At 46.1% G+C, this 57,671-nt stretch carries 48 protein-coding genes (1 of these 48 running past the window's edge); 23 read left to right on the forward strand and 25 right to left on the reverse strand.

Annotated elements, in window-relative coordinates; translation table 11 throughout:
• Positions 1-673 precede the first annotated feature (673 nt).
• From BEL04_RS18375 to BEL04_RS18415, 9 genes are all read left to right on the forward strand, one after another.
• A complete protein-coding gene (locus BEL04_RS18375; protein ID WP_066006271.1) occupies positions 674-1,603 on the forward strand; it encodes an outer membrane protein assembly factor BamD in 930 nt (309 codons plus the stop codon).
• 1 nt (position 1,604) lies between these two features.
• A complete protein-coding gene (locus BEL04_RS18380) occupies positions 1,605-1,928 on the forward strand; it encodes a DNA-directed RNA polymerase subunit omega (protein WP_066006272.1) in 324 nt (107 codons plus the stop codon).
• Positions 1,929-2,061: 133 nt separating this feature from the next.
• Positions 2,062-3,264, forward strand: a complete 1,203-nt coding sequence (gene coaBC / locus BEL04_RS18385) for a bifunctional phosphopantothenoylcysteine decarboxylase/phosphopantothenate--cysteine ligase CoaBC (protein ID WP_066006273.1) — start codon at positions 2,062-2,064, stop codon at positions 3,262-3,264.
• On the forward strand, positions 3,261-4,160 hold the full coding sequence (locus tag BEL04_RS18390; RefSeq protein ID WP_066006274.1) for a DUF4835 family protein: 900 nt from the start codon (positions 3,261-3,263) through the stop codon (positions 4,158-4,160). The genes coaBC and BEL04_RS18390 overlap by 4 nt, the downstream gene beginning before the upstream one ends.
• Positions 4,161-4,689: 529 nt before the next feature.
• Positions 4,690-5,067, forward strand: coding sequence for a BlaI/MecI/CopY family transcriptional regulator (locus BEL04_RS18395; RefSeq protein ID WP_066006275.1), 378 nt, complete (start codon positions 4,690-4,692; stop codon positions 5,065-5,067).
• A 6-nt stretch (positions 5,068-5,073) separates the two neighbouring features.
• Entirely contained in the window at positions 5,074-7,065 is a 1,992-nt protein-coding gene (locus BEL04_RS18400; protein WP_066006276.1) for a M56 family metallopeptidase, read from the forward strand.
• 61 nt (positions 7,066-7,126) lie between these two features.
• Positions 7,127-8,788, forward strand: a complete 1,662-nt coding sequence (recN, locus tag BEL04_RS18405; protein ID WP_066006277.1) for a DNA repair protein RecN — start codon at positions 7,127-7,129, stop codon at positions 8,786-8,788.
• A gap of 378 nt (positions 8,789-9,166) precedes the next feature.
• Positions 9,167-9,979: an enoyl-ACP reductase gene (locus tag BEL04_RS18410; RefSeq protein WP_066006278.1), complete on the forward strand. Its 813-nt coding sequence runs from the start codon at positions 9,167-9,169 to the stop codon at positions 9,977-9,979.
• Between the two features lie 209 nt (positions 9,980-10,188).
• Positions 10,189-13,215: a DUF2723 domain-containing protein gene (locus tag BEL04_RS18415; RefSeq protein ID WP_066006279.1), complete on the forward strand. Its 3,027-nt coding sequence runs from the start codon at positions 10,189-10,191 to the stop codon at positions 13,213-13,215.
• A gap of 65 nt (positions 13,216-13,280) precedes the next feature.
• Here BEL04_RS18415 and BEL04_RS18420 read toward each other — a convergent pair whose 3' ends face one another.
• Entirely contained in the window at positions 13,281-13,643 is a 363-nt protein-coding gene (locus BEL04_RS18420) for a DUF3592 domain-containing protein (protein WP_066006280.1), read from the reverse strand.
• A gap of 89 nt (positions 13,644-13,732) precedes the next feature.
• Between BEL04_RS18420 and BEL04_RS18425 the strand changes: the two genes are divergently transcribed.
• Positions 13,733-14,785: a proline iminopeptidase-family hydrolase gene (locus BEL04_RS18425; RefSeq protein WP_066006281.1), complete on the forward strand. Its 1,053-nt coding sequence runs from the start codon at positions 13,733-13,735 to the stop codon at positions 14,783-14,785.
• 159 nt (positions 14,786-14,944) lie between these two features.
• Here the strand turns inward: BEL04_RS18425 and BEL04_RS18430 are convergent, their stop codons facing one another.
• The 3 genes from BEL04_RS18430 to eno form a co-directional block, all read right to left on the reverse strand.
• Positions 14,945-15,334, reverse strand: coding sequence for a hypothetical protein (locus BEL04_RS18430; RefSeq protein ID WP_175404112.1), 390 nt, complete (start codon positions 15,332-15,334; stop codon positions 14,945-14,947).
• Between the two features lie 5 nt (positions 15,335-15,339).
• On the reverse strand, positions 15,340-15,876 hold the full coding sequence (locus BEL04_RS18435) for a hypothetical protein (protein ID WP_066006283.1): 537 nt from the start codon (positions 15,874-15,876) through the stop codon (positions 15,340-15,342).
• A 105-nt stretch (positions 15,877-15,981) separates the two neighbouring features.
• Entirely contained in the window at positions 15,982-17,277 is a 1,296-nt protein-coding gene (gene eno / locus BEL04_RS18440; protein ID WP_066006284.1) for a phosphopyruvate hydratase, read from the reverse strand.
• Positions 17,278-17,509: 232 nt separating this feature from the next.
• Here eno and BEL04_RS18445 point away from each other — a divergent pair, with 232 nt between their 5' ends.
• Positions 17,510-18,058, forward strand: coding sequence for a 2OG-Fe(II) oxygenase (locus BEL04_RS18445; protein ID WP_066006285.1), 549 nt, complete (start codon positions 17,510-17,512; stop codon positions 18,056-18,058).
• A gap of 178 nt (positions 18,059-18,236) precedes the next feature.
• On the opposite strand, the gene BEL04_RS18450 is transcribed toward BEL04_RS18445, so the two are convergent.
• The 3 genes from BEL04_RS18450 to BEL04_RS18460 form a co-directional block, all read right to left on the reverse strand.
• Positions 18,237-19,094 carry a hypothetical protein gene (locus BEL04_RS18450; RefSeq protein WP_066006286.1) on the reverse strand — a complete coding sequence of 286 codons (858 nt, stop codon included), beginning with the start codon at positions 19,092-19,094 and terminating at the stop codon, positions 18,237-18,239.
• Positions 19,095-19,097: 3 nt separating this feature from the next.
• Entirely contained in the window at positions 19,098-20,234 is a 1,137-nt protein-coding gene (locus tag BEL04_RS18455) for an ABC transporter permease (RefSeq protein ID WP_066006287.1), read from the reverse strand.
• Positions 20,235-20,307: 73 nt separating this feature from the next.
• Positions 20,308-21,075 carry an ABC transporter ATP-binding protein gene (locus BEL04_RS18460; RefSeq protein WP_066007259.1) on the reverse strand — a complete coding sequence of 256 codons (768 nt, stop codon included), beginning with the start codon at positions 21,073-21,075 and terminating at the stop codon, positions 20,308-20,310.
• 160 nt (positions 21,076-21,235) lie between these two features.
• Here BEL04_RS18460 and BEL04_RS18465 point away from each other — a divergent pair, with 160 nt between their 5' ends.
• Positions 21,236-21,454: a hypothetical protein gene (locus BEL04_RS18465; protein WP_066006288.1), complete on the forward strand. Its 219-nt coding sequence runs from the start codon at positions 21,236-21,238 to the stop codon at positions 21,452-21,454.
• 149 nt (positions 21,455-21,603) lie between these two features.
• Positions 21,604-21,828, forward strand: coding sequence for a hypothetical protein (locus BEL04_RS18470; protein ID WP_066006289.1), 225 nt, complete (start codon positions 21,604-21,606; stop codon positions 21,826-21,828).
• A gap of 17 nt (positions 21,829-21,845) precedes the next feature.
• On the opposite strand, the gene BEL04_RS18475 is transcribed toward BEL04_RS18470, so the two are convergent.
• Positions 21,846-22,340, reverse strand: coding sequence for a YcxB family protein (locus BEL04_RS18475; protein WP_066006290.1), 495 nt, complete (start codon positions 22,338-22,340; stop codon positions 21,846-21,848).
• A 123-nt stretch (positions 22,341-22,463) separates the two neighbouring features.
• On the opposite strand from BEL04_RS18475, the gene BEL04_RS18480 reads away from it, so the two are divergent.
• Positions 22,464-22,847, forward strand: a complete 384-nt coding sequence (locus tag BEL04_RS18480) for a VOC family protein (RefSeq protein WP_066006291.1) — start codon at positions 22,464-22,466, stop codon at positions 22,845-22,847.
• A gap of 61 nt (positions 22,848-22,908) precedes the next feature.
• Complete coding sequence (locus tag BEL04_RS18485; RefSeq protein WP_066006292.1) at positions 22,909-23,628, forward strand: head GIN domain-containing protein; 720 nt, start codon at positions 22,909-22,911, stop codon at positions 23,626-23,628.
• Between the two features lie 53 nt (positions 23,629-23,681).
• On the opposite strand, the gene BEL04_RS18490 is transcribed toward BEL04_RS18485, so the two are convergent.
• From BEL04_RS18490 to BEL04_RS18550, 13 genes are all read right to left on the reverse strand, one after another.
• Positions 23,682-24,065 carry a hypothetical protein gene (locus tag BEL04_RS18490; RefSeq protein WP_066006293.1) on the reverse strand — a complete coding sequence of 128 codons (384 nt, stop codon included), beginning with the start codon at positions 24,063-24,065 and terminating at the stop codon, positions 23,682-23,684.
• Between the two features lie 213 nt (positions 24,066-24,278).
• A complete protein-coding gene (gene sprA, locus BEL04_RS18495; protein ID WP_139113106.1) occupies positions 24,279-31,343 on the reverse strand; it encodes a cell surface protein SprA in 7,065 nt (2,354 codons plus the stop codon).
• 26 nt (positions 31,344-31,369) lie between these two features.
• A complete protein-coding gene (gene ruvA, locus BEL04_RS18500) occupies positions 31,370-31,954 on the reverse strand; it encodes a Holliday junction branch migration protein RuvA (RefSeq protein ID WP_066006294.1) in 585 nt (194 codons plus the stop codon).
• 334 nt (positions 31,955-32,288) lie between these two features.
• A complete protein-coding gene (locus tag BEL04_RS18505; protein WP_066006295.1) occupies positions 32,289-34,574 on the reverse strand; it encodes an NADP-dependent malic enzyme in 2,286 nt (761 codons plus the stop codon).
• A gap of 305 nt (positions 34,575-34,879) precedes the next feature.
• Positions 34,880-35,290 carry a VOC family protein gene (locus BEL04_RS18510; RefSeq protein ID WP_066006296.1) on the reverse strand — a complete coding sequence of 137 codons (411 nt, stop codon included), beginning with the start codon at positions 35,288-35,290 and terminating at the stop codon, positions 34,880-34,882.
• Positions 35,291-35,387: 97 nt separating this feature from the next.
• Positions 35,388-36,794 carry a lytic transglycosylase domain-containing protein gene (locus tag BEL04_RS18515; protein ID WP_066006297.1) on the reverse strand — a complete coding sequence of 469 codons (1,407 nt, stop codon included), beginning with the start codon at positions 36,792-36,794 and terminating at the stop codon, positions 35,388-35,390.
• A 59-nt stretch (positions 36,795-36,853) separates the two neighbouring features.
• Positions 36,854-38,287, reverse strand: a complete 1,434-nt coding sequence (gene gatA, locus BEL04_RS18520; RefSeq protein ID WP_066006298.1) for an Asp-tRNA(Asn)/Glu-tRNA(Gln) amidotransferase subunit GatA — start codon at positions 38,285-38,287, stop codon at positions 36,854-36,856.
• Positions 38,288-38,403: 116 nt separating this feature from the next.
• Positions 38,404-39,693, reverse strand: a complete 1,290-nt coding sequence (locus BEL04_RS18525) for a murein hydrolase activator EnvC (protein WP_066006299.1) — start codon at positions 39,691-39,693, stop codon at positions 38,404-38,406.
• A 12-nt stretch (positions 39,694-39,705) separates the two neighbouring features.
• Entirely contained in the window at positions 39,706-40,542 is an 837-nt protein-coding gene (locus tag BEL04_RS18530) for a DUF4292 domain-containing protein (RefSeq protein WP_066006300.1), read from the reverse strand.
• Complete coding sequence (locus BEL04_RS18535; protein ID WP_066006301.1) at positions 40,520-42,247, reverse strand: tetratricopeptide repeat protein; 1,728 nt, start codon at positions 42,245-42,247, stop codon at positions 40,520-40,522. The genes BEL04_RS18530 and BEL04_RS18535 overlap by 23 nt, the downstream gene beginning before the upstream one ends.
• Before the next feature lie 9 nt (positions 42,248-42,256).
• Positions 42,257-42,688, reverse strand: a complete 432-nt coding sequence (dut, locus tag BEL04_RS18540; RefSeq protein ID WP_066006302.1) for a dUTP diphosphatase — start codon at positions 42,686-42,688, stop codon at positions 42,257-42,259.
• Complete coding sequence (locus BEL04_RS18545) at positions 42,685-44,169, reverse strand: oligosaccharide flippase family protein (protein WP_139113107.1); 1,485 nt, start codon at positions 44,167-44,169, stop codon at positions 42,685-42,687. Before BEL04_RS18545 ends, dut begins: the two co-directional genes overlap by 4 nt.
• A gap of 26 nt (positions 44,170-44,195) precedes the next feature.
• Complete coding sequence (locus tag BEL04_RS18550) at positions 44,196-44,480, reverse strand: acylphosphatase (RefSeq protein WP_066006303.1); 285 nt, start codon at positions 44,478-44,480, stop codon at positions 44,196-44,198.
• 138 nt (positions 44,481-44,618) lie between these two features.
• Here BEL04_RS18550 and BEL04_RS18555 point away from each other — a divergent pair, with 138 nt between their 5' ends.
• Entirely contained in the window at positions 44,619-45,689 is a 1,071-nt protein-coding gene (locus BEL04_RS18555) for an MBL fold metallo-hydrolase (protein ID WP_175404113.1), read from the forward strand.
• 59 nt (positions 45,690-45,748) lie between these two features.
• On the opposite strand, the gene BEL04_RS18560 is transcribed toward BEL04_RS18555, so the two are convergent.
• Positions 45,749-46,915 carry an amidohydrolase family protein gene (locus tag BEL04_RS18560; protein WP_066006304.1) on the reverse strand — a complete coding sequence of 389 codons (1,167 nt, stop codon included), beginning with the start codon at positions 46,913-46,915 and terminating at the stop codon, positions 45,749-45,751.
• A 141-nt stretch (positions 46,916-47,056) separates the two neighbouring features.
• Between BEL04_RS18560 and rlmN the strand changes: the two genes are divergently transcribed.
• From rlmN to BEL04_RS18590, 6 genes are all read left to right on the forward strand, one after another.
• On the forward strand, positions 47,057-48,103 hold the full coding sequence (rlmN, locus tag BEL04_RS18565) for a 23S rRNA (adenine(2503)-C(2))-methyltransferase RlmN (RefSeq protein WP_066006305.1): 1,047 nt from the start codon (positions 47,057-47,059) through the stop codon (positions 48,101-48,103).
• A gap of 179 nt (positions 48,104-48,282) precedes the next feature.
• On the forward strand, positions 48,283-48,834 hold the full coding sequence (locus tag BEL04_RS18570; protein ID WP_066006306.1) for a dihydrofolate reductase family protein: 552 nt from the start codon (positions 48,283-48,285) through the stop codon (positions 48,832-48,834).
• A gap of 106 nt (positions 48,835-48,940) precedes the next feature.
• Complete coding sequence (locus BEL04_RS18575) at positions 48,941-49,714, forward strand: YHYH protein (protein ID WP_066006307.1); 774 nt, start codon at positions 48,941-48,943, stop codon at positions 49,712-49,714.
• 10 nt (positions 49,715-49,724) lie between these two features.
• A complete protein-coding gene (locus BEL04_RS18580) occupies positions 49,725-50,252 on the forward strand; it encodes a toxin-antitoxin system YwqK family antitoxin (RefSeq protein ID WP_066006308.1) in 528 nt (175 codons plus the stop codon).
• A complete protein-coding gene (locus tag BEL04_RS18585; protein ID WP_254659601.1) occupies positions 50,249-51,061 on the forward strand; it encodes an SCO family protein in 813 nt (270 codons plus the stop codon). Before BEL04_RS18580 ends, BEL04_RS18585 begins: the two co-directional genes overlap by 4 nt.
• A gap of 30 nt (positions 51,062-51,091) precedes the next feature.
• Entirely contained in the window at positions 51,092-51,790 is a 699-nt protein-coding gene (locus BEL04_RS18590; RefSeq protein ID WP_066006309.1) for a ComF family protein, read from the forward strand.
• Between the two features lie 87 nt (positions 51,791-51,877).
• Here BEL04_RS18590 and BEL04_RS18595 read toward each other — a convergent pair whose 3' ends face one another.
• The 3 genes from BEL04_RS18595 to BEL04_RS18605 all read right to left on the reverse strand — a co-directional run bounded on the left by BEL04_RS18595 (position 51,878) and on the right by BEL04_RS18605 (position 56,530).
• Positions 51,878-54,268, reverse strand: a complete 2,391-nt coding sequence (locus tag BEL04_RS18595) for a PAS domain S-box protein (protein ID WP_066006310.1) — start codon at positions 54,266-54,268, stop codon at positions 51,878-51,880.
• Between the two features lie 18 nt (positions 54,269-54,286).
• Positions 54,287-55,558 (reverse strand): serine hydroxymethyltransferase, encoded by a 1,272-nt coding sequence (gene glyA / locus BEL04_RS18600; protein ID WP_066006311.1) that lies wholly within the window; start codon positions 55,556-55,558, stop codon positions 54,287-54,289.
• 228 nt (positions 55,559-55,786) lie between these two features.
• Positions 55,787-56,530, reverse strand: a complete 744-nt coding sequence (locus BEL04_RS18605) for a ScpA family protein (RefSeq protein ID WP_066006312.1) — start codon at positions 56,528-56,530, stop codon at positions 55,787-55,789.
• 542 nt (positions 56,531-57,072) lie between these two features.
• Between BEL04_RS18605 and BEL04_RS18610 the strand changes: the two genes are divergently transcribed.
• Positions 57,073-57,671 carry the 5' portion of a hypothetical protein gene (locus BEL04_RS18610; RefSeq protein ID WP_066006313.1) on the forward strand. 70 nt of this gene lie beyond the right edge of the window, so the window shows 599 of its 669 coding nt (coding positions 1-599); its start codon is at positions 57,073-57,075; the stop codon falls past the right edge of the window.

Raw genomic sequence — 57,671 nt, forward strand, 5'->3', positions numbered from 1 at the left:
GGCTTCTCTTTATATCTTACCTTTCGGCTTGATTATCTTGTCTTGTCCCCTCCGGAATCGCTCCGTCGGTAAGCGAGATTCGCATCTCCCTTTTTGTTCAGCCTTCCGGCCCCTTTCCCATCTTCTCCCCCTCCAACTTCAAGCTTCCTGCTCTCCGCTTTTTCCCCTCTCTTCGTTTTGGGACTGCAAAGGTAAGAACCTTTTTGCTACTTCCAAATTATTTTAAAAAATAATTTTTCGGTGATTTTCTTTTCCTTTTTTCGGATCAATCTTTTCGGCTTTCGCCTCAAATTATCCTACTTTTAACCTTTTTAAAGAACTTCCGCTCCTTCGTTTGCGGGCTGCAAAGGTAGGCACAATTTTTACTTACGCAAACAATGGCTGCGAATAATTTTAAGATATTTGATAACGCATTGCAAATCAGCCGGAATAATTTTCAAATAAAGTTCAACAATAGTGTATATCTTACACAAAAGGCCTTTCTGCTTAGTATTGGGCCCCATCAGGAGCCATCTACCGCAAACACGCATATATACGTATAACGCCCGAAACTGCTCTTAACCGTTAAAAGATGTTAAAAACAAAGGCCAGCCGAGGTTTATAAAAAGAACCGTTTTAACTTGCGGCGAAATAAATAATTGACTGATTTATAATATTGCTATATCTTTGCAAAATGTTTAAAAAACAAATCCCTTTTATCGGGGCCTTATTAATTGTACTAACCATAGCTGTTGCCGGCTGTAAAAGCGAATACGAAAAGCTCAGAACAAGTAACGACCTTGCCAAAAAATACCGCGAGGGCAAACGCTACTATAATAAAAAAGACTACGGCCGTGCGCTGGAGTTGTTTGAGGACCTTACCCAGCACTACCGCGGGCAAGCCGAGGCCGAAGAGCTGTTTTACTATTATGCTTACACCAACTATAAGTTAAAGGATTATACATCGGCCAGATACCACTTTAAGGTGTTTGCCGACACCTATCCTAATAGTACACGTACCGAGGAGTGCCGCTTTATGTCGGCCTATTGTTATTACCTGGATTCGCCGAACTATTCGCTGGATCAGGAAAACACGCAAAAGGCAATCGATGCGTTACAGCTATTTATGAACTATTATCCCAAAAGCGACCGTACGGCTGAGGCGAGTAAGCTGATACAGAACCTGCGCGATAAGCTGGAGATGAAATCGTACGCTAACGCGAAGTTGTATTTAACCATCAGCGATTATCAATCGGCAGTAATTGCGTTCAATAATTCGCTGCGCGATTACCCGGATACCAAATATGCCGAGGAGATGGAGTTTTTGACCATCAAGGCACAATATTTGTACGCTAAAAACAGTTTCGAGATCAGGCAGACAGAGCGTTATAATACTGCCTTAACTTACTACCAAACCTTTATTGAGCACTACCCTACGAGCAAGTACAGGAAAGATGCCGACGATCTGAAAAAAAACTGTGAACAGGGATTGGAGCAAACCAAACGCATTTTAGCCGAGGCCGAAACCAATCAAAAACTATACAAAAAACTGGAAGAGGAGAAAAAGTCGCTTCCGCAGATACAAAAAGATTCAATAGCAATAAAAAAGGCAAAAAATCAGTAATATGAGCAATACGAAACCGGCTGTTGCAAGCAGCACCATTACCCGCGACCTGCGCGAGCTGGATACGCAAACCGAAAACATCTACGAGTCGATCGTGATCATGGCGAAACGCGCCAACCAGATATCGAACAACATTAAGGAAGAACTGCATCAGAAACTTTCTGAGTTTGCATCATCGAACGATAACCTGGAAGAGGTATTTGAAAACCGCGAGCAGATCGAGATATCGAAACACTACGAAAGAATGCCCAAAGCAACGCTGGTAGCTGTTCAGGAATTTTTGGATAACAAGGTTTATTACCGCAATCCTGCCAAAGAACAATAGCCCCCTACCCCCCTAAAGGGGGAACAAGGCTTTATTATATTGAACTCCCTAATAAGGGAGTTTTTTTTTCTACAATTTTTGATAATTTTACGTAACATAATTCCCCCCTTAGGGGGTTAGGGGGCTTTGCTTTATGCTCGACGGAAAAAAAATAGTTTTAGGTGTCTGCGGCAGCATTGCGGCTTATAAATCGGCAATTTTGGTACGCCTGTTGGTTAAAGCCGGCGCCAGTGTGCAGTTGGTAATGACTAAAGATGCTACTAATTTTATCACGCCGTTAACGCTTGCGACCTTATCCAAAAAACCGCTTTTGACTGATTATTTCGCTCCCGAAACCGGCGAATGGAACAACCACGTTGAGCTTGGGCTTTGGGCGGATATGCTGATCATCGCCCCCGCCACAGCCAACACCATAGCTAAAATGGCCAACGGCCTTTGCGATAACCTGCTTACCGCCGTCTACCTGTCGGCTAAATGCCCGGTTTATGTTGCCCCGGCAATGGACCTGGATATGTGGAAGCATCGATCGACCGTAAACAACCTCGATAAACTCAAAGCCTACGGCAACATATTTATCCCGCCCGGTTATGGCGAACTGGCCAGCGGTTTGATTGGCGAGGGCCGTATGGCAGAACCCGAAGAGATTGTAACGTTCATCAGCGACGATCTTAAAAAAAAACTCCCTTTAGCTAATCAAAAAGTATTGGTTACCGCAGGGCCAACCTACGAGGCCATCGACCCTGTTCGTTTCCTGGGCAACCACTCTTCCGGTAAAATGGGTTTTGCTATCGCAGATGCCATGGCCGCTCTGGGTGCCGATGTGACTTTGGTTTCGGGCCCATCGAACCAGAAAACAAAACATAGTTCCATTAAGCGCATTGATGTTATTTCGGCAGCACAAATGCTGGAGGTTTGTATGGAACAATTTGCTACAGCGCGCATTTGTGTAATGAGTGCCGCTATTGCGGATTATACCCCGGTGACAGTTGCAGATCAAAAGATCAAAAAGCAGGCCGACGTTTTTACCATCGAACTTAAAAAGACCACCGATGTACTGAAAACCCTTGGCCAGAACAAACAACCCGGGCAGATACTCATCGGTTTTGCTTTGGAAACCAACGATGAGGAGAAGCACGCCGTTGAAAAACTGCATAAAAAGAACCTCGATTTTATCGTACTTAACTCGCTTAATGATGCCGGCGCCGGTTTTAAAACTGATACCAACAAAATAACGATCATAGACCGCGACCTGCACAAAACCAGCTACGAACTGAAAACCAAGAACGAAGCAGCCCGCGATATCTGCAACAAAATTATTGAACTGATACAAGCATGAAGAACGTGGTATTCATATTTCTGATCTTATTGCTTAGCATCAGCGACGCTCATGCACAAGACCTTAACGCACGGGTGCAAGTGCTTACACCTAAGATACAGGCATCAAACAAACGGATATTCACCGTGCTGGAAACGGCCATGAAGGATTTTCTGAACGCCCATAAATGGAGCGCCGACCAGATACTGCCAGCCGAACGTATCGATTGTAACTTTATACTCAACGTAACCAGCTGGGATGGCAGCAGCACTTTCAGCGGCGAGCTGCAGGTACAATCAACCCGGCCCGTATACGGCTCTACCTATAACAGCACTTTGCTGAGCAACAACGATAAAGAATTTGATTTTACCTATACTGAAGGCCAGCAGATGGATTTTAACGACCAGACCTTTCAAAGCAACCTCACCTCGGTGCTGGCTTTTTATGCCTATGTGATCATCGGCCTGGATTACGATTCGTTCTCGAAATTTGGCGGTACCCCATACTTTAATAAAGCTAAAACCATTGTTAACGTAGCGCAAACTTCATCGTACAAAGGCTGGAACGCTTTTGAAAGCAACTTTAACCGCTACTGGCTTGCCGAAAACCTCAATAACAAACGTTACGAGGTTATCCGCGAGTTTATCTACAACTATTCGCGCAATGGCCTCGATCAAATGGCCAATAACCCAACTACCGGCCTTAAAACCATTACCGGCTTGCTGCCCGCATTATCGCAGATCGACCGGCAAAGTGTAGGCTCTATGCTGCCGCAGTTGTTCTTCACCGCTAAGTCGGACGAGTTTGTATCGCTGCTGAGCGCCGATTCGCCCCAGGATAAGGTCGCTGCTTACAACATCCTCATGGGCGCAGATCCATCGAACGGCAATAAATACCAGGCACTGCAGAAGAACTAAGTTGATTTTGGAATTGGGAATTGGGATTTTTCGCGCGTGTTCGTTTTTAATGGTGCTCAAGAGGGCTACGCCGTTTCGGATTTCGAATGTTCAATTTCGAATTTTTAAAGGCATCCCGGCTAACGGAAAAGATTCCGGCTATTCGAAGTCTCCTGACTTCGAACAACCTTAGTTCCTTAACGCAAGATACATCCACTCCTGTTCTGATGTCAGAAGATTCCGAGCAGTAGCAAGTTTCGCAGACCGATAAATACTGCTTTTATTCTCGCCAAAAATTGCGTATATTGTATTGGGCGCGAAGCTTAAGCAATTACAAATTTGATAATAGCACACCGATAATTATTACAAAAATACCGATAAATACCCATGTGTTTTGATTTTCGGTTGCGAATTTGGCAATAAAATCAAACAGGTTGCCCCCCTGTATTTGTACTTTTTTGGTTAAAAAATGTTAATTTCTCAAATTTATTTGCATTTACGAAAACCTTCGTATATATTTGATTTACGAAATTATTCGTAGACTAAGATTATGGAGATCAAACCCACCGAGAGCGAATTAGAGATACTGCAGATACTTTGGCAAAAAGGGAGCTGCACCGTGCGCGATGTACACGAAGAGCTGGCCCTGAACAAAGATGCCGGCTACACCACCACCCTAAAGCTGATGCAGATCATGGCCGAAAAAGGTTTGGTGGAGCGCGATACAACCAATCGCACACATGTATACAAAGCAGCCGTAAGCCAGGACGATGCACAGAAACATTACCTGGATAAAATGATCAATAACGTGTTCAACGGTTCGGCGGCCAACCTGGTGATGCAGGCCCTGGGCAATCACAAATCGTCAAAAGCCGAAATTGAAGCCATTAAACAATACCTCGACCAGTTAAACAATCCCTCAAAATAAAAAGCCATGGAAACATTATTCAACCAAATGAGCCAGGTGCTTGGCACCACACTGCTCCACTCGTTATGGCAAACCCTGGTCATGTACGCTTTGCTGCGTATCTTCCTGGCATGTTTCCCTTCGGCCTCATCGGCCAATAAATATAATGCCGGTTTATTATCGCTTGCCGGTTCGGTGGTATGGACGGTAGTCACTTTTGTTATTGAGCTTGGGAAACACAATTTCAGCCAGCCGGCGGCCGGCGACACTGGCGATATTCTACCGTTTATCCCATTACACCATGCCACAATAGCCGATACTACCGACAAGGTAGTTAACTCTTTCGATATTAATCTTTACCTGCCCTACCTGGTAGCATTCTGGCTCATTGGCATCGCCCTGAACTCGGCAAAGCTGCTTTGGGGCTGGCGAAGTATTTATCACATTAAAAGTGATAGAAGTAATGCGCAGGTATTAGAAAACAGCGTGGATAAGCTTGCGGTTTACCTCAGGATTGGCAAAAAGATCAAAGTATTTGTAAGCGGGCACGTTGATGTACCTTGTATTGTAGGCTACTTAAAACCGATGATCATTTTGCCCGCCGCGGTGATCAGCCAGTTTTCGGCAGAGCAGATCCAATCCATCCTGATACACGAGATGGCGCATATACGCCGCAACGATTACTTTGTGAATGTGCTGCAACAGATTATCGGGATACTGTTTTTCTTTAACCCTTTTACTTTACTGATCAACCGGATTATTTATGCCGAAAGGGAGCATTGCTGTGATGATATGGTGCTCGAAATTACCGGGCAACCCTTAGTGTACGCGCAAACTTTATTAAAGTTAGAAGAAAATCGCAAACAAAACCAGCAACTGGCCATAGCCGCAACCGGCAAAAAATATCACTTATTAACCCGTATCAAACGTATTATGGAAACAAAAAAACAAACTGGCAGCTTCCGCCACGCACTGGTCGCCGTATCGCTGCTTACCATGAGCATGGGCACCATTGCCTGGCTCAACCCCGAAATTAAAGACGGTAAGCTTACCGTTATCCCCATCACCATCCCGTCTTTATTACATAACGATGCCGATACGGTGAAGAAGCATACTCCTACTAAAAAGCCATCTGCCAACAAAAGCACCGGCGGAGGCAAATCAACCGGGAGCGGGAGTTCGAAAGGTGGTACAAACTTTAGCTATTCGTACAGCAACGATCCTAAACTGAACAAACTGATCGCCGAGGTACAAAAACGCAGCGAGGCTATTGGTAAAATGTACGATAGCGAGGCTTACAAAAAGCTCGAAAAAGAAATGGAAAAACATTCGGCCTATGTCGATTCGTTTTACAATCGCCCTGAATTTAAACGCATGCAGGATTCACTCGACCGCCAGAATAAAGTCTTCGACGAAATGAGCAACAGCCCTGAGATGAAGGAGCTGGAAAAGCGTATGGAGGAAATGGGCAAAAACATGGATAAGTACTACAACTCGGCCGACTACAAAAAACTCGAGAAAGCCATGGAACTGCAAAGTCAGCTATTATCCGAACAATCGGGCAATAAAGCCGAGTACGAAAAACAGCGTGAAGCTTATAATAAAATAGCCGAGCAGTTTAAAGCTTATAACAACAACCCTGAAATCAAAAAAGAGCAGGAAGAAATGCGTGAGATGGGTAAAAAAATGCACGACTTTTACAACAGCGACAGTTACAAAGCTCAACGCGACGAGATAAACAGAATGAGCGCCGAATTACGGAAGCTGTATCAGTCGCCAATGGCTAAAGAGCAAAATGCCGAAATGCGTAAACTGGGCGAACAGATGAGAGCTATCGCCAAATCGCCCGAAATGATCAAACAAAAGGAAGAACTGAAAAAGGCGGAGGCCGCGCTGAAAGCGTACCGCAACAGCCCTGAGTTTAAAAAGCATCAGGAAAAAATACAGGCCGAGGTGAACAAGCTCATGAAAAACATGCAGTACACACCCAAAGCAGATACTACATCTTCGGGTAAATAAGGTCAGTTAATTAAGCGCGAATTTGTACTTTAGTATCCTCATAAAACGGGGATACTTTTTTATGCTCAAAAAGCTCAGTATTAGTAATTACGCTTTAATTGATAACCTGGAGATCGGTTTTGCCGATGGTTTAAATATCCTTACCGGCGAAACCGGCGCGGGTAAATCGATCATTTTAGGTGCGCTTTCGCTGATACTGGGGCAACGTGCCGAAAGCCGTTATTTTTTCAACCAGCAAAAAAAATGCGTTATCGAAGGTACTTTCCTGATCGGCGAATTTCACATCAAAGCTTTTTTTGAAGAGAACGATCTTGATTATGAGAACGAGACCGTTTTGCGCCGCGAGATATCGGCAGATGGTAAATCGCGGGCCTTTGTGAACGATACCCCGGTGAACCTGAATGTACTGAAGCAATTAGGCGAAATGCTGATCGATATCCACTCGCAGCATGCCACGTTAGAGATCAACGATGCAGGTTTTCAGTTACTGGTGGTCGATTCGGTGGCTAAGCATAACGATCTGTTGCTCCAATATCGCATAGGGCATAAAGTTTATAAACAGTTGCAGAGTAAATTACAGCTACTGATAGGCCAAAGCGATAAAGCCAAAGCCGAACTGGATTATCAGCAGTTTCAGTTTGACGAACTGGAAAAGGCAAACCTGACCGCAGATGAACAACCCGCGCTTGAGCTGGAACTGGCAACACTCAACAATGCCGAAGAGATCAAACGCAACCTGCTTGGCGCATACCACCTCATGAACGAGGGCGAGATATCGGCCTTGCTGCAATTAAAGGAAGCCGGGCACCACCTCTCGTCGCTCGAAAAATTTAATCCGGCCATTGGCGAGCTGCACCAGCGTTTAAACAGCTCGATCATCGAACTGAAAGATATCGCGGCCGAGATTGACGACCTGGAGCAGCGTACCAATATCGATGAAGAGCGTGCCGCAGAGATCAATAACCGCCTGAACCTGATCTACACCCTGCAAAAAAAACACCGCGTAAATACCAACGACGAGTTACTGGCTATACAGGACGAGTTATCCGAAAAGATACAGCAAGCCCTGTTTGGTGATGAGGAGATAGCAGCGATGCAAAAACAAATAGGCATTGAGAAAGACAAGCTCAGGCAACTGGCGGCCGAACTCTCAAAGCAACGTGCAGCCGCCATCCCATCTATCGAAAAGCAGGTACAGGTTTCGCTGGCCGGTATGGGTATGGAGCATGCGATTTTAAAAATTGAGAATACTATTGCCGGCGACTTCGACCAAAACGGTATCGACCATATCCGGTTCCTGTTCTCGGCAAATAAGGGCCATACACTGGCCGAAATGAGCAAGGTAGCCTCGGGCGGCGAGTTATCGCGGTTGATGCTGGCCATCAAATCGTTGATAGCAAGTTATACTGCCTTGCCAACCATTATTTTTGATGAGATCGATACCGGCGTATCAGGCGAGGTGGCCAATAAGGTTGGCCAGGTAATGGAACAGCTATCGCAAAACCTGCAGGTAATTACCATTACCCATCTGCCGCAAATAGCCAGCAAGGGCCAAAGCCACTACTTTGTTTATAAGGATAACGAAACCGCCACCACCTATACCCGCATTAAACAGCTTAACGAAAACGAACGCATATTAGAAATAGCCAAAATGCTGAGCGGCGATAACCCCGGCGAAAGCGCGTTGCAAAATGCGAGGGAGTTGTTAAGGACTGTTCATTAGTTCACTGGTCATTTGTTCATTAGTCTTTAATAGTGTAAACAGATTGCGTTTTGTCGCTCACTAATAAACTAATGAATCAATTAATGATGAACTAATGCGCGTTAGGGATGGCGGCGCCCGCCTGCCGGACGGGCAGGGATACCGGCCTTGTGGCTAATGCCTGTGCAGTATGAGCGTACAGCCCGGCCCGCAGGGAAACGCCCAAAAACAATTATTGAAGGATTGATTGACTGGATGATTATTGAGTCAAACACTTAAACCTTTCAATTTTACAACATTTCAACGTTCAACAAAGCATTTGCACATCCGCACATCTGCACATTAACTAATTCCGATAATTAATTATAATTTTACACCCGCTAAATCAAATCTATTAAAATGGCATACAACTTATTAAAAGGTAAAAAAGGGATCATCTTTGGCGCGCTGGACGAAAACTCCATCGCCTGGAAAACTGCACTGGCATGTCATGCCGAGGGTGCCGAACTGGTTTTAACCAATGCACCCATCGCGTTGCGCATGGGCACCATCAATAAACTGGCCGAGATTACGGGCGCTCCGGTTATACCTGCTGATGTTACCAGCAACGAAGATGTTGCCAACCTGTTTACCAAAAGTATGGAGCATTTTGGCGGAGGCGTCGATTTCATTCTGCACTCGATAGGCATGAGCATCAACGTGCGCAAAGGCAAACATTATACCGAAAACGATTACGATTTTACCCACAAGGGATTGGATATTTCGGCGCTTAGTCTGCACCGCATTTTAGCTATCGCTATGAAAATGGATGCAATAAACGAGTGGGGCAGCGTTGTGGCACTGAGCTACATTGCCGCCCAACGTATCTTCCCCGATTACAACGATATGGCCGATAACAAAGCCTATCTGGAAAGCATTGCCCGCAACTTTGGTTACCAGTACGGCATCAAAAAGCATGTACGCGTAAACACGGTATCGCAATCCCCAACCCGTACAACGGCCGGCAGCGGCGTTAAAGGTTTTGACGGCTTTATCAGCTATGCTGAGAAGATGAGCCCACTGGGCAATGCGGATGCTGAGCAATGCGCCAATTATTGCGTAACCCTGTTCAGCGACTTGACCCGCATGGTGACAATGCAAAACCTCTTCCACGACGGCGGATTCTCGTTCACCGGGGTGAGCCAGGCCGTGATTGAGCAGATGGAGAAATAACGCCCCCTCTAAATCTTCCCCCTAAAAGGGTAGACTTGGAAATCAAGAGGCTTTAAATAAACGAAAGCCTTCCGTTAGTACGGGAGGCTTTTTTTGTTGGCTGTGCTAAATGTTAAATCTTGTTAACGTATGTTAAATGTCGAGGTTTTACCGCAAATACTGTTGAACTTGTTGTATCAACACATGGTAAAACTTTAACTCACAGCACAATGCCCTACAAGAAAATCAATAACCTGTTAGGCTGGCTTTGCTTTGCAATTGCCACGACCACCTACGTTTTAACGCTCGAACCATCGGTAAGCTTCTGGGATTGCGGCGAATTTATTTCCTGTGCCTTCCGCCTGCAGGTATCGCACCAGCCGGGTTACCCTATGTTTGCCATGCTGGGCAAAGCATTTTCGTTGCTGTCGATGGGCGATAATACCAAGGTGCCATATTTTACCAACCTCATGTCGGCATTGGCCAGCGGGGCCACCATTATGTTTTTGTTTTGGACGATTACCGCCTTTGCACGCAGGCTCGTACTAAAAAAATCAACCGAAATAAAACCTGAAAATACCTTAATGATTATGGCCGCTGGTTTGATTGGCGCGCTGGCCTTTACGTTTACCGATACCTTCTGGTTCTCGGCTGTGGAGACCATTGTTTTCGCTTTATCGTCGCTTTGTACCGCGGTGGTATTCTGGGCCATACTCAAATGGGATGCCTCTGCCGACCAGCCCGGAGCAGATAAATGGATTGTTTTTATAGCCTACGTCATAGGCTTATCTGTCGGCATACACCTGCTTAATTTGCTCACCATACCGGCTATCGTTATGGTATATTACTTCCGCAGGCAGCAAAACATTAATTATAAAACCGGCATCCTGGCATTTTTAAGCAGCATTGCCATATTGGCGCTGGTGCAGTTCGGTATCAGGGGATATACCATCCATATCGCCGCTTATTTCGACCTGTTTTTTGTGAATACACTGAGCATGGGCTTTGGCAGCGGGGCATTGGTATTCTTCGCCTTACTGATAGGGGCCCTGGTTTATGGCATAAAACATAGCATCAAACACCAAAAACCAGTGCTGAATTTAGCATTGCTATGCGTGGCTTTTATTTATTTCGGGTATAGCTCATTTGCTTACATCCCTATCCGGGCAACGGCCAATACCGATCTCAATAATTCGCACCCCGATAACGCTTTTACGCTTTACGGTTATTTAAACCGTATCCAGTACGGCGAAACACCTTTGCTCAACGGCCCTTACTATGATGCCAAGATCACTGATCAGACAGAAGGCAGTCTAATATATCGCAAAGGCGAAAAGCGGTATGAGATAGCAGGCAAAAAGATGAACTATACCTATGATCACACCACTATTTTACCACGTATATGGAGCACCGAGGCTGATGCACAATACGCCCAGAACGTTGCTTTTTATAAAGATTTTTTGGGCATAGCCGACGGGCAAACGCCCACCTTCGGCGATAATATGAGATGGCTGTTTAACTGGCAGATCTACCAGATGTATGCCCGCTATTTTTTGTGGAACTTTGTGGGCCGCTACAATGATATGGATGGCCAGCAGGATCCGTCGGGTATTAACGGCAACTGGACCAGCGGCATTTTCGACGGCGGCAAACACCTGCCCAAATCGGTTACCCAAAGCATTACCTACACGCCATTGTACGCCATACCATTTGTACTCGGTTTACTGGGCATGATCTATCATTTCAGGCATAAAAAACGAGATGCTTTGATCGTAGCGCTGCTTTACTTTTTTACCGGGATAGCCATCGTACTCTATGTTAACCAAGACAGTTTGCAGCCCCGCGAAAGGGACTACAGTTACGTGGTTTCGTTTTACGCCTTTGCGATATGGATTGGTTTGGGTGTGATAGCCCTGATAGAGTTTGCCCGTACCAAACTCAGTTTACGGGTGGCTACCATCGGCTCGTTCGCTATATGTTTGATCGTACCTGTGCTGATCGCCACAAAAGAATGGCGCAGCCACGACCGCTCGACCAAGATGACGCCGCACGATATGGCCTACAACTTTTTAATATCATGCCCTAAAAACGCTATTTTATTTACTTATGGCGACAACGATACCTACTCGTTATGGTACGACCAGGAAGTGGAAGGCATACGGCCAGATGTGCGCATTGTATGCCTGAGCTTGTTCAGTTCCGACTGGTACATCCACCAGATGCAGGGAAAAATGAACCAGTCGGACCCGCTGCCTATCACCATGAATTTTGATAAGTACAAGGATGGCACCCGTGATGTGATCTATTATAATGATGCAAAGATACCGGGAGCTGTTGAAGCCAAAGATGTTTTCGACTTTGTTACGTCAGACGATGCCCGCGCCAAGGCCGAATACCAAAACGGCGAAACGCTAAACTACCTGCCTACCAAACATTTTAAGTTAACCATCGATGCCGATGAACTGGTTAAAAACGGCGTAGTCACGCCCGACCAGAAAGATAAACTGGCCAAAACTATGGAATGGACCTACAACAGCAACTACATGCTGAAAGACAACCTGGCCATACTGGATATACTGGCTCATAACAACTGGAAACGCCCTATTTGCTTTACCGCCACTATGAATACCGAAAGCATGGCCGGTTTACTGCCCTATCTGTACAAAGAAGGTTTTACGTATCGCCTCATTCCGTTTAAACATGATAGTACCCTGCACGATGATTACAGCAAAACCAACAGCATGGTAATGTATCATAATGTGATGGACAAGTTTAAATTCGGCAAGTTTAAAACTGCAAAGTACCTGGATAATGTATCGACCCAGCAGTTTTACGATGTGATGCAGGGCACGTTTATAAGTCTGGCGCAGGGATTGGCGCACGACGGGCATCCCAACCTGGCGCTAAAAGCACTGCATAAATTTGATGCCGAAATGCCGGATATTACCCCCGATATCGATTCGGCCCGTAACAAATACCTGCTGGCCGACGCTGCTTATACCCTGCACGATGTAGTTTTAGGTAAAAAATACATCAAAAGCGTTGACGGTTATATTACCGACCAGTTAGATTATAACTACGCCTTGCTGGAAGATAAGCAGCCTGGCCTTAACATGCGCGATATACAGCTCTCCCTGCAATTGCTGAACGCGATGGCCGATACCGCCAAAACTAATAACGAGCCCGAGCTGAGCGCACAACTATCCGGCAAGTTTAAAGATTACAGCAATAAATTCGGGATGCTGCAAAGCAGGTAATGCTGTTTAATTCGGATAAAAATTATCATGACAAGTCTCCCTATATACCTGGAGACTTTGTTGTTTTATAACGCTTTATTAAAATCGTCTACAACGTAACGATCAGGATTTTTCGAATCGTAAATGATAGTTATCTTATCTCCTGTCTTAAAAACACCAGGCTCAAAGCTTACGTCGTGTTGTTTGGTAAGGTGATCCCAGTGATGAGTAGTATAGCGTATAACAGGATAATAGGTTGTTTTGTCGACAAAATTATTGTCAATATTGCCTTTGGTCACTTTCTCAACCAACTCAACTATTATAGCTTCTGCTTTTATACCGCGCTTTTTGATCCAGAGCTTCCGCATCAATATCTTAACAACAGCAAAAACAACAACCAACACAAAAACACCAACCTTGGCAAGCTTTACAATGAGAGCAGAATCCATAACAACGGCAATTTACAAAAGAAAATCCGATACAAAAATGCGGACACAAAGTATTATAAATGTTTGTATATTAGATAAAAACCAAAACTATGACCAAACATTTCCCAAAACTTTTACTGTTTATATTACTTATCGGATATTACTCCTGTAAAAGTCCTTCGGGCCAAAGCACAAGCACTTTAGCAGATTATTTTAAAGACAGCAGCGCCATACCGCGCACCGGCGGCATACAGATTATCCCGATAACCACCCCAAAGGGCAAGTTTAACATCTGGACAAAAAAGATCGGCAATAACCCAAAGATCAAGTTGTTATTATTAAACGGTGGCCCGGGCGCAACGCACGAGTATTTTGAATGCATGGAAAGCTATTTACCTGCTGAGGGTATCGAGATGATCTATTACGATCAGTTAGGCTGCGGCAATTCGGATAACCCGAAAGACACCTCCATGTGGGAACTGCCCCGCTTTGTGGAAGAAGTGGAGCAGGTTCGCCAGGCGCTTAAGCTGGATAGTACCAATTTTTACCTGTTGGGCCATTCATGGGGTGGCATACTGGCTATGGAGTACGCGCTGAAATATCAAAAGAACCTGAAAGGGCTGATCATCTCCAACATGATGTCGAGCTGCCCCGATTATGGTAAATACGGTGAAGAGGTACTGGCTAAACAATTCGACCCTAAAGTATTGGCACGCATCCGCGAGATAGAAGCCAAAAAGGATTTCGACAACCCCGAGTATATGCAACTGCTGATGCCTAACTTCTACGCCAAACACATCTGCCGCTTCCCGGTAGATCAATGGCCCGAGCCGGTGAACCGTTCGCTGGGTAAACTCAACCATTCGCTATATGTAACCATGCAGGGCCCAAGCGAGTTCGGCATCGGCGGTAACCTCACCAACTGGGACCGCAAGGCACAACTCAAAAACATTACCGTACCGGCACTGAGCATCGGCGCGCAATATGATACTATGGACCCTAAACACATGCAATGGATGGCAACCCAGTTTAAAAACGGCAGCTACCTGTATTGCCCCAACGGCAGCCACATGGCCATGTACGATGATCAGCTGACTTATATGAGCGGGTTAATTAAGTTTATTAAAGGTGTTGATGCAGGCGAGAAGAGTGTGAAGTTGTGAAAATATCCACTCTTGTCATTTCGAACGAGGTACGAGAGAGAAATCTTCTGCGACAAGCAAAGTCTTCGATCTGCAAAGTTCGCGGGCATAGCGTAGAAGATTTCTCGTCGCTGCGCTCGCTCGAAATGACAACTTGATATATAAAACAAAAGCCCGGGTTTAATTATATTTTTTGTAAAATGCCACCTTGGCTAACGAATCCAATTCTTTATCTACCTTAACTGATTGTAGCTCCCTACGGTTAACAATGCTATATGCATAAATCCCGATATCCTGACTATTTAAAATGATAGTATCATTTACCGGGTGCCAGGCAACTGCCCACTTGGAATAATCAGAAGCACCTGTTTGGAGAGAAGTTAATAATTGCCCTTGTATGTTATAAAGCTTAAGCCGCACGCATCTCCACTTCTTTTTGTCTTTAGTGTCCTCATTAATGTGGCATTTCAGAATGTAATGCTTTCCAGGTAAAATAAGCTCGTCTACAGTACGCGGTTCACAGCCAGCAATGGTCATTATAAGAAGTAAACAGCATGAAACTTTATTCATTATTTTTAGTTGATCGTAGTCAGGTACGACTGTATTATCTCATTCCATTTTTGGAGTTCTTTCATAAGATTCATTTTGAGGACCGAGAGCTCATTAACTACCTCCTCTTTATCTTTCTCCCAGTCGTGACATGCTTCAAAGTCCCTATACTCATGGAACGCCCCATAAACACGCTCGAAAAGGATGCTATCATAAACAAAATTCTTTGTCTCGGCATAAAAATCAAAATAACTTATCGCCCGGTATATGATTTCATAAACACCGCTTATCAATTCACGTTTTCCTTCAATAATTTCTTCAGCCAAGGCTTTTGCATATTCAATTGCTGCTTTCCGTTTGCTGGGCATTTCAATAGATAGTTCATACAATGCAGCGTTGAGATATTGCTGTATTACAAAAGCGTTCTCGCCTTCGAGTCCCGCCAAAATACAGAGCGACGGCGAATCATAACCTGTTTCAAGTGCCCAATATGCTATTTGAGGTATTTGACTGATAGTTAAATTCCCCGCTATATATTTTGCTATTAGCTGTTTAAAGTCCATTATCTAAACTTACAAATTCTGCTCTACAAAAAAAGCCCCGCAATCTCTTGCAGGGCTTCTCAAATATTCAAAAAGCTTTAGCCTTTATATTTTCAGCTCAACAGCTTACTTTTTAGCGTATTTAAAGTTTTTACCGATGAACTTTGCGTTCTCGCCTAATTCTTCTTCGATGCGCAGCAACTGGTTATATTTAGCGATCCTGTCCGAGCGTGAAGCCGAACCGGTTTTGATCTGGCCGCAATTTAACGCTACAGCTAAATCGGCTATGGTAGCGTCCTCAGTTTCGCCCGAGCGGTGGCTCATTACCGAAGTGTAGCCATGGGTCTGCGCTAAAGTAACCGCATCGATAGTTTCGGTTAAGCTGCCTATCTGGTTTACTTTTACCAGGATAGAGTTGGCAGTGTCGTTGTCAATACCCTGCTGCAGGCGTTTTACGTTGGTTACAAATAAATCGTCGCCAACCAATTGTACTTTATCGCCGATTTTTTCGGTCAGTAATTTCCAGCCGGCCCAGTCGTCCTCGGCCATACCGTCTTCGATCGAGATAACCGGGTATTTAGCAACCAGCGAGGCCAGGTAATCGGCCTGCTCGGCGCTGGTGCGGATAGCGCCTTTATCACCTTCAAATTTGGTATAGTCGTATTTACCGTCTTTGTAAAACTCAGATGAAGCACAGTCGAACGCAATGCAGATATCAACGCCCGGTTTGTAACCTGCTTTTTCGATCGCTTTTAAAATGGTTTCAACACCATCTTCGGTACCTTCAAAAGTTGGTGCAAAACCGCCTTCGTCGCCCACTGCGGTCGACAGACCGCGATCATGTAATATCTTTTTCAGGTTGTGGAACACTTCGGTACCCCAGCGCAGCGCTTCGCTGAACGAAGGCGCGCCAACCGGCATGATCATAAACTCCTGGAACGCGATAGGCGCGTCAGAGTGCGAGCCACCGTTCACAATGTTCATCATCGGGATAGGCAAAGTGTTGGCATTAACGCCGCCAATGTAGCGGTACAATGGCTGGCGGCTTTCCTGCGCGGCAGCTTTGGCTACAGCCAGCGATACGCCCAGGATGGCATTGGCGCCGAGCTTACCTTTATTTTCCGAACCGTCGAGTTTGATCATCAGCTTATCGATAGCGTTTTGCTCGAAAACATCCAGGCCTTTCAGTTCTTTGGCAATTATATCGTTCACGTTGGCAACGGCTTTTAAAACACCTTTACCCATGTATACTGCCTTGTCGTTATCACGCAGCTCAACAGCTTCGTGCACACCTGTCGATGCCCCCGATGGTACAGCAGCGCGGCCAAGGGCACCGTTTTCGGTTAAAACTTCAACTTCAATGGTCGGGTTGCCTCGCGAGTCGAGTATCTGGCGGGCGTGAACGTCGATTATAATGCTCATAATATATGTTATCGGTTAAGGAAATTCAAAAAACAAATTGACTTTTACGGGCGCTAAATTAGCAAAAAAATGCAATTAAAATACCCGAAACCCAAATGATAACAATTTTTTTGTGTACAATTTACACTAAGGGAATTTTGAAGGATTTCGGATGTCGGATTTGTCATTTCGAATTTATTTTTTCTTCTAAAACGTACATTTCTTCATATATTCAATACCAAAGTACATCATTATGCAACTGCACACACTTACTAGTAACATTTTTATTGTTAACGACTTTTGGTCGCCAAAGCAATGCGAAGACTTTATTGTGAAGAGCGAGGCTATCGGCTACGAGCCCGCAACTATCCAAACAGACATGGGCACGAGGCTTGTTACCACAGTTCGTAATAACAACCGTGTTATTTATAAAGACCACCAGCTTGCCGATACTCTTTGGCAGCAAATAGAGCCATTTGCCCCGTCACAGGTTGGCCATAGTAAGTCCATCGGGTTAAATGAACTTTTCCGGTTTTACAGGTACGAGCCGGGGCAAAAATTTAGGCGGCACAGGGATCAAAGTTATATCCGGAACGATGCCGAGGCGAGCTACTATACGCTGATGATCTATCTGAATGAAAACTTCGAAGGCGGAGAAACGACTTTTAACGACCTGACCGTGCAACCCAAGCAAGGCTCAGCACTTGTATTTCTGCACAGCTTAGAGCACGAAGGTTCGGCTGTAACTCAAGGAATAAAGTATGTTCTACGGACGGATATTATGTTCCGGCTTGAAACTTAGTCTTCGTATAGAGAGTGCTGACACGAGATTTGGGGTATATAAATTCGAAATTGGACTTCGAAACGGCGAAGCCCTCTTGAGTTCCTTGAAAAAACAAATAATAGCTAAAAATCCAAAATCAAACAGGGCGGTCCCCTACGGGCCGACATCCAGCTATTTACAATAACTACTTACCATTTCACTGCACCGTCAACGCCCAGCTTTCCCTGATGCTGCCTATTTTGCGTGCCTGAATGGCCAGTTCTTCCAGTGCATATTGCGGGATATATTTTAACGATGACAACTGCCTAAAAACCGGATCTGCCTTTTTAAACAGTTTCAGTCCTTGTCCGGCAAAAAAAGCCTCGGCCTGCTCATAGCTGTCAAACTTCTTCTCCTCAATTTTATGCGACTCTAAAAAATGGCTAAACTGGTCGTTTTTTGAAATGGCGTAATCCTTTTTGATATAGATATCCGCAGTTATCCAGTAACCGCCCCGCTGGTTCAATACTTTTCGGATGATGCGGCAGAGTTGTATTTTCTCGGCAGTATCCAGGTACATCAGCAAACCTTCATTAACAATGTTAACCGGCCCGGCAGGTAATCTGGCAATGGTGTTGATAAAACTTTCCTCATCCAGCACATTCAACGGCATTAGCATAAGTTCACCTTTCAGGTTAAGCGACTGTTCGGTAACCAACTGATCGATCAAACTGCTTTTGGTTTCTATAACGCCCGGCAAATCGGTATCAACATAAGTTACATCCTGGTTAGTGATCGCCATCTGCAAGCCACGAAAAGAAAAGCCCGACGACATCTCCAAAATATTACGGCCACCTAAATTCTCCAGTAAATTATTTATCGATTTATAACGTGCCTCAAAGTGGATAAGCCGCTTTAAAAAAGTCTCGTCTGTTTCATTATTCTTATCCAGCGTAGTTGATGCCGGCCCATCCCAAATTATCTTTGCAGCATCGGCTGCAAAAGGTATATCCGTCAGACTCTTCATCAGCAAAAGACCCTTGGCCGACGGACTGATGGAACTGTAATCGCGCATTGCTTACTCCCACTTAAATGTTTTAACCGCTACGGCGTAAATACCCACAAACCAGATACCCAATATCAGCAACTGGTGCGTCACATCGCCCAAGCCGGCGCCTTCAAAGGCAACCTCGCGCATGGCAGTATTTAAATAAGTTAAAGGCAGTATTTTACTGATGGATTGCAGCCACAAAGGGAAATTACTGGTCGAAAAAAAAGTACCCGACAGTAAGAATTGTGGCATGGTAATAATATTCGATATCGGCGGTATACTGCTTTCGTTTTTGGCAATACCCGATATCACAAAGCCGAAACCCATAAATATAATGAGCCCGATTGCCGCCAGCACCAACATGTTGAGTACTGTTATCACACCGTGTATCAGCGTAAAGCCAAAAGCATAATGCCCAACCAATATAATAAACACGGCCCCCAGTAACGAGAATACCAAACGTGCCAGCATTTCGCCTAAAACAATGCTGTATTTTTTAACGGGTGTGGCAAAAAAGCGCTTAATAACTAAGGTTATCCGCAAGCTTAAAAATACAAACGCAGTGCCAAAAACACCACTGCTCAACAATGAGAAGCCCAGCATGCCTGGTAGTAAAAAATCAATGTATTTATATTTGCGGCCGGTAATAGTTGTTTCGTGTACTTCGGCAACAGAGGTGGCAGATGGGTTGGCCACCTTTTCAATTTCGTACATAATATTACTCAGTATCGACTTGAAAATTGCCCCGCTTCTTGCCGAAGAATTGGAATATTTTACATTTAATGTAGTATGCGATTGAGGTAAGCCTGGAACAGGCGGCATTACGGTCCAGTCATCACCGCTTTTCTTTATATCGATAATTGCGGCAACATCGCCTCGCGACAGGCTGATATTCATTTGCTCGGTTGATTGGTTAGTGATCAGATTTATAACCTGAGCCTTTTTCAGAGCCATGTAAACAATGTTGTTTGTATCGCAGCCTTTTGCAACGGCTACGTCAACAGATCCGCCATTACCACCAATGTTGGCAAAAACAACAATAAATATCAATGGGAAAGCCAAACTGAATACCACCGCCGAAGGGCTGCGTAAAATTGCGCGAAAACTCGCCTTGGCAATAGCCATTGTTGCCCTGAAATTACTATATGGTTGTTGCTGGTTCATTAGTTAATTGGTAAAATTAGTTCATTAGTTTTTTGTTCTGGCTCTTGATTCTTGCTTCCTGGGTCTTTGCAGTTTAAGATTCTGCCCTCAGATCCTTACCTGTTTTAGCGATAAACACATCCTCCAGGTTAGCCAGTTTCACTTCCTTTTTGCGTTCAAAGCCTGAAGCTACCAGTTCATCGATAAAGGCATCAGGGGTATTGATACCGATCACGTTGCCGCCATCCACAAAAGCTACACGGTCGCAAAGTACCTCGGCTTCATCCATGTAATGGGTAGTAATCACTACCGTGGTACCGTTAGCGCGAATCTCTCTGATCAAATCCCACAGGTTACGGCGCGCCTGCGGGTCGAGGCCGGTAGTAGGCTCATCTAAAAACACAATCCGAGGGTTATTGATGAGTGTGGTTGCAATAGAGAAGCGTTGCTTCTGCCCGCCCGATAATTCCTTGTATTTTGCTTTAGCCTTATCGTTCAACCCTACTTTTTTAAGCATATCGGCAGCACTTACTTTTATCCCGTAAAGGCCGCTGAATAGCTCGATCAGTTCGGTTAGGTTTAGGTTAGGATAATATCCCGCCGCCTGCAATTGTACACCGATACGTTTTTTAATGCTGTCGGCATCGGTATCGATATCAAAGCCATCTACCATTACTTCGCCCGAAGTTTTGTCGCGCAGGGTTTCAATAATCTCGAGCGTGGTGGTTTTACCAGCGCCGTTAGGGCCGAGCAGGCCAAATATTTCGCCTTCGTAAACTTCAAAATCGATACCCTTAACGGCGGTAAAATCGCCGTACTTTTTAACCAGGTTTTTTACTGTAATAATAGGTTTGTCTGCCATGCCGTAAACATCGTATACTTTGCGCAAATATCTATGAATTTTTCGGTGAACGGCGGCTTTTTTTAGGTAAAAGGTTTGTTGAAGAATAGTGAAGTAAAAAAGCACGGCATCTTTTAAGCCCGCGGCCAAAACAATTTTCACGCCCGGCCATTATACCATTATGAACAAAGCTATCGGATTGGCGTTGATCGTCCTCGGCCTGATGATGCTGGTATGGACGGGGTTTACTTACACCAAAAAAGAAAAAGTAATTGATGCCGGGCCGATACAGATATCTGCCGACAGGCAAAAAACGGTAACATGGCCGCCATACGTTGGTGGGTTTTTACTCTTAGGCGGTATAGTTATCATTATTACATCGCGCAAGCAGAACGCCTGAATTATCCACCACATTACTTAGCTATAATATTACAATATTCTCTTCGTTTAATAAAAATTCAACGTATAATTTACGCTGATTGCTTATTATTATAAATGATATTTGTACCTTAAGCCAAACCTATTTTTCTACCTGTTTTTTGCTGATGTATGAATAAAGCTGCCGGTATAATACTGATCACTACAGGTATCGTATTGATGATATGGGCGGGGTTTGCTTCCCGTCCTACCGAAAAAGCTAAAAAAAAGAATATTACAGAAGTATATGAGGATGCCGATGGGTACATCAACTGGCCCTTATATACAGGCGGCTTTTTATTGGTTGGCGGTATCACCATCATGGTCATGTCAAAAAAGGACGACGCGATCTGGTAACACCCCGGCAGGATAAATTAAAAATTTCTCTTAGCTACTTTTTCTTTTACCAGGTTTTCAAACTGATTTAAGCTCTGTTCATTTTCAAAATCGGCCATCGGTAAATAAAAAAAGTTCCGGCTGTTCGAGCTGAATAATATAAAATCGGCTTTACGTTTGATGGCTTTGTTAATATTTACCCAACCTGTTTCCATCCTGATCGTTTCTCCGGTAAGTTTAATCCCCTCAGCCGAAAACTCGTAGCTTTTAGGCTCGTGCATAGCCGTTATTTTTTTATACTGCCTTTTTGCGCTAAAATAAATCAACAAGGGGAACGTAAGCGTAAATAAGGTGTAGAAGATGGCCAGGTAGGTGTAGGTATGATCGCCATCCCGGCTGATGATGGAAAGTACGATCATCACAATAATGAGCAATAGCATAAACCAGATTACCTTGCGCCTCAGCAGCATGTACAGGTTTACGTTGTAATAGGGTTTAAAACCCAGCTGTGTGTTTAAAATCAGGGGTTGCATTGTTAGTTTTTTAATTAGGGAAACCGACCTAAGATAAAATTATTTTGCATCCCATGCAATTATAAAATCATTATCTTTAGCCTGTTAACCTAATTAACACTACACGATTAAACCTGAATACTGATGGAGATACTTCCACATGCGCTTAACTGGTTTGAGATACCGGTAACGGATTTCGAACGCGCCAAAAAGTTTTACAGCGCCATTTATGACTATGAAATGCCCGAACAGCAATTCGGACCTAACCGCATGGGTTTCTTATTGTTCGAACGCAATAAAGGCGGCATAGGAGGTGCCATTGTTAAGGGAGAAAACTATGTACCATCAGCTAACGGCGCGCGCATTTATCTGGCAGGCGGTAACGATTTGAGCGTAGTCCTCGATCGTGTTGAGAAAAGCGGCGGCAAGATTGTTTTCCCAAAAATACTGATCGGACCGGGCCTTGGATATATGGCCTATATTAACGATACCGAAGGTAACATGCTGGGTTTATTTTCGCCGCATTAAAAAAATACTGTAACCTTATTTAAATTGCATCGTCTTTGTATAAAAAAAAGACGATACGATTATGAAAAACCAATTGACCAGATTCTTTATCGTGGCTGTTGTACTGTTTACATCGGTGCAAATGGCTTTTAGCAAAAACTTTGCAGATCAAACCCGCCCGGTTTCGGGATTTACCGGCATCGCCTCATCGGGTGCTTTTCATGTTTATGTAAAGATTGACGGTACCGAAAGCGTGAAAGTAAGCGCCGACGATGCCATCATCGATAAAATTGAAACCGTTGTAGAAGGCGGAACCCTGAAAATACGCTTCAAACGCGACTGGAAATGGAATGACCACGACAACAAAAAAGCGGATATTTATGTATCAGCTAAGTCATTATCTTCACTCGTAAACAGCGGCTCTGGAAGCATTAAGGTTGAGGGCGCTATCAGCGCGGCAACTTTTAAGGTTGTTTTAAGCGGCTCGGGAAGTATTACTACTGCTTCGGTGAAAGCTGATAAGATCGACGGCGCCATCAGTGGTTCGGGAAGTGTCAGTATCAATGGCGGCAACACCGCCGATGCCCATATCACCATCTCCGGCTCTGGTAGTTTTGATGCCAAAGGGGTAAAAACCCAGACGACCAAAGTAACCATATCCGGTTCGGGCAATGTCTATATCGGCGCCGAAAAAGAACTATCAGCCAGCCTCATCGGCTCGGGCTCGGTACGTTATACCGGCAACGCCGAAGTACATACCACAAAACTGGGCTCGGGCTCGGTTACCAAGGCAAACTACTGAAAAAGCTGTAGGCACGAAGCCGGGAATTGATAAGCTCAATTCCCGGCTTTTTGTTATTCGGCTACATCAACTTTAACAAAGGTTGGCTTGTTGAATTGCGCCTTGTTGCGGAGTTTGAAAAACACGGTCAGGTTTAAAAAGTGCATAGCGCCGAGTATCAGGATTATCCAGCCCAATTTGTGGCTCAGTACTTCTAATACTACCTGCGGATCGCCTATCTTATCTTCTTCTTTCATAGCTAAGCTCATATAGCCGATGTTCACCAGGTAAAAGCCTACTACCAGCAAACGGTTAACAGAATCGGCCAGTTGCGTATTGCCGTGAAAAATATCGACCAGGAAGATCCGGCCGTTCTTAAATAAAACTTTGGCTACCCAAATAGTCAATGCAATGCTGATGGCCAGGTAAAATACATAAGTCCAGATAAAGTAGTTCATGATGTTTGATTTTAGTTGTTAGTAAATATTGTATTTTCAATAAATTATGAAATATAAGATTAAAAAAGATGGACCAGCTCTCAGATCCACATCACAAAGGTAGAACAATTTTTAAACTTTCAAAAATTATTGAAAATAAAAAATACAAATAGCACTTCTTCCTATTTTTCTATAAAACCAATGATCAAATGACCAATGGCTCAATGATTAAATCTACTGCAACAACAATTTCAAACTAAAGCCAAAATTGGCGAATGAGGTTTCGAAGGCCTGCGAGGTATACGGTTTGGTGATAGTCGAATCGTAGAACAGGCGCATGGTAAAGCGTTTGTTAAGCGCATAATCAACCGAAGGCCTTACGGCGATATTTTGTGAGCCCGATGATACCTCGGCGCCGGTCACATCGGCCCGGTAGATCAGTGTTTTGGTATCGTTGATCGAAAAATCGAGCTTGAAGTTCATATCGTTATTCAGCTGCAGATCCTGGAACAGGCCGAACGGAAACCTGAAATGCGTGGTGTGGTAACCGAACCCGAACACCAGGTTACTTTCGTTTTGTAAGCCCAGCTGACTGTTGGATAAACTGAGGCTGATGCTGCGGCTTTGCCTGTACTCAATATTTGCAGTCATGGTGTTGTGGAAACGCAGATCGACACCGAGCAAGGGTACAAACTGCTCAAATATCGCTATCTGCGAAAACTGGTAATATGGCAAAAAGTCGCCATTCACATCGCGCGAGTTAACTGCCCCGTTAGCCTCGGTATATTGCTGCAGCGTGTTAAAACCGTTGATATTATAGCTCGAACGGTAGCCGTGCCTCAACTCAACCGCATCGAAAATATCAGCCAGGAACGGTAAATGCCCAAGGCCGCGATAACTGATATCCCAGTTTGGGATCGGGATATCGGGGAAGCCGCTTAACGACGAACCGTTTGCATTTTTGCCAGTGTACGCAGCCAGGAAAGAAGCCACCAATACATTCTGCGAATTGGACCCGTACCCATCGGCATAACCATTGGTGATCAGGCCTGAGGAATTGGGATTAAGCTTACCTAAGCGCTGCGATATAATGGTGCGGTTATCCAGGAATTTTTGAAAAGTTGCCGAAGTGTTATCAATGCCTGTTGGTTTTGAAAAAGCCGTGGCCAAAGTAAGGTACGATATCGTATAATCGCCGCTGGTTAACGGGCTCAGGTTTTGAAAACTGTTGGTGCTGGCCAGGTATTTAAAGTTGGTCTGGTAGTTCAGATCGCGGGTTTTGGTTGCCAGTAACGTAATCTGCAAATCGCGGAAAGGCTCGATCGTAGCTTTAAAATCCATGTGCTCCATCAGCGAGGTAACATATAGTTGGTTTTGCAGGGTATCTTTGGTTATCCAGCCGTTGGCCAATGCCCTGGCCCTGATATCGGCCTGGCTACCCAGCAGGAAGCCTATACCCGGTGCATTATAGTTAGGGTCGGCGCCGTACCAGTTAGTGCCTGGCAAATATCCCGGCAGGAAGGTGCTTTCGGTACGGGTGTAGGTGCCTGTTACATTTTTTACACTGGTCAGCATCCCCAAAAAGAAATTACCTACCCCTCCAGTACTGTTAGGGTCGCCGGCTTTGCGCAAAAAGCGCATCTTATTATACAGCGATACCAGGTTAAGGCTTGGGTTGAGTTGAATTGTCCGCGAGTTTTGAATGCTGTTACCTACGTTAAAGGCCGGGTCGGTTAAGGCGAACTCGGGCGCAGTCTTCCACTCGAACCGGGTACTGTAGCGCGATGCGAGGGCCATCCAGTCCATTCCAGGTATTTTACTCAGCGGTACATTATAGGTCAGGTTCAGGTTATGCCCGTAATCGGTCGTACGGCCCAGCGACTTCAGGTTGTTCCACAAAGTATCTTTTTTCAACCCATTGATACGCCCGGCAGGCTCGTCAACCACCGCAAGGTTGGTCGCATCGATATCCAGCGTCATAGATTTCGACAGATTCCAGCTGATGCCATAAACCCGGGTGATCAGAAAATTTTTGTTGAATGATGTGAGCGGGTTGCTGCCATCCGGGTTGAGCGGAATGGAGTTGTTCGGATCGTTATTCCTCAACGTATTTTCCGAATAAAACCTGTTTAAGTTTATGCTGAAGTTAAGGCGCGATGGTAACAAGCTAAAGTTGAAATCGCGGAAAAGCGCCAGCATATTGTTTTTGATGATCTTTTGGAATGGCGAATAATATTTAGGCTGGTTACTGTAGTTATAAGCCAGTGTAATGTTATAGGTTTTTTGCAACGCGTCGGCCACGGTGTAATCGTGATGATCTACCTCGGTATAGGCATAACTTGCGCTAAGGTTCTCCACGTCCCAAAGATGAGTTTTCGCAGCCGGGTCGGTTTTGGATTTATGAACGTTGGTCAGGTTGATGCTTTTACGTGTAGTTACGTCGACCGCTTCCGACTGTATCGCCGCCACCGAATCGCGGGCCTGTTTGGTGGTAGCCGCAGCCATTTCATCGGCCAGTTTCAAATCGGGTGCCGAAGGATCGTAAACCGGTGTGCTCGATTGCGATGAAACATCGATGTACAGCGGGATATGCAAACCTGTTTTAGCCGGGAAGAATTTGCCCAGCTCCATATTAGTTTGAATATCGTAATTGTGGCTCTCTGTGAGGGTTTGGTTACTCACCGTCTGATCGAGCGAGCCGAAACCGGCCGTGGTTTTGCTGCCCGATACCGTTACATCGGCAAAATCGGCGAGTTTAGCATTAAAGCGCCCGGTTGCTGCCCATCCGCCGCTTTGGTCAAAATCGGTTAAGCGCAGCTCATCAAACCAAACTATTGCGCTTTTATCGGTACCCGAAACAGCTATCGGGTTACGTACTCCCAGCATAATATCCGCCAGTTGGCTAATGTCGGGCTGGCCTTTGATAGTTACGCCGTTATAGGTAAAAGGCACGTTGATAGGCCATGGTTTACCGTTAAGCACTGCGTTGTTCCGTTTGATCTTGGCATCGGTAAAGCGCGACAGGTCGATATCCAGGTTATTCACGGTTGGCCATATGCCGCCCGCATCCGATGTACCGTTGGCAGTCACCTTCAACGGGATCGTATACTCGTAATAGTTATCTACATAATCAATACCCAGCCTGATGAAGGCGCTTACATCATTATCTTTCAGTATCTGTCCCGGCAGCGCTTCAGCGTGGATAAACATCTGGATATGTTTGTATTTACGCAGGTCGTTATTAAAAGTTTTAAAAGCTGCGCGCGAGTAACCGTTACGCAGGTTGGTTACCGTAACCGATAATGACTGTTCATTCAGTTGGGTATTGGTGGCCAGGTTATTATAGTCTTTTTGCCTTTGTATGCCCGGTGGCAGCACATAGGGTATCGGCGTACGGTTACCATTTTGCTCGATGTTTACCGTACCTACATTGAGGGTCGAATTATCAAGCGGCGGGTTAGGTATCGATGGGTCGGCAATTACATTGAGCGGGTTATTTTCGGCGTTAAATACGCGCCAGTCGCCGCGAACCAGTTGGATGGTAGCAAAACGCAGAACAGCAGTATCGGCAAAATTGGTGAGGAACATCCGGATAAAACCAATCGATTTAAAATCCTGAATGTTGCCAACTTTTGATTGATAGCCATTGATCGGGATGCGGAACTGGTACCAGTTTACATTCTGCGTGGTGCCGTTTGCCAGTTTAACCGATGCGGTGATCTTATCCGAAATAAAATTTTGCCCTACTACCAGATCTGTCGGCCGCATCGATACTTTGTATTGAAAATACTCGTCGGCCGTGCTCATGGTATTATCATGGCTGATATCCTCGCCGTCGGGTATCGAAGTCGAAGCCGAAGTTTGGATACCCAACTCTGCCTGCGACTGCTCCGACGTTTTGGAGTTACCTTCGGTGCCGTTGTATTTTTCGTAACGCTTGAGTATGCCGGCTTTTACGGCGTCCAGGTCGGGTGTACGGTAATACTGGAAATCATCGCCCGACGGATCGGCTGCAAAGGCGTTGCCCGCCTGCGTATTCAATGTCGCTTTCACCTGCTGTATAATGGTGGCATATTGTACGCGCTCATCAGCATCGTTCAAACCATCCAAACCGATATCCTGCAACTCGCGCGCGGTAGGGTCGTTATCAAACGAGGCAACTACGGGTTGCAGTTTAGGTACACGGCCCCAAACGGTTACGTCGACCTTGCTCAGATCGCCGTCAACGGGCAGGCCATTCTCCAGGCTTTTCCGGCCATCTTTTAAGATATCTTCGGATATGCTCCCGAGGTTAAAATACAGGTCGCCGCCGGCTGTAGGAGTTTTGTTATAGATAAAAGGATCCATCACCCAAAACTCGATGTACTGCACATTGAGCGCTTCGAAATTGGTCGTATTCAAACTGCGGAATATCCCGCCCCAGCGATTGCGTGGGTTTTGCAATGTACCATCAAGATTAAGCCCGGTGGTGGTAAAGTTATACGGGCCGCGCACATTAGGGTAAAAAGCCAGGTCGAGTGTGGGTATAGGCAGCGGCGAACCGGTGATGGATTGTTTATAAGGGAACACTTCCTGCTCAAAAACCTGCCTTACGTAATGATTTGATAGCTCCGTCGACGCATTATTTAAAGGCGGCGGACTGCCGTTATAAAATATCGGGTCGATGTTATAAAAAGCCAGCCTTGCGCGGTTGTAACCATAGCTCAGATCGTTACTCAGCTGCGACTCGGGGAATAACTGCGGCGTGCCCGATATCTGCCAGGTAGTCGCACTCTTGATATCGATGATGGAGCTTGTATTCTCAAAATCGTCCAGGTAGGATGTACCGTTGGCGCCTGCGAAGTTCAACGCGCTCGGGTGGCCGGGCACCAGTTTGGCAAACTCGGCATTAAACGTTACCGACGACGGCGCTTTGGTGGTGATAAATGGTATCTTATCCACCAAACGGGTCAGCATTCTCGAATCGGAGTGGTAATTGACATCGAACCCGTAAATGGTGTTGGATACCGGTTCATCGCCTATACTGATATTCTGCGTTAAAGGCTGCTCCGAAAGATGCATAATGGTAGCGCCCAGTTGTAATTTGTCGCTTACACGATAATCAAACCTCGAACCTAACAATGATTTCTGCTGCACACCGAACAAGGCGTTATTTTCCACATTGATGGTAATGGGTTGGCCCGACGCCAGTAAGGAGGAATTCAATATCCGTATACGGCCCGCGTTATAGTCGACAGTAAAATCCACACCTTCAACCAATTTCAGGTTCCCTGATGTTGCCACAACCGAACCCTGCGGGATGTTCACTGCATTAAGCTGGTATTCCGAGCCCGATTGCGAGGTGTATGTACCCTTGATGACAAAGCGGTTAAACTGCGGGAAGTATTGCTGTGCCGTTGTCTTGATCGAATCATACAGCGGCTGGTAAACATAGGTTTTGGCAATAGTAGCCTGCTCGGCAGGGGTAAATTTGGCATTCAGGTCGGAGCCAAAAGGTTCCAGCACCGGGAACATAATGCGCCCGTTCTGCGAGTCGATGGTGATGCCTTCCAGAAAGTCGAAATAACCGTCGGGTTGTTTCTGGCTCTGCTGGTTCAGGTTATCCAGGCCTGCCACCTGCAGCCAAAGTTTGCCTTTGATGTTCTGCCCTTCTTCCATTACCGGCTTCTCAATACCCGAAGCATTATCCAGGCGGGTAATGGTCATGTTGAAATTGTTCGGACTGATGCCAAAAGCGCCCAGCGTGTAGATGTTTTTCATCATCAGCTTCCATGTGGGCAGGCGTGGTTTCAATATCTCGTTCTTTAACAACTTGGTGTATAATACTTTGGCGTTAACCGGGTCGACAGGCACATCCGACGAGAACTCACCCACCTGGTACTGCACGCCGTTGTAGGTATACTGGTAAGCCACCGCCAGCACTTCGTTATTGTTGAGCGGATAGTTGAGCGAGATATAACCCAGTTGCGGGTGCAACGTGTACTCTTTGTTGGTGAGCTTACGCGCGTAAGTGAGCTTGGCGTAGTTATCGGTAGCGCCGCTGGCCTGGAAGTACGTAGCCACCGCGTTCGAGTTGGTTTGCCTGGCAGCGGCCGGCAGGTTGGCCAATAAGTTGTTCGATTGCTGGGTGAAAGTGCCCGGCGCACCGTTAAAACCGGCAGGCAAACCCGAAAAACCTGTCCCGCCTTGTATTAAAGTAGTATTATAAGGCTTGTTCTCACCTAAATCGAGGAAAGCCAGGATATCGCGCGAATCGGTGGTGTTGTTGCTGGTATTAGTCACCCAGACTTCAATTTTGGTGATATTGACATTCGAACTGATGATTGGGATATTAGCCAGCGCTTTATTATAATTATCGCGGAAGTATTGCGACAGGAAGTAGTGCTTGTTGGCCTCGTAATCCGAAGCCTGCAATTTAAACGGCCCGGTTTGCGACTGATTGGTAATGGTGATCTGCTGCGATTGCGAGCGCTGTTGCGACAGGATGCTCGTCCACTCCAGCTTACCAAACCTGAGCTTGGTCTTCACACCAAATAAAGCCTGGCTGCCGCGAATGAGCGTGGTGTTGAGCGGCATACTTACCGTCCCGGCCTCTATCTTCTGGATGATCTCGTCGGGCTTGCCGGTATAATCGAGTTTTACCTGGTTCTCAAACTGAAACTGGGCATCGGTATTGTAATTGGTATTGATCTTCAGTTTATCGCCGATGTTACCGGTGAGGTTCATCTGGATGTGCTGATCAAAATTGAAGTTATATTGTGTGCGCTGCGTGGTATTGAACAACGGGTTCTGGTTCTTGTTGATCTGCCCGGCAAAGATCATTTCGGCCGAACCCTGCGGGCGGATATCGATCACATCGCTGCCGAATATCTTGGCAAAGGTTTGGCTGTGGACCTTGATCTGGGGGATAAAACCCGGCTGCTGCGATGCGTAAGCATAATTGTCGGCCAATTTGCGCCAGTAGGCTTTTTCGTCTAATTGTTGCTTTAGTGCAAGGTATTGCGAAAACGTAAGGTATTGCACAGGCCGGTATAACATATCACCAACCTTTTCGGTAAGAATATACCTGTTGGTAGCTGCATCGTACTCGATGGTACGCACCAGGTTTGGCGGGTCGGGCTGGAACAAGCCTTCGCGCGCCAGGTTATTATTTGTGGGATGAAGATTAAGCGGGTATTTTACCGACGATGTATCTTTATGCAAAACAGAACCAACCTGCGCAAAAAGCCTCGCGCCGCTGCACATCGCTGCAATAAATATAATGCTGAAAGCAAGCTTCCTGGTAAAATTATTGATCAACTGCTTTAGTAAATATTATTTCGTAATTATAAGCTTTTAAGCGCAACTTTTATTAATTGCTCAACAGTTAAACTATCATTCGACGACTTTATTGCCTGATCTATAACCTTCTCTGCATTATTTTTTACGAAGCCTAACATAACCAGCGCGGCCAGGGCTTCGTCTTTCACAGTATGGATAACCGGCATGGCGATCAGGGTATCAGGGCCGTCTTTTTTCAGCTTATCCTGCAACTCTAAAACCATACGTTGTGCCGACTTTGGCCCTATCCCTTTGATGCGCTGTATCAGCGGGACATCGCCTTTGATTATAGCAGCCTGGATTTCTGACGGAGTGATGGACGACAGGATCATGCGCCCGGTATTTGGCCCTATGCCCGATACGGATATCAGGTGCAAAAACAGCCTGCGCTCACCCTCATCAACAAACCCATACAACGTATGCGCATCCTCTTTTACGTGTAACCAGGTATAAAGTTTACAATTTTCGTTATCGCCTATACCCGAGTAGGTATTGAGGGATATATGTACATGATAGCCTACACCCCCGGCATCAATCACCACATAAGTAGGGCATTTAAAAGCCAGTTTACCACTAATATAAGCGTACATATTTGTTATAGAGTTACTTAAGTGTTACGATAGCTGCTATTAAAGCATCCGTAAATTACACAGAATAACTCAATTGCCCCATACCAAAATGTTAAATTTTAAGGGGTAGGTTTAGGTGAGAAATAAATGTAATAGTATCGAGTCGCAAGTATCAGGTATCAAGAACACATTTTTCAAGTCTTGCTACTTGATACTAAATACCTGCTACTAACAATCAGGGCGTTTCCCTACGGGTCGCGCTTTACGTTCATACTACACAAGGCCTTAGCCACGTGGCAGGTATCCGCTGCAATCGCTAACGCAGCCCTCCCAATCTGAAATTTTTCCAGATTTTTTACTTGCCGGCTATCGTCTCTTTCTCCTGTGCATCAACCACAGCAATCGTCACCATGTTCACAATTTCGCGTACCGAACTGCCTAACTGCAAAATATGCACAGATTTTTTCATGCCCAGCAATATCGGGCCAACTGCTTCGGCACCGCCAAGTTCCTGTAAGAGCTTATAGGCAATATTGCCCGACTCCAGCGTCGGGAAGATCAATGTATTGGCAGGTTCGCCGGCCAATGTCGAGAAAGGATAATTATCCGAAAGCAGCGCCTGGTTGATGGCAAAGTTAGCCTGCATATCACCATCTACCACGATATCCGGATACTGGCTATGCAAAATGCTCACCGTCTCGCGGGTCATTTCGGGTATGGCGCCTTCGTTCGAACCAAAGTTTGAGTACGACAGCACCGCTATACGTGGTTTGATATTGAACTTACGTACCGACTTATCCATCAGTACGGTAATATCCACCAGATCCTGCGCGGTAGGGTTCACGTTCACGGTAGTATCACCAAAAAATACCGGGCCCTTTTTGGTGATCATCATATACATACCAGCCACTTTTTTAACCCCGGGTTCGGTGCCGATGATCTGCAAAGCCGGCTTTACCGTCGATACATAGTTTTTGGTCAAACCCGAAATCAATGCATCGGCATCGCCAAACTGCACCATGCAGGCGCCGTAATAGTTACGGTCGCGCATCAGTTTTTTAGCCTCGAACAGGGTTACGCCCCTGCGCTGGCGTTTACTGAACAGGTATTCGGCGTATTTGCAGGCGCGTTCGCCGGTATCCTGGCGCGGGTCGATGATGGTTACATCGCCCAGTTGCAGGTCGTTCTCCAGCATGATCTGTTTGATCCTGTCGACATTACCCAGCAATATCGGGATAGCGATACCCTCGTCGATCACGATCTGCGCCGATTTGAGTATTTTATAATTATCGGCCTCGGCAAAAACCACACGCTTCATGTTCGATTTTGCCTTGTTGGCGATGTTTCTCAGTATTTTATTATCTGTGCCTAAACGGGCCTTCAGCTCATCCGCGTAAGCGTCCCAGTCGGTTATCTGCTTGCGCGCCACGCCGCTTTCCATCGCTGCTTTGGCCACTGCCGATGACACCTCCGTAATCAACCGGTTATCCATCGGTTTGGGGATAATATAGTTTTTATCGAAGTGCAGGTTTTTGGCATTATAAGCCAAATTCACCTCTTCGGGCACTGTTTTTTTAGCAATTTCCGCTATGGCCTGCACCGCAGCCAGTTTCATTGCTTCGTTGATGGTGGTTGCACGCACATCCAGCGCGCCGCGGAAGATGTAGGGGAAACCCAGCACATTGTTCACCTGGTTAGGGTAATCGCTGCGGCCGGTGGCCATGATAATATCCTTACGGGTTTCAACTGCCAGGTCGTACGCGATCTCCGGGTTCGGGTTAGCCATTGCGAATACGATCGGGTTTTTAGCCATCGTTTTCAGCATTTGCGGCGTTACCACATCCCCTGCCGAAAGGCCGATGAACACATCGGCATCCTTCATCGCATCGGCCAGGTTATGCACATCGGTACGCCTGGTGGCAAATTCCATGCGGATATCGTCCAGATCGGTACGCTCCGGCGTGATCACGCCGTTGATATCAAGCATCACAATATTCTCGAGTTTAACACCCAATGACAAGTACATTTTTGTACACGATACCGCCGCCGCGCCCGCGCCATTCACCACCATTTTAATCTTGTCGAGCTTCTTTTTCTGCAGCTCGCAGGCATTGATCAGTGCGGCCGACGAGATGATGGCCGTGCCATGCTGATCGTCGTGCATTACCGGGATATTCATCTCGGCCTTTAACCTGCGCTCAATCTCGAAACAGGTTGGCGCACTGATATCTTCGAGGTTGATACCGCCGAAAGTGGGCTCGAGCGCTTTTACAATCCTCACAAACTCGTCTACATCGGTAGTGTTGAGTTCGAGGTCGAACACATCGATATCTGCATAGATCTTGAACAGCAGGCCCTTTCCTTCCATCACCGGCTTACTGGCTTCGGGGCCTATGCTGCCCAGGCCCAAAACAGCAGTGCCGTTGCTGATAACGGCTACCAAATTGCCTTTAGCTGTATATTTATACACATCATCGGTATTGGCGGCAATGCGCAAACATGGCTCGGCCACGCCGGGCGAATAAGCTAAGGAAAGATCGCGTTGTGTATTGGTCGGTTTGGTAGGTATTACCTGTATTTTACCCGGGCGCCCTTTGGTATGGTATTCCAGCGCGTCGAGTTTACGATTGGTCTTGTTCATTTTTCGATGAGCTCAGTTAAAGCGTACAAAAGTACGATCTTTTTTCGGCCGGAGTAAAAAATATGTTACCGGCTCGCCGGGCGTTATCATTTTCGCAATCAAAAAACAAAACACATGGGTATTTATGGGTATTTTTTGTTTAGTTTTTAATCCTCGATTACCAAATTCGCAATCAAGCTTATGCGCAATTCTAATTTACGAAAATGCAAGGGGTTATTTGTCTCATGGTTTTGAGAGCGCGATTAGTGACACTCGGCGCTAAAAGCATATCGATAACAAGATTCTAAATAACAATTATCCGGGTTCTATTTCTTCATCCAATTGCTGTAGGTTGTTTCCTCAGGCACATCGGTCAAACTCTCAAATTCAAGCCGGTACCCGTCCGGATCTTGAAGGCTAACCACCCACATCCCGTTACCAACAAAGGGCTCTTTAACAAATACACCCTTATCTAAAAACTCATGGTATAAGGCCAGTGCATCGCCACATTGGTGACAGATAGTTACCCCGCGGCCTAACGGCTCAGCGTTAAGCTCACGCGGCTGCTGCAACATAATCGAAACGGCATCGCGTTCCAGCCAACACCATTCGACTTTGCCGCGGGGTGTCCATTGGTTCGTCATCTTAAACCCCAGGCCCTCGCAATAAAAATTCAACGAGGCTTCCATGTCCTTCACCATAAAAAATGGCACAGATAGCTTAATGTTTCGTTGCATTAACCGTTCTAAAGATTTTAAAAATTCCAGAGAGCCTTTGCCGTGTCGGAACATGAAACCCGTGCGTTCCCGGAAAAAAGCTTCGTGCTTCTAACGTCTATCCTTTGGTAATCTTCAAGGTCATGCCCGGCTGCAAACGCTCGCCTTTCAGGTTATTGGCCGATTTGATCTTTTCAACGGTCAAACCATCAAACTTTTCGGCAATGGCCGACAGGGTATCGCCCTGGCGTACTTTGTACGTAATAAAATTACGGCCTGTCTTTTTTGCAGATGCTGATTCCGAAGCAGGTGGGGCGGTCAGGCGCAGTTCGGTGCCGGTGGCCACTTTACTTTTGCTCAGATGGTTCCAGGCTTTCAGCTCGCTCACTTCCATGCCATATTTATCGGCTATCGAAGCCAGCGTTTCACCTTTTTTTACTCGGTGCGAAGCCGGTATCTCGGGGGTAGATTCTTTTAGTTTCTTTTTTGCAGGTGTTTCGTTCACGCTGGTGCGGACAGGTTCAAACTGCTCCGAAGTAATGTTCGGGTCGTTCAGTGCGTCGTATAGCTGGGTAAAGCTTGCTTTGTCTATCTGCGGTATCACCAATCGCTTCGGCGCAGCGTCCGAGCCGTTAACCACCTGCATTTTATACTGTGGGTTCAACATGCTGATCTGCCGCGTATCCACATTCAGCACTTTCGAAATATTGGCCAGCGATACATATTTGTTTACTAAAATAGTATCCGTTTTTACCGGCATCTCGCAAACTCGCGGCGCAATGCCATGTTTGCTGTAATTATTCATCACATAAGCTATCGCGATAAAAGCGGGCACATAGTTACGTGTTTCGGCAGGCAGGTACGGGCGTATCGACCAAAAGTCGCTCGCTCCGGCTTTTTCGATGGCGCGGGTGATAGCGCCTTTGCCACAGTTATACGAGGCTATGGCCACCAGCCAGTCGCCAAAATCGAGATAAGCATCTTTAATATACGCAGCGGCGGCATAGCTGGCTTGTATAGGGTCGCGGCGCTCATCCACATAATTGTCTATATTTAAACCGTAAAGCTTGGCTGTAGCGAACATAAACTGCCATGGGCCGGTAGCGCCTACGCGAGATACGGCGTACGGGTCGAGCGCCGATTCGACGATCGAGAGGTATTTGATCTCTTCGGGAACACCCGCATCGTGGAAAGCTTTTTCGTATATCGGGAAATAGTATTTGGTTAATCCCAGCACGCGGGCCATCTCCTCTTTGCGCGAGGTATAGATATCGATGTAGCTTTGCACGTATTCGTTATAATCAAGCGGTATTTCCTTCTGGATCGAATCCAGCCGGTGTTTGAAAGCAGCGCCCTGGTACGACATCGTGCCAACAGTTACCACAGGTAAAATAGTGGTATCGCGGTGGTTGCTGTTGAGTGCCGACGAATCGGCCCTGAAAACTGGTGTGAAGGTTTTTGAAAGGTCGGCTTTTGCAACTTGGATGATAAACAGGCAGGCAATAAAAGTCGATAATTTCCTCATGCTTTAATTTTTAGGGTTTTTACGGCCAAAGCCATACTTTAGTTACAGATACTAAGATACTAATTTTTAGCAAGTTCCAACACATATTTGGAAAAACTAAATAAACCACTTTCGTTAAACGATTTGGTTATTAACTGTAACGCTAACGGCAAACCCGCCTTGTTATTGCCCAGGGGTATTGAAATTGCAGGTATACCCGCTAATGAGGCTTGTACGGTAAAAATATCTTCGAGATACATCACGATCGGATCTTTTATAATCTCGGCAATGCCGAAGGCTGGCGTAGGTGTGGTAGGCGAAAGTATAAAATCGTAATCCCTGACTATTTCAAGCGTCTTTTCCTGTATCAATCGGCGTGTTTTTTGTGCCTTGGCATAATAAGCATCATAATACCCCGAGCTTAAAATAAAGGTGCCCAGCATAATGCGGCGCTTCACTTCCTTACCAAAACCTTCGGAGCGCGATTTTTTATAGGTCGACTCTAAAGTCGTAGCATTGCGGCTGCGGTAACCGTAATGCACGCCATCGTACCGCGCCAGGTTTGATGAAGCTTCGGCCATGGTGAGGATATAGTAGGTAGGCACCACATAATCCATGTATTTGAACGATACAGGCTCAACGACGTGCCCATCGGCTTGTAATTTTTCGATATATTGCGATAACAGTTCTTTGATCTCAGGGGCAACGCCCGGACTGGTCAATGCTTCACTAATGTAAGCGATCCGTTTTTTCCCGGTATCTTTCAGTTCGTTGGTATATGCCGGGACAGGTACATTAGCGGCGGTGGCATCGTAATCATCGGCGCCGGCCATAATTTCCATCAGCAGAGCGGCATCTTCGATGGAGCGGGTCATCGGTCCGGCCTGGTCAAACGACGAAGCATAAGCGATCAATCCGTAGCGCGATACCCGGCCATAAGTCGGCTTTAGCCCCACTATCCCGCAAAAAGCGGCAGGCTGCCTTACCGAGCCGCCGGTATCGGTACCAATGGCGGCATGGCACATGTCTGCCTGCACGGCCACCGCCGCACCTCCCGATGAGCCTCCCGGTACTTTGGTATGATCGGCATGGTTCTTTACCGGGCCGAAGTAGGATGTCTCGTTCGAGCCGCCCATGGCAAACTCGTCGCAATTGGTACGGCCTATGATGATGGCATCTTCGGCTAACAAACGCTCAATGATCGTGGCCGAATAAACGGATTTAAACCCATCCAGAATTTTCGACGAAGCGGTAACCTGGTGGTCTTTATAACAGATATTATCCTTAATAGCCAGCACCATCCCCGCTAAACGGCCGGCCGTTCCCCTTTGCAGCTTCTCATCAACACTTTGGGCAAACGCCAATGCTTCATCACCGTAAACCTCGTTAAAAGCATTTAAATGTTCGTTTAGCTTTATGTTGTGCAAATATCCTTCAACCAGCCCCACAACGGTAGTTTTACCTTGTTGCAGATCTGTTTGTATGGCCGACAAAGAGGGGTATGATATCGTCATGCAGCGAAAATAAAAAAACTTATCAAAGTACAACTATAAAACAGCCGTCCCGCAATAAATTAGGCTACAAATTTAATAGATTAAGTATATTTTGAATAATTAAATTATACCGGCCCTTATTTAGGCGCCAGCCACGAAGTTGGGTTCTGGTAGGTTTCGCCTTTCAGCACCTCGAATATTACTTCATAATCGCCGGTGGCCGGATCGGTAGCAGGTGAGCCGACAGCCTGTTTATAGCTTACTTTTTGCCCCTTACTTACCGACGCGGTGCGCAGGTTGGAGTATACCGTAAAATAACCGCCGTGGCGTACCACAACCGTATAGGTGCCGGCAACATCGGCAACCAGCATTACATCACCATCAAAAACAGCGCGTATGGTGGCATCCTTTGATGTTTTGATATTGATACCATTGTTTTCATCCTTAATACCATCGGTATAGATCACGCCAAAATTCTGGGTGATCACACCTGCCGCAACGGGCCATGGCAAGCGGCCTTTATTACCCAAAAAGTCGCTGGATGCTTTTACCGCTTCGGGTGTTGCTTCTAAGGATTCGCTGGTGGTTTTGGTCGGTCGCTTAGGGGATACCACAACCGGAACCGGCCGGTTCTCGGCGCGCGCCTTGTCGGCCGCGGCTTTTTGTTCAGCGGCAAGTTTAGCTGCAGCACGGCGCCTTTCCTCCTCAGCCTCCCGGCGGATAGCCAGTATGATCTGCCTGTCCAGTTCGCGGGCCTTTCGTTGTTTTTCGGCTATCTGCTGTTTAAGCTGTTTCTGGTTTTTCGACAGGTCCTTCAATACCTGGTCCTGGTCATTCTTTTCTTTACCTAAATTAGCTTTTTGTTTTTCCTGATCTACCAGCAGGGTATTTTTCTCGGCCTTGTTCTTATCCAGTTCAACAATCTTATTGTTCAGATCCTTTTGAGTCCCGGTAATATAACGTGCCTGTCTTTCGCGGTAAGCGCCAATCTGCTGCATGTATTTCAACCGCTTATAGGCCTGGTTAAAATCCTTGGCCGCAAAAACAAACATCAGTTTATTGTATGCGCTTTTGTTGCGGAAGGCAAAGATCACCATTGCGGCATATTCCTTTTTTAGCTGGTTAAGCTGGTTTTGCAGGCTGTGGACGGTATTGGTATTGTCGGATATCTGGTTATCCAGCAACCTGATCTGCGCGCTCATGTTCTTGATCTCCTCTTCCCGGAGCTGGATCTTGGCTTTGATGATGTTCAACTCGCGCAGGGTCGATTTTTTATTATTCGCGGTTTCTTCGAGGTCGTGGTTAAGTTTTTCCAGCTGCTGATTGAGCTGTTCGCGCTGCCTTTTAAGGTCATCGCTGCTTTGTGCAAACGTTTTTACCGTTCCGAGTATAAAGAATAGAATTACAAACGCTTTAAAAAACTTCATCAAACAAATATATTAGTTTACTACCGAATATCGGGACGGAACCTGGAAAGGAAATTCAAGATTGGTATTAAAATCGGCTTTGGTATAAGTTAAAGCTATATTAATTTTCGATTTGATGGATGTAGCGTTAATATTGATCTGTGCCGGCAAGGTACGGTCGGCCACCTGCATGGTGCCGTTATATTCCACATCGAGGTCGCGGGCAACAATACCCCGGCTGCTCATACTGGTTTTGGCCAGGCGCATATTATTGCTGATAAATAATTTGTATAAAATATCCTGTAAAGCACCGCTTAGTACCAAACCGTTTTCGTTTGGTTGCACGGCACTGCTATCGCTAACCAGGCCCGGCCAGGTATTGCCTACGATCAGGTTTTCCAGAGCCTGAAAATTAACCTGGTTACCAGCGTATTGATTAATGTAACTGAACGGTTTTTTAGTATACGTGGCATCGAGCCGGTTAATTATTTTAATGCTATCGGGCGTGATGAGCGCGCGTGCGCCCTCCAAACCTAAAAGCGCGGTGACCGACACCCATATTTCCTGCCCGCGCTTAATGCGGATGTTTAGGGTAACATCGTTGTTATTGCCATCGATGTTCATTTTTGCTTTGGCTTTCGCCGAAAAGGTGGTAAAACTGAGCTGGGTTGCCTGTATAGACCCTAATTGTTGTGCTGTAAGATGAGCAGTTTCGGGAGTTTTAGCGTTTGTACCTACCATTTTGGCAGTATCGGCTTTTACCCGGATAGTGTCGGGCTTTTGCGTGGCAATTAATTTCTTTTTCGCCGAACAGGCCGACAGGGTCAATAAAGCTAACAGGAGTATCTTATTCGATATATTTCTTTTCATTAATCTTGCGGTCTAAAGCGGGACTTTGCGCACCCAGTTGTTTTGCTTTTTTCCAGTTCTGTACGGCGCCGTCAACATCGTTCAGATAGAACAGGATATCACCGTAATGTTCGATCAGTGTCGCATCTTTACCCTTATCGCCAGCAATGGCTTTCTCAATCCACTGCTTAGCTTCGGTATATTTTTTTTGCTTGAACAATATCCAGGCATAAGTATCCTGGAACGATGAACTACCCGGTTGCAGATCGTTGGCATGTTTGGCCATTTGCGCGGCCTTATCCAATTGCTCGCCCCGCAGACTGAGATAATAGGAGAAATTGTTTAAAGTATAAGCGTTATCGGGATTATACTCGAGCGACTTAGCGTAAGCCTCATCCGAGTTTTTGTAATCCTTAATACTATGATAACAATCTCCCGCTACCGAATAACTTTGCGAAAGCAAGCCGTTATCCTGTGTTTCGAGCGAAGGCACATTGGTAATATAGCTGATGGCTTTGTTATATTCTTTTTTTTGCGCCCAGGCCACACCTACCAGGTAATTCATCCAGGCCTGGTTCGGGAAAATGGACAAAGCTTCTTCGCCGTCTTTGGCCGCGGCATCGATATCGTTATTGCTGAGCTCAACGCGCACCAGCTGATCCCAAACCCCATAAACCTGGTTATTGAGGCTGATCGATTTTTTATAGGCGGCCTGCGCTTCTTTATTATAGTCGTTTTGCTGCAGCATATCGCCGTAGGCAGCATATGAGCGCGAATCGTTGGGATAGGTTGTGGTTAATATCCGGCTCAGTTCCAATGCGCTGGCCTTGGCGTTTGGATCGGGAAATTTGGGAAGGTAGCCCGATATGATATGCAGCTTTTGCTCGATATCACCGTCGGGCAAAGCAAACGCCCGCTTGATCTGGTCGTAGCTGGTTTTATAGTCCTTTTTATCGCTGTAGATGTCGGCCAGGGCCAGGTGCACCAATTCGTTGTTCGGGCTTACCTTTTCGGCACGCAGCAAAACGCTTTGCGCCTTATCGTTCATGTTGTTGGAGTTGTACAACTCGGCCAGCAACAGGTAATACCTTATCTGATCGGGGTTGGATTTGATCATCTCTTCCAACTCGCCGGTGGCCAAATCTAGTTTACCCTGTTTCAGATATATTTTTTGCCGGTTGATGATCAGGCCGTCATTCAGGCCGGTTATCTGCTCCAACTGCTTGTACACTTCAAGCGCCTGGTCGTACTTCTTTTCGGCGTAAAGCACGTTGGCCTTCTCAAACAAATACTGCGGGTTGTTCGGATCGATACGGATCAGCTCGTCGTAAGCGTTCTCGAGCTTCGGTATATCGTTTATCTTCTCATAGCTCTCGGCCAAGGCGGCCCAGTAATATTTGTTGTCGGGTTGCAGGGTGGTAGCTTTTTCATACAGGCTGCGGGCTGCGGGTTCGTCTTTTTGCAGGCGCTTAATGTTACCAAGCTCATACAGCGACGCGTCGTTAAGCGGGTCAATCTGCAAAACACGGGTGAACAATCCGGCTGCTTCAGGATAGCGTTCGCCGGTCTTCTCGCACAAAGCATTAAAAAATAGCTGGCGTACCATGTTACTGTCGGCACCGGTAAGGGGCTTGTTAACCGGGCGCACGGTTTTTTTATCCTGCGCAAAGCTAACCGATACCGCAAACGGCAACAGCAAAAATAGTATGGCGCTCCACTTCTTCATTTCTAAAAATTAAACCCCTGTATGGCCATAACCGCCATGCCCGCGCATTGTTTCGCTCAAATCTTCAACCTGCTCCCAAACTACCGTTTCGTGTTTAGCTACGATCATCTGTGCGATACGCTCGCCGTGATTGATCACAAAAGGTTCGGTCGACAAATTCACCAGCAGCACCTTGATCTCGCCGCGGTAGTCGGCGTCGATGGTGCCGGGCGAATTAACGATACCGATACCAAATTTAAAGGCCAGCCCGCTGCGCGGCCTGATCTGTGCTTCGTAACCTACCGGCAGTTCGATATGCAAGCCTGTTGGTATCAGTTTACGTTCCATCGGGTTCAGGGTTACAGCGGTTTCGAGGTCGGCACGCAGGTCCATACCCGCGGCATGCGCGGTTTCGTAAGCCGGTAAAGCATTTTTTGATTTGTTGATTACGCGTATGTTCATTTTCTTTTTAATATCTGCACCAGTTCTTTACGCTCGGCCATGAATGTAATTAACGCAAAAATCAGCAAAAGTGCATTGCCAACAAAAATATTACGTTTAAATACATAGAAAGACAAAACGACAAGCACGATTGAGGCGATAATATACGCCACATTTTTCTTCAAATTATAGGGGATGGGATAATTTTTTTGTCCCCAAATGTACGAAAGTATCATCATGACCGTATATGAGGCAAACGAAGCCCAGGCCGATGCCATGTAACTGAAACGGGGGATAAACAGGATATTAAGTACGATGGTCAGCATAGCGCCAACGCCTGATATATACAGGCCATATTTGGTTTGATCGGATAGCTTGTACCAGATCGACAGGTTCATGTAAATACCTAAACTTACATAACCGAACAGTAAGGGCGGCACGCAAGGCAATCCCACCCAAAAACTTTTACCGATAAAGTATTTAAGTAACTGAATGTTGGCCGTAATGGCTAAAAAACCGATGCTCACCGCTATGACAAAATAATCCATAATGCGGGCGTAGGTAACACCCGCGTTTTTGTTTTTAGCGTGGCTGAAAAAGAAAGGCTCGGCGCCCAGCCTGAACGCTTGTACAAACAGGTTGAGGAAAATGGATATTTTAGCGCAACCGGCATAAATACCCAATTGTTCGCTGCTGATATTTTTGGGCAACAACTTAGCCAGCAGCATTTTATCCAGGTTTTCGTTGATGATAAACGAAAAATTGGCCACCAATATCGGCAAGCTGTAAATTAACATACTGCGCCCCATAGCGGCATCCAGCTCGAAGCGGAGCTTTAGCACTTCTGGCAAAAGCAGCACAAAAGTAAGTGCGCTGGCAGCGAGGTTCGACAAAAAGATATACCCAAGCCAGCCCTGCTTGAACCATGATGCCACCCAGCCGGAACCGGGGTAATGGTGGCTCACAACAAAAGGCAGCACATACATAAATATCAGGTTAAGGGCTATAAATACCATTACATTGGCCAGTTTAATAAACCCGTAACGCCCCGGCCGGCCGGCTGCGCGAACCCTGGCAAAAGGCACAACGCACCAGGCATCGATCACCAAAAAGCTTGCGAAATAAATAACATATAAGCGATAATCGTGAAAAGAAGTGGTGCTCTCGATAGCTACCCAGCCGGCTATAGTATTTAAAAAAGGCAACACTGCCAGTAAAAACAAAACGGTGATACAAATGATGGTAGTAAAGGCATTATTATAAACCTGCGGTTTTTTATCGTCGTGCTTATTCAGATACCTGAAAAAGGTAGTCTCCATACCAAAGGCCAGCAATGCCTGCAGCATGGAGGCATACGAAAACATATTCGAAAAAATGCCGTAGATACTTTTGCTGTAGATACGCGTATAAGCCGAGGTAAGAAAAAAATTCAGCATCCGCGAGGCAATGGTACTTAAACCATAAATGGCGGTTTGCCCGGCAAATTTTTTAGCTGTTGACAATGGTTGTTCTAATAATTGACCTGTTGTTATTCGATCCGTTTAACGATCTCAAAATTACGATAGTTTTTCAGTTCGGCTTCATGGGTTTCAACCGAATTTACTACTGCGCCGGTCGGGCCTTCGTGGCACCAGTCCAAAAACAGCTGCATGTTCCAGTCGTCGGCTTCGGCTTCGGCATATACGCTGCCATCGGGCTGGTTGAGAATAATCCCCCTTACGCCCAACTGATCGGCAACAGCCTTGGTGGCATACCTGAACGATACGCCCTGCACTTTGCCTTTAACCGTGATATTTAAATGCTTTTTTTGCATGGGGCAAATATACGCAAGCTTGGATAAGAGTAACAATCCTGTCCGCACCATCGTATTAAGCAAAAAAGCAATTATCTTAGGGTAAAATAACCGACGGATATGAGCGTTATTGGCAGTTAGAGAATGAAGAGGAGTTGTTTGAGGATTGGGATCGCTGTGCTGTTGCTCACGGCGATTGCGGGCTGCGGAATAGTCAGATCGGTAGGTAAAAACCCGAATGGCGACGAGCTTGCACGGCTGGATACTTTACCTAACTATAAGAACGGGGCTTTCGAAAACCTGGCTGAGCTCTCCGATTCGACCATCAGACACAATCTTATTTTTCATCATCGCCCTAAAACCGTCAGGCCATCGCACGAGCTGCCCTGGGTTAAAACCGATTTGAATAAGCTGCCCGCCCCCGCGCCCACCATCGTTTGGTTCGGGCATTCATCTATGCTCATCAAAACCGGGCAGGACAATATACTCATCGATCCTATTTTCAGCAACCATGCCGGGCCGGTACCCGGGCTGATCACCGCCTTCGCGGGCACCAGGCATTATCATGCCGCTGATATGCCACCGATAGATGTGCTGATCATCTCGCACGACCATTATGACCATCTCGATTACCGCACGCTGAAAAAACTGAAAGACCGCATCAAAATGGCCGTGGTACCGATGGGCATAGCATCTGACCTGGTATACTGGGGATTTGACCGTAAAAAGATCATCGAACTGAACTGGAACCAATCGGCAACCCTGCCTGGCGGCCTGCAAATAACTGCAGCGCCGGCGCAGCATAAAAGTAACCGTACCTATTCTTCAGAGAATAAAACCCTTTGGGCGTCCTTCGTGATACAGGCTGGCCATTACCGCATGTTTTACAGCGGCGACAGCGGTTACGGCCCCCACTTTAAACAGATAGGCGAACAATACGGCCCGTTCGACCTGGCGCTGCTGGAATGCGGACAGTACAGCCCTAACTGGCCGTGGACACACCTCTGGCTCGGGCAGGCCGCCCAGGCAGCTGTCGACCTGCGGGCGCATTTGCTGCAGCCCATCCACTGGGCCAAGTTTGTTGAGGCCGACCACCCCTGGAACGAGCCTATAGAAAAGCTGCTACCTGCTGCCGAAAAACTGCATGTGCAGGTAAACGTTCCGCGTATCGGCGAGCCGTATACCCTCGGCGATCCGCCAGACAAGGCTGTGTGGTGGGATTTTAAATGAGCCAAACCGGATTAGTTTTCTACCCTTGCTTTTTCTGAAAAGGCAGAAAACGGTGTATTTCAGATCAACCTTTTAACCTTAGTTTCATCAGTAATGGTAAAGCCATCCAAACCGGTAAGCAGGTTCAGCCCGGGTGTTTTACCTATTTCTATCGAGCCTTTTTCATCATCTATACCTAAAAACTTCGCCCCATTCAGAGTTCCCCATTGCAAAAGCTGCTGCAGCGATATCTCCGGAAAATTATTTTGTATTGCGTACATCTCGCTCAGTAAGCACAGTTTATGGTTCGATGCGAGGCTATCGGTACCCAGCGTAATATTGAAGCCTTTATCCAGGAACAGGTCGATCTTTGGCAGGCGTCCTTCGATATACAAATTGGCATTAGGGCAAAAGCACCAGGTAATTTTACGATCGAAACGTTTAACAAAGTAAATATCCTTGAGGTTGGTAAAGGTGTTGTGCACCAGCAGGATGTTTTGCTTGTTGGTAAGCAGCGGGATGGTGGTTTGCACCGAATTGCGCGCCTGCGGCTTAAAAAAACCGATATCGATATCGAACGATTTATAGAGGTCTAAAAAATCGCCGGTTTTATACCGGTAAAACTTGTTCTCCTCCTCGGTTTCCTGGTTGTGGATGCTGATGAGGTTAGGCTGCTTTTCGCAAAGGCGGTAAATCAGTTTAAACAGATCCTTACTTACCGAATAAGGCGCATGCGGCGTTATTGAAGCAGATAGTTGTTTATGCTCTTCGCGCAAAGCCAAGGCATTATCAAAAACATCCTGGGCCCTGTCGGGTGTAAAGCCAAATACTTCGATGAAGGTATGATAATAGAGTTTGCTTTTACGTTTAACAGCGATCGTATCGGCCGAGTTGGCTATATCGCCTACGGCTACAATACCGTTATCGTACATTTCCTTATCGGCGGCAGTTGCTGCAGCAAGTATCACGTCTTTATCCGCATTACGTTGCGACTGTAAATTTTTTATAAAACTGATCAGCCCGCCAGCTGGGGCAATCTTACTTTTCAGGTGCGAAAGCTCAACATGGCAATGAGTATTGATAAAACCGGGACAGATAACCCCCTTTAAATGCTCAACATTTTTATCGGTTTGTATCAACCCGTCGTCAAGGGCCAATATTTTACCGTGATCATCAACAGTTACAATTCCATTTTTTATCGGTTCGGCATTAACAGGGAAAACGTAATCGGCTCTAAATTTTCTCATTAAATTGTAATTGATGTTCTTACTAAAACATCAACCTTTACTTAAGGTTTTTTAACCAAAAGTAATTTTTGATGTAATTTCAATAAAAACAAGCATTTATAAAAGGGTACATTTTTTAATTTAAGTAACTTTGCAGCAGCAATGCAAAGCAACAAGATTGACATCCGTAGTTTAAGCCTCGAAGAGCTCAAAAAACACTTCGTGCAATCAGGGGAAAAAAGTTTCAGGGCAGCACAGGTTTATGAGTGGCTTTGGAAGAAATCATGTTCCTCATTCGGCGAGATGAGTAACCTTTCAAAAGAGCTTCGTCAAAAACTTGATGAGCTGTTCACCATCAACAATGTTAAAATAAACACTTCGCAATATAGTGCTGATAAAACTATAAAAAATTCTTTTATTTTACACGATAATCATTTAATTGAGGGCGTTTTAATCCCGGCTGATGACCGGATGACGGCCTGTGTATCGTCGCAGGTGGGCTGCAGCCTCACATGTAAATTTTGTGCTACAGGGTATATGGAGCGTAAACGTAACCTCAATCCCGACGAAATATACGACCAGGTGGTGCTGATCGACCGCCAGGCGCGCGAAAACTACAACCACCAGCTAACCAATATTGTGTATATGGGCATGGGCGAGCCCCTGCTTAACTATGCCAATGTGTTAAAATCCATCGAGCGCATCACCGCCGAAGACGGCCTCAATATGGCCGCCAAGCGCATCACGGTATCCACCGCAGGCATTGCCAAAATGATCAAAAAACTGGGCGACGATGGCGTAAAATTTAACCTCGCTTTATCACTCCACGCCGCTAACGACAAAAAGCGCAACGAGATTATGCCCATTAACGAGCAAAACTCGCTCAAGGCCCTGGCCGAAGCTTTAAAATATTATTACGCCAAAACCAAAAACCCGGTTACTTACGAGTACATTGTTTTTAACGATTTTAACGACGAACTGCAGGACGCCATGGAGCTGGCTAAATTCTGCAAACACGTGCCCTGCAAGGTCAATATCATCGAGTATAACCCCATATCCTTTGCTGCCTATACCAATGCCGATGTAGATAAGATCGAGGCTTTCGCCGATTACCTGCGCAAACAGGATATCATCACCAACGTACGCCGCAGCCGCGGTAAGGATATCGATGCAGCCTGTGGGCAACTGGCGATAAAGGAAAAGGTGTAATTTAGTATTGAGTATTGCGATATACGTATTGCGCTATCGCTTTTAGCTTTACTTTTTCGTCTCAATACGCAATACGCACATCGCAATACTTACTTAAGCACCCTCCTTTTTGTCGCAAATCACCCGCACAAATACCGCATTTTATTCCTGATCTTTATTCCAATCAAAAAACCAACCCAATGGGAAATGTAGTTTACGGCATCAACATCAGCGTTGATGGCTGTTTTGATCACACCTTTGCTAATCCCGATGAAGAGATCATGGATTATTTCACCAACCTTATACAGGATGCCGACGTGATTGTGTACGGACGTAAAACCTATGAGCTGATGGTCCCTTACTGGCCCGATGCTGCAAAGGCTCAATCGGGAACCAGGGCGGAGCTCGATTTTGCGCAGGCATTTACAGCTACCGACAAAATCGTTTTTTCGAAAACGCTCGGTACAGTAAAGGGAAACAGCCGGATTATTCGTGACAACCCGGAAGAAGAAATTCGTAAACTGAAGCAGCAGCCAGGCACAAAAATTTCGATCGGTGGTGTAACCCTGCCCTCGCAGCTGATAGCGGCCGGCCTGGTTGATGAATTTTATTTTGTCGTTCACCCTGTTATTGTCGGCAAAGGGGCGCGGTTGTTTGATCGCATCGGTCTGCCGGAACAACTCAATTTAAAACTAACTGAGGCTAAGATATTTAAATCAGGCGCTGTAGGATTGCATTATCTGAAACCATAATCAATAGTCACAGCCTGAATTAATTTTTATTTTTTTCGCAGGTTTTTCATTCGGGTGGCTTCTAATGTTAGAAAGTCTCTCTTTCCACCTAAATAATTGATTAGAAATGAAAACCAGATTAATCCTGTTTATGGCGGCCGTTGCGGCAACAGCTACCATAACCGCAGCCTGCAAAAAAGCATCGTCAACCGATAACACAACAACCACGACCACCACAACCATTGGCGCCGGAGTGCCTGATGTTTATAAAAAAATATACGGCGCTACCAGTATCACCATCGAAGGCAACTACGTGGTGATCAAAGCCACCAGTCTGCCCGACCATAAATCGCCCTATTACCAGGGTACGCAATGGTCGAACAAATACGAAGCTTACAACGGCACCAACTCTGCCTGGAACCAAAACCCCAATACCATTGCCGAAAGCGATTGTACCTACAAAATCCCCCTTAACCCAACTGTAGCAAGTACACACGCCACTACGCCGCTTGGCCCTATGGGCGTGGCCATTAACGGTGTGCCTATTTTTAACCAGTACGCGGCAGGCGGCGCGGCTTTAACCGGCGAAATCAACAGTTTCGACCAGTACGACGGCCACCCGCAGCAGCAGGGACAATACCATTACCATGCCGAGCCTTATTATTTAACCGCTAATAAAGGTAAAGATGCCCTGATCGGCTTCCTGCTGGACGGCTTCCCTGTTTATGGCCCGACTGAAAACGGCAAAACCATCAGCAACAGCGATTTGGATACCTATCATGGTCACTTTGCGGTAACAGCCGATTATCCAAGCGGTATTTATCATTACCATACCACTGCGGCGGCACCTTATATTAACGGAAGCGGGTTTTATGGCACGGCAGGCACGATATCTTACTAAATTTTGCTGTATGGCGCTGCTGCTGTTTTCGTGCACAAAACAGCGCAGCAACTTAAAAATAGCAATGAACAATGCAGGCTTTAGCCAAAGCGGCGATGTGGTTTTGTATCATAACCAGCCGTTTAACGGCATTGCCTATACCTTATACCCTACGGGCGATACAGCAAGGCGCGCAGAATATGTTAACGGCAAACAGGATGGCTGGCTTAAATGGTGGTACCCTAATAAACAGCCCGATCAGGTACGCTGGTTTGCCGATGGTAAAAAACAAGGTGTCCATCGCGGCTGGTGGCCCGGCGGGCAACAAAAATTTGAATACCATTTTACCGATGATGAGCTTGACGGAGAACTGAAAGAATGGGGAGCCAATGGCCGGATGTACCGTTTCTTTCATTATAAAATGGGGCACGAGGAAGGCAGCGAAAAAATGTGGTGGGAAGACGGCAAGGTTCGCGCCAATTATGTGATCATCAACGGCGAAAAGTTTGGCTTATTTGGGCAGAAGCTCTGTGTAAACGGCTTAAGAAAGCGATCATGAAAGATAGCAATTCAAATCTTCTCTCCACGGGAGGGTGGCGTCGGGACGCGCTATGGCAGGAAGGGCATTATCCGGCAGGCCCGGCGAAATACCCTTCCATGCCCCCTCCCGTGGGGAAAGAACTGTATGCGGCATTAGCTCTCCATTCTTTAATCGGTTCTTTTAAAGCGATAGCTTTATTTTTAGTTGTAATAACCACGCTATACGGCTGCAGCCGGACCGAAAAAAACGACCCGCCCGGCCTGCCCTATTTTAATACGCCCGATTTTACCCCAACCTGGCCCGATAAAAACTCCGCTGCTTACCAGCAGATGCATACTATACCGGCATTTACCTTTACCGACCAATATGGCAAAAGCATAAGCAACGGCACCGTAACCGGCAAGATTTATGTCGCCGACTTTTTTTTTACCCGCTGCGGCAGCATCTGCCCGAAAATGACGGATAACATGAGCGTCGTCGCCAGAACGTTTATGCATAACGATACGGTGATGATCCTCTCCCACTCGGTTACACCCGAACTCGACAATGTCAGCGTGTTAAAAGCTTATGCTGAGCATAAAAAAATTATCAACCCCAACTGGCATTTGCTAACCGGCGATAAAACGGCTATCTATAACATTGCCCGCCGGGGCTACTTTGCCGACGAGGCCATAGGTTATGATAAAGATGAGTCGCAGTTTTTACATACCGAGAACTTTATCCTGGTAGATAAGCACGGCCGTATACGAGGCGTTTACAACGGCACCATCATGTTCGAGGTGGAGAACCTCATCCGCCACATTAAAATTTTAGAGCAGGAAGGCTGATAATTTAGTTCGAATGGCTACATTCAGCCAATGAAACTGCGGGCAACTTATCTTAAAGATTTTATTGCGCTCATCTTTCCGCAATTGTGCCAGGCCTGCGGCAATAATCTCATTACCGGCGAAGAACTGATATGTACCGCCTGCCAGTACGATCTGCCTTATACCAACTTCCATCAGCAGGCCGATAATGTGGTCGCACGGCAATTCTGGGGCAGGATCGATCTGCAATCGGCTTACGTTTTGCTGTATTTTTCGAAGGGTGGCAGGGTGCAGAACATGATGCACCAGCTCAAATACCGCAATACACCGAAGATCGGCAACAGGCTGGGCGAAATTGCCGGTAAACAATTGGTTACCGCGGCCTGCTATAATGATATAGATATAATTATACCAGTGCCTTTACATCCGCGCAAGCTGAAACAGCGTGGTTACAACCAAAGCGCGCAGTTTGCAGAGGGCCTGGCGCAAAAACTAAACAAACCTGTGGATACGGTTAATCTCATCCGCCTAAAACATACCGATACGCAAACAAAAAAATCACGCTTTTTGCGATACGAGAATATGAAAGATGTTTTTGGCGTCTGCAACGCAGAACAACTTGCAGGAAAGCATATTCTACTGGTCGATGATATCATCACCACCGGCTCAACCCTCGAAGCCTGCGGGTTGGAATTGTTAAAGATACCGGGAGTCAGGGTGAGTGTTGCGGCTATTGCGTATGCTGAGTGATTTAGTCAGTAGTGAATAGTGAATAAAAATGATGAGCTGTTAATATTACTGAATATTCAAGCAACTGACCACTCACAACTCACCACCCTATTCTTTCGAAAACTTGCTGATCTTATCATACAGATCTTTAGGGTTGAACGGCTTCAGGATATAGTCGTTCATGCCGGCCTCACCTATCATGCCCATCTGGTTGTTGAGCATAGATGCGGTAAGCGCAATAATCGGTAATTGCTGGCTGTAGGTATCGGCCTTTGCGCGCAGCACTTTGGTGGCTTCAAGGCCGCCCATTTCGGGCATGTGGATATCCATCAGCACTACATCGTAATCGCCTCTGGCTTCAATTTTTTCGAGTGCCTGACGGCCATTCTCGGCAAAATCGGCGTTAACACCCCATTTCTTTAATACTTTATCGATCAGTAAACGGTTGATCTGGTTATCATCAACCACCAGTATATTGAGTTTTAAGCCAATTTCCACTGCTTGTGTTTTTGTTTTTAATGTATCGGCGCTTTTGTTAAACGTTATGGTAAACCAAAACTTCGATCCCTGACCGTAAGTGCTCTCTACGTTTATCCGCGAATCGTGCAGCTCTACCAGGCGCTTGGTAATGGCCAGGCCCAGACCCGTGCCGCCATACAAACGGGTTATATTGGCGTCGGCCTGCTTGAACGACTCAAATATCGTATTAATTTTATCAGCCGCAATACCGATACCCGTATCCGATACCTCAAAACGTATCCGTACCTCGTTATTGGTTTGCTCGATGACCTTCAGGTCGATAGTTACGCCGCCTTTATCGGTAAACTTAACCGAGTTGCCCACCAGGTTCAATAGTATCTGGCAAATGCGTGTTTTATCACCGATGATATTTTCGGGCAGGCTCTCATCAACCTGGGCCTTAAGATACACATTTTTACCTTTTGCTTTAAACTGCATCGAGTTCACCACGCCATCCACCAACTCTCGCAGGTCGACCGGTATTTTTTCGAGCTCGATATTGCCTGTTTCGATCTTGGTAAAATCGAGCACATCGTTAATCAGCGTCATCAGGTTATCTGCCGAGAACTTGAGTATCTTCAGGTTTTCCTTTTGCGATTCGTTCGGGTTATCCTCCATCAGCAGGTGCGAGATACCGATCACCGCATTCAGCGGCGTGCGTATCTCGTGGCTCATTACCGAGATGAACATATCCTTGGCCCGGTTAAGCTGCACGGCCTCTTCCTTAGCGGAGATGAGTTCGTGCTCGGCTTTCTTTTTAGCAGTGATATCAATAATCACCTCTACGTATTTATCGATATTGCCGAACTGATCGAGGATAATAGAATTGATGACCGATATCCAGATAGGTTGCCCGTCTTTACGGTACATCAGCAGGTCGACCTCGAACGATTGTTTATTTTTCGACAGTTCGCGCGCTTTATGAATGATGGATACATCCGTCAGCTCGCCTTTGATCTTATCGCCCAGGGCATTACCTTCCACATCTTCGAGGTGATAACCTGTGATCTTTTCAAAAGCATCGTTCACCCAAACCACTTTGTTATTGGCATCGCTTATCACTACGCCGTTGCTTACCTTGCTGGCCACCAGCGAAAGCTGTTCCAGTTCGGCTACCACTTTTTTCTGGTAGGTGATATCGCGGCCGCTGGCATACCAGTTTTCTTTTTTGGCGATGACCGACCAGCTTACCCATTTAATTTCGCCGGTACGGGTAATGATACGGGTTTCGAGCTCGTACGATTTCTTTTTATTACGCAGCCCGTCTTCAACAATTTTAAGCAGGTGGTCGCGGTCGCCTTTCGGGAAGAAGTACCATATCGGGTGGCCGATAGCTTCCAACGGCGTATAACCCAAAATACGGGTTACCGAATCGTTGATGAGTTGTATGCGTGTGGTCCTGTCCATCACACAATGTATCTCGGGCGAGTTATTGAACAGGTTAAAAAATTCGTTGTGCAGTTTAAGGCTTTCTTCGAGCTCTCTTTTTTGCTTCCGCAAAGTAAGGTGCGAGACCACTTCGTGAGCTAAGGTTACCAAAGCATCCTTTTGTTCAACTGTCAGATTCCGGGGCACGGTATCGACCACGCAAATGGTGCCCAGCCTGTAACCTTCGTTATCAATAATAGGGACCCCCGCATAAAACCGGACCCAGCCGTCAACAACGGCGGGGTTATCCGCGAATAGTTCGTTCTGGCGGGCATCGGGCACTTCCAGCACTTCGTCGCTCATAATGGTGTAGCGGCAAAAAGTTTCTGACCGGGCTATCTCATTGTTCGGTAGGCCGATATTAGCTTTGTACCACTGCCTGTCGGCATCGATAAAAGTAATGAGCGAGACAGGGGTTTGGCAGATGTAAGCTGCTAAACGATTAATCGCATCGTAATCCTTTTCGGGTAAAGTATCCAGTATATGATATGAGTTGAGCGCATCAAGGCGCTCAGACTCATTTGCCGGAATAGGATTACGGGACAATATCATTCACTAAAAAATCAGCAATTACTTGTAAAGGGGAAATTTCTCTACGAGCTCATTAACCTTATTACGCACTTTTTTCAGATTATGTTCGTTTTCAGGATCTTTTATTACAGCATCTATCAATTCTACAATCTTTTCCATCTGTTTTTCCTTCAAACCGCGGGTAGTAACAGCTGCAGTACCTACCCTGATGCCCGATGTTACAAACGGCGATTTATCATCATAAGGCACCATGTTTTTGTTCACGGTAATATCGGCTTTTACCAGGGCATTCTCGGCATCTTTACCGGTGATATTTTTATTTCGTAAATCTAATAAAATCAGGTGATTATCCGTGCCCCCCGATACAATATTGTAGCCATGGTTAATAAACGCCTCGGCCATGGCGGCAGCGTTCTTTTTAACCTGTACAATGTACTTCATGTAATCTTCGCTCAGAGCCTCGCCAAAAGCTACCGCTTTGGCAGCGATGATATGCTCCAGCGGGCCGCCCTGTGTACCCGGAAATACGGCCGAATCAAGCAGAGCCGACATCATTCGTATTTCGCCTTTAGGCGTTTTCAGGCCCCATGGGTTCTCAAAATCCTTACCCATCATGATCATGCCGCCACGGGGGCCACGCAGGGTTTTATGGGTTGTTGTGGTTACGATATGGCAATGCGGCAGCGGGTCGGTCAGCAAACCACGGGCAATTAAACCTGCCGGGTGCGAAATATCGGCCAGCACCAGTGCGCCAATTTCGTCGGCTACTTTACGGATGAACGCGTAATCCCAGTCGCGCGAGTAAGCCGAAGCGCCGCAGATGATCATCTTCGGTTTTTCCTTTAATGCCACCTTGCGCAATTGCTCATAATCGATGAGGCCGGTATCTTTTTTAACACCATAAAAAAGAGGCACATATAATTTACCTGAGAAATTTACCGGCGAACCGTGTGTTAAGTGCCCGCCGTGCGAAAGGTCGAACCCCAGAATTTTATCGCCGGGTTGTAAACAGGCAAGCATTACAGCGGCGTTAGCCTGCGCACCTGAGTGCGGCTGTACGTTGGCCCATTCGGCGTTGAACAACTGTTTCGCACGCTCGATAGCAATGGTCTCGATCTCGTCGACGATCTGGCAGCCGCCATAATAACGTTTGCCTGGCAAACCCTCGGCATATTTGTTGGTTGCAACCGATCCGGCTGCTTCCATTACCTGTTTGCTGACAAAGTTTTCCGAAGCGATGAGCTCCAATCCTTCTTCCTGGCGTTGCTGTTCTTCGTCCAGTAAATTAAAAATAAGTTTATCTCGTTTCATTGTGGTGTTTAAAGGGCGCTAAGTTAGTAAAAAAGCAGGAAGCCTGAAGCAAGAAGCTGAAAGCTAAATGCATAAAACATAAAGTGTTCTGTTTCGAGACCGGCAAATTTAAAAGTTTGGGCTTATGGCTTTGTCCTTACAGAATAAAGTATAAGCATAAGCCTTAAAATTCAGAATAATAACTTATCGGCCTTACCAATAAAGGCGTCTTGCTTCCGGCTTCAAGCCTCACGCCCTTGCGGATACCCAAAAATTATTAAACCCGGTGCCTATCTGTATCGATATCAGCTCCTGCTGCAGCATTTCGAGCAGGGCAAGGAAGTTGTAGACGAAGTGCACTTTGTTGGCGCTGTTCTTCCTGATCTGGCTGAAATCAAGCCGCTTATTGATCTCGATCAATCTGGCAATGGCCTCTTTTTGCTTTTCGATAGTGTACGGATATTGCACTACCGTATGCTTTACCACCTTGCTGGCGGTGCGGTAACGGGTAAGTACACGGTTGTAAACCAGCATCAGCTTGTACAGGTCGAAGCTTTCGAGTTCTTCGCCCGGTGTGGCCAAACCGGCTACGGCTTCCATATCTACATGGATATTGCCGCGCTTTTCGCGTTTAAAGCGCTCGTCTTCCATGGGCTTCAGCTCTTCACAAACCAGTTTATATTTTTTGTATTCGATGAGCTTGCGGATCAGGTCGGCCTTAAGATCGACCTCGTTGCCATCCCCGTCGACCTCGTAACGCGGCAGCAGCATTTTGGCTTTGATGCGCATCAGCGTGGCTGCTACATAAATAAATTCGCTGGCCAGCTCCATGTTGAGCTGCTGCATGTGGTGCAGATAATCGAGGAAATCGTCGGTTATTTTGGCGATGGAAATTTCGTGAATATCGAGCTCGTCCCGTTCGATAAAGAACAGGAGCAGGTCGAACGGGCCTTCGAACTGCGGGAGCTTGATCTCGAAATTTTCTTCTGTCATGGTAACAGCCTCAAAAATAACAGAATTACGGAATTTCAATGTCGAATTTATCAAAGATAGCACTGGTTGATTAGGATTACACCGAAAAGCTTGCGTTAGCGGTAGTAGCGGGTACCGGCCTGTGGCTAAAGCCGGTGCAGTATGAGCGGATGACGCGGCCCGCAGGGAAACGCCCACATAACCGGAACTAAAAATATATGGTCCGGGATAGGTCATAAAGAAAGTACCGTAAAACCTTACCACCCGCGTAAACTGTAACACCTCCCTCGCTAACCGCCTATCGTTTTAAAAAAATATTTATTTTAATACTTGTTATTATCAAGCTATTAATTTAGCTTTATCTACCCCAACGCAGGTACCGCCTGTTTAATATCTTAATTAACCACAATATTATTAGCAATATACCCTGATCAAGGCAGTTGCTTAATGCAATTATCTTTTTCGCGGTATGTCATATTATTTAGCTTAATACTTAGCAAAACAGGCGTAAACCGAAAAGCCTTAACAGAGTAGGTAACCAATAAACTTAAACCTTTATTATTATGGCAAATCCAATTACCAACGTCGCCGCAGGCGATGAGCAACACCTGCTGTTTTTATTTGTTCCCCTTAAAAAAGGGAAATCGGCCGCGGCGGCAAAAGAAGTTGAGCATTTAAAAAGTACCATTAAGGCACATGCCGAAGCGGTAGACCCCAGGGCGGCAACCGGCGTTCACTTTTTTATGATCTATCACCAGGCCGACGGGCAGGCAACCCCGGGCATACCGGTGCCGGGCTTCCAGTCTTTCCCCGGTAAGGATGTATTGGTGGTCATGTCGCTTTACGATAACGATTTTGCCCCCTACATCAGTGCATTTTTTACCATACCTGCTGTTGTGGCGGGCTTAACCAACCTTTTACACATCATGGACGAAAGCGGTATACCTGGCCTTAACCCTAACGACCCGAGCACCGCTGTCAATATCCTTAAAAACGGCGGCGTGGTTAAAAATGCCAGTGCGTTTTACTGTTTGCTGATGCGTTACAACTTTGCCGACCCGACCTACCCGGCAGGTTCATCAGCGCCGGGCAAATATGTATTGGGCGCAACTTTTCCGGGCTTAACCGTGGGCAAAATTTTGAACAATTATCCCGATGCGAA

Source organism: Mucilaginibacter sp. PPCGB 2223 (assembly GCF_001705515.1).
Classification (GTDB): domain Bacteria; phylum Bacteroidota; class Bacteroidia; order Sphingobacteriales; family Sphingobacteriaceae; genus Mucilaginibacter.

What these genes read in the sequence shown, in the direction of transcription:
- BEL04_RS18455 (WP_066006287.1), bottom strand. Translation starts at nt 20,234, where the DNA reads ATGAACCAGCAACAACCATATAGTAATTTCAGGGCAACAATGGCTATT.
- BEL04_RS18585 (WP_254659601.1), top strand. Translation starts at nt 50,249, where the DNA reads ATGAAAGATAGCAATTCAAATCTTCTCTCCACGGGAGGGTGGCGTCGG.
- BEL04_RS18590 (WP_066006309.1), top strand. Translation starts at nt 51,092, where the DNA reads ATGAAACTGCGGGCAACTTATCTTAAAGATTTTATTGCGCTCATCTTT.
- BEL04_RS18400 (WP_066006276.1), top strand. Translation starts at nt 5,074, where the DNA reads ATGGAAACATTATTCAACCAAATGAGCCAGGTGCTTGGCACCACACTG.
- glyA (WP_066006311.1), bottom strand. Translation starts at nt 55,558, where the DNA reads ATGAAACGAGATAAACTTATTTTTAATTTACTGGACGAAGAACAGCAA.
- BEL04_RS18420 (WP_066006280.1), bottom strand. Translation starts at nt 13,643, where the DNA reads ATGGATTCTGCTCTCATTGTAAAGCTTGCCAAGGTTGGTGTTTTTGTG.
- BEL04_RS18395 (WP_066006275.1), top strand. Translation starts at nt 4,690, where the DNA reads ATGGAGATCAAACCCACCGAGAGCGAATTAGAGATACTGCAGATACTT.
- BEL04_RS18595 (WP_066006310.1), bottom strand. Translation starts at nt 54,268, where the DNA reads ATGATATTGTCCCGTAATCCTATTCCGGCAAATGAGTCTGAGCGCCTT.
- BEL04_RS18380 (WP_066006272.1), top strand. Translation starts at nt 1,605, where the DNA reads ATGAGCAATACGAAACCGGCTGTTGCAAGCAGCACCATTACCCGCGAC.
- BEL04_RS18435 (WP_066006283.1), bottom strand. Translation starts at nt 15,876, where the DNA reads ATGGACTTTAAACAGCTAATAGCAAAATATATAGCGGGGAATTTAACT.
- BEL04_RS18510 (WP_066006296.1), bottom strand. Translation starts at nt 35,290, where the DNA reads ATGCAACGAAACATTAAGCTATCTGTGCCATTTTTTATGGTGAAGGAC.
- coaBC (WP_066006273.1), top strand. Translation starts at nt 2,062, where the DNA reads ATGCTCGACGGAAAAAAAATAGTTTTAGGTGTCTGCGGCAGCATTGCG.
- BEL04_RS18410 (WP_066006278.1), top strand. Translation starts at nt 9,167, where the DNA reads ATGGCATACAACTTATTAAAAGGTAAAAAAGGGATCATCTTTGGCGCG.
- BEL04_RS18425 (WP_066006281.1), top strand. Translation starts at nt 13,733, where the DNA reads ATGACCAAACATTTCCCAAAACTTTTACTGTTTATATTACTTATCGGA.
- BEL04_RS18375 (WP_066006271.1), top strand. Translation starts at nt 674, where the DNA reads ATGTTTAAAAAACAAATCCCTTTTATCGGGGCCTTATTAATTGTACTA.
- BEL04_RS18485 (WP_066006292.1), top strand. Translation starts at nt 22,909, where the DNA reads ATGAAAAACCAATTGACCAGATTCTTTATCGTGGCTGTTGTACTGTTT.
- BEL04_RS18530 (WP_066006300.1), bottom strand. Translation starts at nt 40,542, where the DNA reads ATGAAAAGAAATATATCGAATAAGATACTCCTGTTAGCTTTATTGACC.
- BEL04_RS18525 (WP_066006299.1), bottom strand. Translation starts at nt 39,693, where the DNA reads ATGAAGTTTTTTAAAGCGTTTGTAATTCTATTCTTTATACTCGGAACG.
- BEL04_RS18535 (WP_066006301.1), bottom strand. Translation starts at nt 42,247, where the DNA reads ATGAAGAAGTGGAGCGCCATACTATTTTTGCTGTTGCCGTTTGCGGTA.
- BEL04_RS18460 (WP_066007259.1), bottom strand. Translation starts at nt 21,075, where the DNA reads ATGGCAGACAAACCTATTATTACAGTAAAAAACCTGGTTAAAAAGTAC.
- BEL04_RS18505 (WP_066006295.1), bottom strand. Translation starts at nt 34,574, where the DNA reads ATGAACAAGACCAATCGTAAACTCGACGCGCTGGAATACCATACCAAA.
- eno (WP_066006284.1), bottom strand. Translation starts at nt 17,277, where the DNA reads ATGAGCATTATAATCGACGTTCACGCCCGCCAGATACTCGACTCGCGA.
- recN (WP_066006277.1), top strand. Translation starts at nt 7,127, where the DNA reads ATGCTCAAAAAGCTCAGTATTAGTAATTACGCTTTAATTGATAACCTG.
- BEL04_RS18450 (WP_066006286.1), bottom strand. Translation starts at nt 19,094, where the DNA reads ATGCGCGATTACAGTTCCATCAGTCCGTCGGCCAAGGGTCTTTTGCTG.
- BEL04_RS18575 (WP_066006307.1), top strand. Translation starts at nt 48,941, where the DNA reads ATGAAAACCAGATTAATCCTGTTTATGGCGGCCGTTGCGGCAACAGCT.
- BEL04_RS18480 (WP_066006291.1), top strand. Translation starts at nt 22,464, where the DNA reads ATGGAGATACTTCCACATGCGCTTAACTGGTTTGAGATACCGGTAACG.
- BEL04_RS18605 (WP_066006312.1), bottom strand. Translation starts at nt 56,530, where the DNA reads ATGACAGAAGAAAATTTCGAGATCAAGCTCCCGCAGTTCGAAGGCCCG.
- BEL04_RS18415 (WP_066006279.1), top strand. Translation starts at nt 10,189, where the DNA reads ATGCCCTACAAGAAAATCAATAACCTGTTAGGCTGGCTTTGCTTTGCA.
- ruvA (WP_066006294.1), bottom strand. Translation starts at nt 31,954, where the DNA reads ATGTACGCTTATATTAGTGGTAAACTGGCTTTTAAATGCCCTACTTAT.
- BEL04_RS18445 (WP_066006285.1), top strand. Translation starts at nt 17,510, where the DNA reads ATGCAACTGCACACACTTACTAGTAACATTTTTATTGTTAACGACTTT.
- BEL04_RS18470 (WP_066006289.1), top strand. Translation starts at nt 21,604, where the DNA reads ATGAATAAAGCTGCCGGTATAATACTGATCACTACAGGTATCGTATTG.
- BEL04_RS18515 (WP_066006297.1), bottom strand. Translation starts at nt 36,794, where the DNA reads ATGAGGAAATTATCGACTTTTATTGCCTGCCTGTTTATCATCCAAGTT.
- BEL04_RS18560 (WP_066006304.1), bottom strand. Translation starts at nt 46,915, where the DNA reads ATGAGAAAATTTAGAGCCGATTACGTTTTCCCTGTTAATGCCGAACCG.
- BEL04_RS18570 (WP_066006306.1), top strand. Translation starts at nt 48,283, where the DNA reads ATGGGAAATGTAGTTTACGGCATCAACATCAGCGTTGATGGCTGTTTT.
- BEL04_RS18465 (WP_066006288.1), top strand. Translation starts at nt 21,236, where the DNA reads ATGAACAAAGCTATCGGATTGGCGTTGATCGTCCTCGGCCTGATGATG.
- BEL04_RS18430 (WP_175404112.1), bottom strand. Translation starts at nt 15,334, where the DNA reads ATGAATAAAGTTTCATGCTGTTTACTTCTTATAATGACCATTGCTGGC.
- gatA (WP_066006298.1), bottom strand. Translation starts at nt 38,287, where the DNA reads ATGACGATATCATACCCCTCTTTGTCGGCCATACAAACAGATCTGCAA.
- rlmN (WP_066006305.1), top strand. Translation starts at nt 47,057, where the DNA reads ATGCAAAGCAACAAGATTGACATCCGTAGTTTAAGCCTCGAAGAGCTC.
- BEL04_RS18475 (WP_066006290.1), bottom strand. Translation starts at nt 22,340, where the DNA reads ATGCAACCCCTGATTTTAAACACACAGCTGGGTTTTAAACCCTATTAC.
- BEL04_RS18580 (WP_066006308.1), top strand. Translation starts at nt 49,725, where the DNA reads ATGGCGCTGCTGCTGTTTTCGTGCACAAAACAGCGCAGCAACTTAAAA.
- BEL04_RS18490 (WP_066006293.1), bottom strand. Translation starts at nt 24,065, where the DNA reads ATGAACTACTTTATCTGGACTTATGTATTTTACCTGGCCATCAGCATT.
- BEL04_RS18550 (WP_066006303.1), bottom strand. Translation starts at nt 44,480, where the DNA reads ATGCAAAAAAAGCATTTAAATATCACGGTTAAAGGCAAAGTGCAGGGC.
- dut (WP_066006302.1), bottom strand. Translation starts at nt 42,688, where the DNA reads ATGAACATACGCGTAATCAACAAATCAAAAAATGCTTTACCGGCTTAC.
- BEL04_RS18390 (WP_066006274.1), top strand. Translation starts at nt 3,261, where the DNA reads ATGAAGAACGTGGTATTCATATTTCTGATCTTATTGCTTAGCATCAGC.